General features: G+C 74.6%; 50 protein-coding genes (2 of these 50 only partly in view). 22 read left to right on the forward strand and 28 right to left on the reverse strand.

The genetic code is table 11. The annotated features are described in order from the left end of the window. Positions 1–471, reverse strand: the 5' end (the start) of a protein-coding gene (locus tag ACZ7LB_RS01150) for a Gfo/Idh/MocA family protein (protein ID WP_471464603.1). 564 nt of this gene lie to the left of the window's left edge; only the first 471 of its 1,035 coding nucleotides appear in the window; the start codon lies at positions 469–471; its stop codon lies off the left edge, out of view. Positions 472–552: 81 nt separating this feature from the next. On the opposite strand from ACZ7LB_RS01150, the gene ACZ7LB_RS01155 reads away from it, so the two are divergent. The 3 genes from ACZ7LB_RS01155 (at position 553) to ACZ7LB_RS01165 (ending at position 4,972) form a co-directional block, all read left to right on the forward strand. Beyond that, positions 553–2,067, forward strand: coding sequence for a multidrug effflux MFS transporter (locus ACZ7LB_RS01155; RefSeq protein ID WP_471464605.1), 1,515 nt, complete (start codon positions 553–555; stop codon positions 2,065–2,067). Further along, on the forward strand, positions 2,064–3,194 hold the full coding sequence (locus ACZ7LB_RS01160) for a serine hydrolase domain-containing protein (RefSeq protein WP_471465103.1): 1,131 nt from the start codon (positions 2,064–2,066) through the stop codon (positions 3,192–3,194). Before ACZ7LB_RS01155 ends, ACZ7LB_RS01160 begins: the two co-directional genes overlap by 4 nt. A gap of 800 nt (positions 3,195–3,994) precedes the next feature. Continuing rightward, on the forward strand, positions 3,995–4,972 hold the full coding sequence (locus ACZ7LB_RS01165; protein ID WP_471464607.1) for a small ribosomal subunit Rsm22 family protein: 978 nt from the start codon (positions 3,995–3,997) through the stop codon (positions 4,970–4,972). A 394-nt stretch (positions 4,973–5,366) separates the two neighbouring features. Here ACZ7LB_RS01165 and ACZ7LB_RS01170 read toward each other — a convergent pair whose 3' ends face one another. The 3 genes from ACZ7LB_RS01170 to ACZ7LB_RS01180 form a co-directional block, all read right to left on the reverse strand. Next, positions 5,367–5,846, reverse strand: coding sequence for a hypothetical protein (locus ACZ7LB_RS01170; protein ID WP_471464609.1), 480 nt, complete (start codon positions 5,844–5,846; stop codon positions 5,367–5,369). Between the two features lie 193 nt (positions 5,847–6,039). Next, a complete protein-coding gene (locus ACZ7LB_RS01175) occupies positions 6,040–6,483 on the reverse strand; it encodes a hypothetical protein (RefSeq protein WP_365205607.1) in 444 nt (147 codons plus the stop codon). A gap of 312 nt (positions 6,484–6,795) precedes the next feature. Beyond that, a complete protein-coding gene (locus ACZ7LB_RS01180) occupies positions 6,796–7,005 on the reverse strand; it encodes a DUF6243 family protein (protein WP_471464612.1) in 210 nt (69 codons plus the stop codon). A gap of 113 nt (positions 7,006–7,118) precedes the next feature. Here ACZ7LB_RS01180 and ACZ7LB_RS01185 point away from each other — a divergent pair, with 113 nt between their 5' ends. Both ACZ7LB_RS01185 and ACZ7LB_RS01190 read left to right on the forward strand, forming a co-directional pair. Then, on the forward strand, positions 7,119–7,742 hold the full coding sequence (locus ACZ7LB_RS01185; RefSeq protein WP_471464614.1) for a TetR/AcrR family transcriptional regulator: 624 nt from the start codon (positions 7,119–7,121) through the stop codon (positions 7,740–7,742). A 91-nt stretch (positions 7,743–7,833) separates the two neighbouring features. Next, on the forward strand, positions 7,834–8,562 hold the full coding sequence (locus ACZ7LB_RS01190; RefSeq protein ID WP_471464616.1) for a bifunctional DNA primase/polymerase: 729 nt from the start codon (positions 7,834–7,836) through the stop codon (positions 8,560–8,562). Between the two features lie 43 nt (positions 8,563–8,605). Here ACZ7LB_RS01190 and ACZ7LB_RS01195 read toward each other — a convergent pair whose 3' ends face one another. From ACZ7LB_RS01195 to ACZ7LB_RS01225, 7 genes are all read right to left on the reverse strand, one after another. Further along, complete coding sequence (locus ACZ7LB_RS01195) at positions 8,606–9,598, reverse strand: SCO2278 family lipoprotein (protein WP_471464618.1); 993 nt, start codon at positions 9,596–9,598, stop codon at positions 8,606–8,608. Next, positions 9,558–10,430 carry an iron uptake transporter permease EfeU gene (gene efeU, locus ACZ7LB_RS01200; protein WP_471464620.1) on the reverse strand — a complete coding sequence of 291 codons (873 nt, stop codon included), beginning with the start codon at positions 10,428–10,430 and terminating at the stop codon, positions 9,558–9,560. The genes ACZ7LB_RS01195 and efeU overlap by 41 nt, the downstream gene beginning before the upstream one ends. Positions 10,431–10,432: 2 nt before the next feature. Further along, on the reverse strand, positions 10,433–11,692 hold the full coding sequence (efeB, locus tag ACZ7LB_RS01205; RefSeq protein ID WP_471464622.1) for an iron uptake transporter deferrochelatase/peroxidase subunit: 1,260 nt from the start codon (positions 11,690–11,692) through the stop codon (positions 10,433–10,435). A gap of 19 nt (positions 11,693–11,711) precedes the next feature. After that, positions 11,712–12,869 (reverse strand): iron uptake system protein EfeO, encoded by a 1,158-nt coding sequence (gene efeO, locus ACZ7LB_RS01210; RefSeq protein ID WP_471464624.1) that lies wholly within the window; start codon positions 12,867–12,869, stop codon positions 11,712–11,714. Between the two features lie 187 nt (positions 12,870–13,056). After that, entirely contained in the window at positions 13,057–13,890 is an 834-nt protein-coding gene (locus ACZ7LB_RS01215; RefSeq protein WP_471464626.1) for a heme ABC transporter ATP-binding protein, read from the reverse strand. Positions 13,891–13,991: 101 nt separating this feature from the next. Then, on the reverse strand, positions 13,992–15,089 hold the full coding sequence (locus ACZ7LB_RS01220; RefSeq protein WP_471464628.1) for a FecCD family ABC transporter permease: 1,098 nt from the start codon (positions 15,087–15,089) through the stop codon (positions 13,992–13,994). Next, entirely contained in the window at positions 15,089–16,099 is a 1,011-nt protein-coding gene (locus ACZ7LB_RS01225; RefSeq protein ID WP_471464630.1) for a heme/hemin ABC transporter substrate-binding protein, read from the reverse strand. The genes ACZ7LB_RS01220 and ACZ7LB_RS01225 overlap by 1 nt, the downstream gene beginning before the upstream one ends. 100 nt (positions 16,100–16,199) lie before the next feature. Between ACZ7LB_RS01225 and ACZ7LB_RS01230 the strand changes: the two genes are divergently transcribed. The 3 genes from ACZ7LB_RS01230 (at position 16,200) to ACZ7LB_RS01240 (ending at position 20,211) form a co-directional block, all read left to right on the forward strand. Further along, entirely contained in the window at positions 16,200–17,774 is a 1,575-nt protein-coding gene (locus ACZ7LB_RS01230) for an HtaA domain-containing protein (RefSeq protein ID WP_471464632.1), read from the forward strand. Between the two features lie 70 nt (positions 17,775–17,844). Then, positions 17,845–19,497, forward strand: a complete 1,653-nt coding sequence (locus ACZ7LB_RS01235) for an HtaA domain-containing protein (RefSeq protein ID WP_471464634.1) — start codon at positions 17,845–17,847, stop codon at positions 19,495–19,497. A gap of 69 nt (positions 19,498–19,566) precedes the next feature. Further along, positions 19,567–20,211, forward strand: coding sequence for a PhzF family phenazine biosynthesis protein (locus ACZ7LB_RS01240; RefSeq protein ID WP_471464636.1), 645 nt, complete (start codon positions 19,567–19,569; stop codon positions 20,209–20,211). Between the two features lie 93 nt (positions 20,212–20,304). Here the strand turns inward: ACZ7LB_RS01240 and ACZ7LB_RS01245 are convergent, their stop codons facing one another. Then, entirely contained in the window at positions 20,305–20,952 is a 648-nt protein-coding gene (locus tag ACZ7LB_RS01245; protein WP_471464638.1) for a biliverdin-producing heme oxygenase, read from the reverse strand. A 211-nt stretch (positions 20,953–21,163) separates the two neighbouring features. Beyond that, positions 21,164–22,021, reverse strand: coding sequence for a type I methionyl aminopeptidase (map, locus tag ACZ7LB_RS01250; RefSeq protein WP_471464640.1), 858 nt, complete (start codon positions 22,019–22,021; stop codon positions 21,164–21,166). A 56-nt stretch (positions 22,022–22,077) separates the two neighbouring features. Here map and ACZ7LB_RS01255 point away from each other — a divergent pair, with 56 nt between their 5' ends. After that, positions 22,078–22,314: a hypothetical protein gene (locus tag ACZ7LB_RS01255; RefSeq protein WP_471464642.1), complete on the forward strand. Its 237-nt coding sequence runs from the start codon at positions 22,078–22,080 to the stop codon at positions 22,312–22,314. A gap of 16 nt (positions 22,315–22,330) precedes the next feature. Here the strand turns inward: ACZ7LB_RS01255 and ACZ7LB_RS01260 are convergent, their stop codons facing one another. Together ACZ7LB_RS01260 and ACZ7LB_RS01265 are read right to left on the reverse strand one after the other, a co-directional pair. Next, entirely contained in the window at positions 22,331–23,599 is a 1,269-nt protein-coding gene (locus tag ACZ7LB_RS01260) for an MFS transporter (RefSeq protein ID WP_471465104.1), read from the reverse strand. A 418-nt stretch (positions 23,600–24,017) separates the two neighbouring features. After that, positions 24,018–24,617 (reverse strand): hypothetical protein, encoded by a 600-nt coding sequence (locus tag ACZ7LB_RS01265; RefSeq protein ID WP_471464644.1) that lies wholly within the window; start codon positions 24,615–24,617, stop codon positions 24,018–24,020. Between the two features lie 159 nt (positions 24,618–24,776). Here ACZ7LB_RS01265 and npdG point away from each other — a divergent pair, with 159 nt between their 5' ends. Then, complete coding sequence (npdG, locus tag ACZ7LB_RS01270) at positions 24,777–25,511, forward strand: NADPH-dependent F420 reductase (RefSeq protein ID WP_471464646.1); 735 nt, start codon at positions 24,777–24,779, stop codon at positions 25,509–25,511. A gap of 124 nt (positions 25,512–25,635) precedes the next feature. Continuing rightward, on the forward strand, positions 25,636–25,833 hold the full coding sequence (locus tag ACZ7LB_RS01275) for a hypothetical protein (RefSeq protein ID WP_471464647.1): 198 nt from the start codon (positions 25,636–25,638) through the stop codon (positions 25,831–25,833). On the opposite strand, the gene ACZ7LB_RS01280 is transcribed toward ACZ7LB_RS01275, so the two are convergent. The 6 genes from ACZ7LB_RS01280 to ACZ7LB_RS01305 form a co-directional block, all read right to left on the reverse strand. Beyond that, a complete protein-coding gene (locus ACZ7LB_RS01280; RefSeq protein WP_471464649.1) occupies positions 25,823–26,620 on the reverse strand; it encodes a site-2 protease family protein in 798 nt (265 codons plus the stop codon). The genes ACZ7LB_RS01275 and ACZ7LB_RS01280 overlap by 11 nt on opposite strands. A gap of 294 nt (positions 26,621–26,914) precedes the next feature. Then, positions 26,915–27,688 carry a nicotinamide mononucleotide transporter family protein gene (locus tag ACZ7LB_RS01285; protein WP_471464651.1) on the reverse strand — a complete coding sequence of 258 codons (774 nt, stop codon included), beginning with the start codon at positions 27,686–27,688 and terminating at the stop codon, positions 26,915–26,917. Between the two features lie 112 nt (positions 27,689–27,800). Further along, a complete protein-coding gene (locus tag ACZ7LB_RS01290; protein WP_471464653.1) occupies positions 27,801–28,259 on the reverse strand; it encodes a riboflavin kinase in 459 nt (152 codons plus the stop codon). Then, positions 28,252–28,776 (reverse strand): flavin reductase family protein, encoded by a 525-nt coding sequence (locus ACZ7LB_RS01295; RefSeq protein ID WP_471464655.1) that lies wholly within the window; start codon positions 28,774–28,776, stop codon positions 28,252–28,254. Before ACZ7LB_RS01295 ends, ACZ7LB_RS01290 begins: the two co-directional genes overlap by 8 nt. 47 nt (positions 28,777–28,823) lie before the next feature. Beyond that, positions 28,824–30,170 (reverse strand): NtaA/DmoA family FMN-dependent monooxygenase, encoded by a 1,347-nt coding sequence (locus ACZ7LB_RS01300; protein WP_471464656.1) that lies wholly within the window; start codon positions 30,168–30,170, stop codon positions 28,824–28,826. Between the two features lie 45 nt (positions 30,171–30,215). Further along, on the reverse strand, positions 30,216–31,136 hold the full coding sequence (locus ACZ7LB_RS01305; RefSeq protein WP_471464658.1) for a ribokinase: 921 nt from the start codon (positions 31,134–31,136) through the stop codon (positions 30,216–30,218). Positions 31,137–31,260: 124 nt separating this feature from the next. On the opposite strand from ACZ7LB_RS01305, the gene ACZ7LB_RS01310 reads away from it, so the two are divergent. Then, positions 31,261–32,253: a LacI family DNA-binding transcriptional regulator gene (locus ACZ7LB_RS01310; RefSeq protein WP_471464660.1), complete on the forward strand. Its 993-nt coding sequence runs from the start codon at positions 31,261–31,263 to the stop codon at positions 32,251–32,253. A 332-nt stretch (positions 32,254–32,585) separates the two neighbouring features. Further along, positions 32,586–36,152: an AfsR/SARP family transcriptional regulator gene (locus ACZ7LB_RS01315; protein ID WP_471464662.1), complete on the forward strand. Its 3,567-nt coding sequence runs from the start codon at positions 32,586–32,588 to the stop codon at positions 36,150–36,152. A gap of 19 nt (positions 36,153–36,171) precedes the next feature. Here the strand turns inward: ACZ7LB_RS01315 and ACZ7LB_RS01320 are convergent, their stop codons facing one another. From ACZ7LB_RS01320 to panB, 3 genes are all read right to left on the reverse strand, one after another. Continuing rightward, positions 36,172–37,002, reverse strand: coding sequence for an ABC transporter permease (locus ACZ7LB_RS01320; RefSeq protein ID WP_471464664.1), 831 nt, complete (start codon positions 37,000–37,002; stop codon positions 36,172–36,174). Then, entirely contained in the window at positions 36,999–38,027 is a 1,029-nt protein-coding gene (locus ACZ7LB_RS01325) for an ATP-binding cassette domain-containing protein (protein ID WP_471464666.1), read from the reverse strand. Before ACZ7LB_RS01325 ends, ACZ7LB_RS01320 begins: the two co-directional genes overlap by 4 nt. 375 nt (positions 38,028–38,402) lie before the next feature. Continuing rightward, complete coding sequence (panB, locus tag ACZ7LB_RS01330) at positions 38,403–39,278, reverse strand: 3-methyl-2-oxobutanoate hydroxymethyltransferase (protein WP_471464668.1); 876 nt, start codon at positions 39,276–39,278, stop codon at positions 38,403–38,405. Between the two features lie 211 nt (positions 39,279–39,489). Here panB and ACZ7LB_RS01335 point away from each other — a divergent pair, with 211 nt between their 5' ends. The 4 genes from ACZ7LB_RS01335 to ACZ7LB_RS01350 all read left to right on the forward strand — a co-directional run bounded on the left by ACZ7LB_RS01335 (position 39,490) and on the right by ACZ7LB_RS01350 (position 43,754). Further along, positions 39,490–41,082 (forward strand): MFS transporter, encoded by a 1,593-nt coding sequence (locus tag ACZ7LB_RS01335; protein ID WP_471464670.1) that lies wholly within the window; start codon positions 39,490–39,492, stop codon positions 41,080–41,082. A gap of 62 nt (positions 41,083–41,144) precedes the next feature. After that, the gene (locus tag ACZ7LB_RS01340) at positions 41,145–41,792 is read left to right on the forward strand and encodes a TetR/AcrR family transcriptional regulator (protein ID WP_471464672.1); all 648 of its coding nucleotides are present in this window, start codon (positions 41,145–41,147) and stop codon (positions 41,790–41,792) included. Positions 41,793–42,091: 299 nt separating this feature from the next. Next, positions 42,092–43,129, forward strand: coding sequence for an endonuclease/exonuclease/phosphatase family protein (locus ACZ7LB_RS01345; RefSeq protein ID WP_471464674.1), 1,038 nt, complete (start codon positions 42,092–42,094; stop codon positions 43,127–43,129). A gap of 253 nt (positions 43,130–43,382) precedes the next feature. Then, positions 43,383–43,754, forward strand: coding sequence for a hypothetical protein (locus ACZ7LB_RS01350; RefSeq protein ID WP_471464676.1), 372 nt, complete (start codon positions 43,383–43,385; stop codon positions 43,752–43,754). A 67-nt stretch (positions 43,755–43,821) separates the two neighbouring features. On the opposite strand, the gene ACZ7LB_RS01355 is transcribed toward ACZ7LB_RS01350, so the two are convergent. After that, complete coding sequence (locus tag ACZ7LB_RS01355) at positions 43,822–44,394, reverse strand: hypothetical protein (protein WP_471464678.1); 573 nt, start codon at positions 44,392–44,394, stop codon at positions 43,822–43,824. A gap of 111 nt (positions 44,395–44,505) precedes the next feature. After that, on the reverse strand, positions 44,506–45,867 hold the full coding sequence (locus ACZ7LB_RS01360) for a glutamine synthetase family protein (RefSeq protein WP_161225069.1): 1,362 nt from the start codon (positions 45,865–45,867) through the stop codon (positions 44,506–44,508). Between the two features lie 292 nt (positions 45,868–46,159). On the opposite strand from ACZ7LB_RS01360, the gene ACZ7LB_RS01365 reads away from it, so the two are divergent. The 4 genes from ACZ7LB_RS01365 (at position 46,160) to ACZ7LB_RS01380 (ending at position 53,224) form a co-directional block, all read left to right on the forward strand. Continuing rightward, positions 46,160–46,834, forward strand: a complete 675-nt coding sequence (locus ACZ7LB_RS01365) for a DUF3105 domain-containing protein (protein ID WP_471464680.1) — start codon at positions 46,160–46,162, stop codon at positions 46,832–46,834. Next, the gene (locus tag ACZ7LB_RS01370) at positions 46,831–47,463 is read left to right on the forward strand and encodes a DUF305 domain-containing protein (protein ID WP_471464682.1); all 633 of its coding nucleotides are present in this window, start codon (positions 46,831–46,833) and stop codon (positions 47,461–47,463) included. Before ACZ7LB_RS01365 ends, ACZ7LB_RS01370 begins: the two co-directional genes overlap by 4 nt. Before the next feature lie 544 nt (positions 47,464–48,007). Further along, entirely contained in the window at positions 48,008–49,765 is a 1,758-nt protein-coding gene (locus ACZ7LB_RS01375; protein ID WP_471464684.1) for an NAD+ synthase, read from the forward strand. 465 nt (positions 49,766–50,230) lie between these two features. Then, positions 50,231–53,224, forward strand: coding sequence for a bifunctional [glutamine synthetase] adenylyltransferase/[glutamine synthetase]-adenylyl-L-tyrosine phosphorylase (locus tag ACZ7LB_RS01380; protein ID WP_471464686.1), 2,994 nt, complete (start codon positions 50,231–50,233; stop codon positions 53,222–53,224). A 52-nt stretch (positions 53,225–53,276) separates the two neighbouring features. On the opposite strand, the gene ACZ7LB_RS01385 is transcribed toward ACZ7LB_RS01380, so the two are convergent. Further along, entirely contained in the window at positions 53,277–54,146 is an 870-nt protein-coding gene (locus tag ACZ7LB_RS01385; RefSeq protein WP_471464688.1) for a phosphatase PAP2 family protein, read from the reverse strand. 145 nt (positions 54,147–54,291) lie between these two features. Continuing rightward, on the reverse strand, positions 54,292–55,326 hold the full coding sequence (locus tag ACZ7LB_RS01390; protein WP_471464689.1) for a LacI family DNA-binding transcriptional regulator: 1,035 nt from the start codon (positions 55,324–55,326) through the stop codon (positions 54,292–54,294). 378 nt (positions 55,327–55,704) lie between these two features. Here ACZ7LB_RS01390 and ACZ7LB_RS01395 point away from each other — a divergent pair, with 378 nt between their 5' ends. Further along, positions 55,705–56,038: the 5' portion of an extracellular solute-binding protein gene (locus ACZ7LB_RS01395; RefSeq protein ID WP_471464691.1), read on the forward strand. The gene runs 938 nt beyond the window's last position; the window shows 334 of its 1,272 coding nt (coding positions 1–334); its start codon is at positions 55,705–55,707; its stop codon lies off the right edge, out of view.

Here is a 56,038-nt window from a genome sequence, read left to right on the forward strand (position 1 = left end):
GGCCCGCACTCCGCGCACCTCGCCGATCGCACCGTCCGCCACCAGCGCCCGCAGCCGCCGGACCAGCGGATGGCAGTACATCCACATGGCCTCCATCAGGAAGCTCCCCCGCGCGCGGGCCAGCGCGACCAGTTCCCCGGCCTCCCGCGTGTTCAGGGTGAACGGCTTCTCGCACAGCACGCCCCGGCCCGCCTCCAGACAGAGCCCGGCCGCCGCCCGGTGCGCCGCGTGCGGGGTGGCGACGTAGACCACGTCGACCTCCGCGTCCCGCGCCAACGACTCCCAGTCGCCGTACGCCCGGGGTATGCCGAACCGCTCCGCGAAGGCCCGCGCCGACGTCTCCGTCCGCGAGGCCACCGCCACGACCTCGGCGTCCGGGAGGGCGACCAGATCCGCCGTGAACGTCGCCGCCATCCCGCCCGTCGCCAGAATCCCCCAGCGCACCCGCCGCCCGGTCGTCACCGCCGACATCGCCCCACCCTCGATCACGTTCGGTCAAACCCGTACGAGCTGAGAGCATAGGTGGCGGATCCGTCGAACAGGGAGGGGCGCATGCCCGAGCGCGGGGCACCCGTACCGCACACACCGCGACCGGGGTGCACGGCACACGAGACGGCACCCGGCACGGCCGGGCGGACCGGTACGGCCGACACGGCACCGGCGCCCGGAGCGGCCGCGGCACCCGGAGCGAACGGTTCGGCACCGGCGCCCGGTCCGGACCGGGCGCCGGTGCCGGAGCACGACGCCGCGGCGCACCCCGCGCGGCCCGGCCGGGGGACGGGCGGCCCGACGGTTCCCGGAGCCCCGGGGAAGCGGGGCGCCCGGGGCGCCGGGCTGCTCCTGACGTTCCTCCTCGGCGGGCTCACCGCCACGCCCCCGCTGGCGATGGACATGTACCTCCCCGCGCTGCCCGAGGTCACCCGCTCCCTGAACGCGCCCGCCGCCACCGTCCAGCTCACCCTCACCGCCTGCCTGGCGGGCATGGCCCTCGGCCAGCTCGTGATCGGCCCCATGAGCGACAAGTGGGGCCGCCGCCGCCCGCTCCTCACCGGGATCGCGCTCTACGTCCTCGCCACCGCGCTGTGCGTCGTGGCCCCCACCGCCGGTCTCCTCATCGCCTTCCGGCTGGCACAGGGGCTCGCGGGCGCCGCCGCCATCGTCATCGCGCGCGCCGTCGTCCGCGACCTGTACGACGGCGTGGCCATGGCCCGCTTCTTCTCCACCCTCATGCTCATCTCCGGCGCCGCCCCCGTCGTCGCGCCGCTGATCGGCGGGCAGATCCTGCGCGTCGCGGACTGGCGCGGCGTCTTCGTCGTCCTCACCGCGGTCGGCGTGCTGCTGGGCGCCCTCGTCTGGGCGCGGCTGCCCGAGACCCTGCCGCCCGAGGAACGCCACGCGGGCGGTGTCGGCGACGCCCTGCGCGCCATGCGCGGCCTGCTCGCCGACCGCGCCTTCACCGGGTACATGCTCGCGGGCGGCTTCGCCTTCGCCACGCTGTTCGCCTACATCGCCGCGTCGCCCTTCGTCGTCCAGGAGATCTACGGCGCCTCCCCGCAGACCTTCAGCCTGCTGTTCGGCGCCAACTCCGTCGGGCTGATCGTCGTCGGGCAGATCAACGGCAAGCTCCTGGTCGGGCGGGTGCGGCTGGACCGGGTACTGGTGACCGGACTGCTCGTCGTCATCGCCGCCGCGGCCGTCCTGCTGCTGATGGCGCTCGGTGTCTTCGGGGACGTGGGGCTGGTGCCCGTCGCCGTCGCGCTCTTCGTCCTCATGTCCGCCATGGGGCTGGCGCTGCCCAACACCCAGGCGCTCGCCCTGATGCGGGTCGAACGGGCCGCCGGGTCCGCCTCCGCGCTCCTCGGCACCTCGTCCTTCCTCATCGGCGCGCTCGCCTCCCCGCTGGTCGGGATCGCCGGCGAGGACACGGCCGTGCCCATGGCCCTGGTGCAGCTCGTGGCCGCCGCGGTGGCGCTGGGACTGCTGGCGCTGTGCCGCCCCCGGGGCGCCGGCGCGGACGGCGCGGGGGCGCGGGCCGCGGGCGCGAGCGGTGAGGGGGAAGGGCGCTGAGCGTTCCCAGACTGCGGCCCGACACACCCGAGCGGGCCGGACTCGAACCCGGCCTGCTCCACCGCGCCGTCGCCGACGCCCTCGCCCTCACCACCGGCGAGCGGCCCTGGGCGGCCGGGCTGGTCGTCGCAGCCGGACGCGGGCCCGTGCTCGCCGTCGAGGAGGCGTCGGGCTGGGCGGTGCGGTACTCCGCCTACGACCCCCGCACCGACGCCGGCACCGAACTCCCCGACGGGGCGAAGGTGCCGATGACCGTCGGCACCCCCTTCGACCTCGCCTCCCTGACCAAGCTCTTCACGGCCGTCGCCGCCGTGCAGCAGATCGAGCGCGGCACCCTCGGCATCGACGCGGCCGTCGGCGCGTACCTCCCCGACTTCACCGGCGCCGCATCGCGGGGCGTCACCGTGCGGCAGCTGCTCACCCACACCTCCGGGCTGCGGCCCGAACTCCCGCTGTACGACTGCCCCGACGGTCCCGAGCGGCTGCGCAGGCTGCGGGAGGAGGCGCCGGCGGGGGCGCAGGGCACGTACCTCTACTCCGACCTCAACATGCTGCTCCTCCAGCACCTGCTGGAACGGATCACCGGGCGCGGCCTCGACGTCCTCGTCCACGAGGGGATCACCCGGCCGCTGGGGATGACCGCCACCCGGTTCGGGCCCTGCCCCGACGCCGCGGCCACCGAGGACCAGCGGCGCCCCTGGGCCAAGGCGGACCGGGGCATGGTGCGGGGGACCGTCCACGACGAGAACGCCTGGGCCCTGGGCGGTGTCGCCGGACACGCCGGGCTGTTCTCCACCGGGCGGGACCTGGCGGTGTTCTGCCGGGCGCTGCTGGCCGGCGGCGGCCACGGTCCCGCGCGCATCCTGGGCCCCGACTTCGTGGACCTGCTCCTGACCGAACCGGGGCTCGGGTTCGCCCTCGACCAGCCCTGGTTCATGGGCGAGCTGGCGGGACGGGGGGCCGCGGGGCACTGCGGCTTCACCGGCACCATGCTGGTCCTCGACCGGGCCACGGACACCTTCGCGGTGCTCCTCGCCAACACCGTCCACCCCCGGCGGCGCCCGTTCGACAACGCGCCCCGGGCGGCGCTGGCCACGGGGGTGGCCCGGGCGGTCCGGGCCATGTGACCACCGGCGCCCCCCGGCGGGCACGTGGGGCGGTTCGGGCGCGGGGACGACGGCGCCCGGGGGCGACGGCGCGGCGGCAGGCGCGGGAACGGCGGAGGCAGCCCCGCAGCGCGCCGCCCGGGCGGTCGCGCGGCTGATCGCCGCCTACCGGGGCGACACCCCCACCGACGCCCCGGTCCCGCGCGACCGCGTGGACGTCGTCGCCTGCGCCGCCCACCGCCTGCCCGCGACCTCCGCCGCCGTGCGGCCCGTCCCCGGGGCGCTCCCGGCCGCAGTGCCGGCGCGGGGACGACGGCGCGGGGTGCGGGGGCGACGGCGCGGGCGCGGGTGCGACGGCGCGGGGACGGCGGAGAGGCGGATGCGGGTGCGACGGCGCGGGCGCGGGGACGGGGACGGCGGAGACAAGGGGGGGACGGCTGAGTCACGGGGACGGCGGGGGAACGGGTCCCACGGCCCCGTCCCGCACCGTGCACGCCGTGTGTTCCGCGCCCCCGCTGGGCCTCGCCTTCGCCCGTGCCTCCGCTGGCGTCTCGCCTCCGTCCGTGGCTCCGCTGGCGCCTCGCCTTCGCCCGTGTCTCCGTCAGCGCCCCGTCTTTGTTCGCACCTTCGCCCCCACCTCCGCCTGCGTCCCGCCCCCGCCTTCGCCCCGTCTTAGCCGGCGCCCCCGCCTCCGCTCGCGCGCCCGGTGGCGGGCCTGCTCGCGCGCCCGGTGGCGGGCCCGTGCCCGGGGTGATCCGGGGGTGCCCGGGGCGGGACCCGGCCGGGCCGGGGCGGTGTCCGCGCGGCCGTAGGATTGGCGGGTGAACGAGCCCGCCGACATCCTGCGTGCCGCCCTTGCCGAGCTGGTCGACGGGCTCCCCCCGCAGCGCGCCGCCCAGGCGGTCGCGCGGCTGATCGCCGCCTACCGGGGCGACACCCCCACCGACGCCCCGATCCTGCGCGACCGCGCGGACGTCGTCGCCTACGCCGCCTACCGCATGCCCGCGACCTTCGCCGCCGTACGGTCCGCCCTCGGAGCGCTCGCCGACGCCGCCCCCGGCTGGACGCCCGGCGCCCACGTCGACGTGGGCGGCGGGACCGGCGCCGCCACCTGGGCCGTCAGCGCCACCTGGCCCGGCGTCCGTCCGGTCACCGTGCTCGACTGGGCCGAGCCCGCGCTCGCCCTCGGCCGGGAGATCGCAGCCGCCCACCCGGACCTCGACGGCACCCGCTGGACACGAGCCCGGATCGGCGGCCCCCTCCCGCTGGACGCCGCCGACCTCGTCACCGTCTCCTACGTGCTCAACGAGCTGACCGCCGCCGACCGCGCCGCCCTGGTGGAGGCCGCCGCTGCCGCCGGATCGGCCGTCGTGATCGTGGAGGCGGGCACGCCGGACGGCTACGCCCGGGTCATCGAGGCCCGCGACCGGCTGGTCCGCGCCGGATTCCGGATCGCCGCGCCCTGCCCGCACAGCGCTGCCTGCCCCATCGTGCCCGGCACCGACTGGTGCCACTTCTCGGCCCGGGTCAGCCGCTCCTCCCTGCACCGCCAGGTCAAGGGCGGCTCCCTGGCGTACGAGGACGAGAAGTTCAGCTACGTCGCCGCCGTCCGCCTGCCCGCGGAGCCCGCCCCCGCGCGGGTCGTGCGGCGGCCGCAGATCCGCAAGGGCCAGGTCCTGCTCGACCTGTGCGAGAGCGAGCCCGCGCTGCGGCGCACCACGGTCACCAAGCGCCACGGCGACCACTACCGGGCCGCCCGCGACACCGACTGGGGCGCCCCCTGGCCACCGGCCCCGTGACATCCGGCCGTGACCCCCGGCCTGGGCGTCGACCAGCAGCCCCCGGCCGGGACCCTGGACGTGAGGGTCCTGTCTCTGTGCTGTCCGGGCAGTCTCGGAGATCTCCGGGCATGTGAGTGGGTGTCCCGGTCATGTCCGGGCAGGTTGTGGGATGTCCAGACCGGTTCAGCATGGCCGGCGGACAGCCCCGGGAGAGCCTCCCTGCGCGCGATCCATCATCTCGGCCAACAGCCGAAGAGGCGCCATCCCCAGGTTCGGCGGAACCATGTGGTTCGCCACCATGTTGAGAGAGACCGCCGCCGAGATCGAGAGATCCCTTTCCGCCTGTGCCGAACGGGGAGCAACCGGAGCAGCCTGAGACGATCCCGGCGCTGAGCGTCCCGGGCTTCCCGGGTCACCAGTCGGTGAGATCGATCAAGCGGGAGCAGTGCGGATCGCCGATGTCGCCCGGCACGGTCCGTTCCACCTCCTCGACCAGGGAGGGAAGGGCCGCGAGCAGGGCGGTCAGGGCACCGGACGGTCGTACGTCGGCGGCGACCACGTCGGTGGCTTCTTCGTGGTCGACGTACAGGCGCATCCGGTCGGGGCCCTGGAGGAGGAATCCGCGCAGCCGAGGGTCGGGCTGTTCCTCTGTCCAGGGGTAGGTGAGAGTGCGCAGGATGGTGAAGGCGTTGTCGCGCTCCCCCGGCCCGACGGGAGCGACCTGCGCAGGATCCACATGGATGAGGGCCATGCCCATCACCGTGTCGGCACGGCTGCTGGTGAAGATACGGGTGCCGGTGTTCAAGGCACGCACGAGGCCGAGGACGTCATTCGCGCCCGCCAGCTCCTCGGGGTCGTCGACGGTGCGAAGAGGGATCTCCCAGACCGTCAAGCCACCCGGAAAACCGGCATGTTGAGGGCCAGTGGCGATCCGGACCCCTGCGACAGGAGACGGCGAGGGCAGGACACCCCGGATGAATCGGCCATCGGGCAGGGGGGCGTGGATGTGGTGGAGCAGCAGACGGACGATGTCCGCCTGCTGCTCCGCGATGTCGTCGTACGTGAGAGTCACGCGTCAAACGATGTCACTGGTTGAGCCAGTTCGGGCACCTGTTCATGCCCTTGCAGTAGGCGGTGATGACACCGATCTTCTGGCCGGCGCCGGCGTCGTAATCTCCGTCGGCGGTCTTGCGGGCGTACTGGACGATCACGATGACCTGCACACGGCGGTTGCCGTTCCAGGCATAGGCCCAGTACTCGAGGCGGGCGCCGTTCTTCTTGTCGGGCTTGCCGTTGAGAGCGGCATTGACGATCTTGCACTTCTTGATGTTGTGCGGACCGGAGAAGTGCTTCCAGCCGAGCTTGCTGTTGCCGACGCGAGTGGGAATCACCCGGTCGTCCCAGTCCTTCTGCTTGCACTTGACGGTCTTGTCCCAGGCCGGTGCGGCATGGGTGGGCGTAGTGATGCTGCCGGTGAGAAGGGCCGTTGCGGCAAGTGTCGTTGCCGCCCCCGTTGCGATCCTCTTCATGATCTGACCATGTCATAACCGGGGGTCGTGTGCGCCTCAATATTCGCGCCAGGCAATAGCTCCGGACACTGCGGCCGCTGCGGGCAACCCAGGCATGGCCACGCCCTCCCTGGCCGACGGGTTGCGGGTCCGGAACCCGCCGGGAGCGGCCGACCGGGGAGTCCGGTCCGGCGGTGCCCGCCGAAGTGAGCCTTTCGGGGCCCGGCCGGGAGCCCGCCGGGAGATCCGGGGCCCGGAAGCCCGGGAACCGAGCGTCCGCCCGGGATCCGTGCCGCCCCCCGGCCGCCCCGCCCCTTCCGCCTCGGCCCTCTCCTATTCCTCCGTCACCTCCGCCTCCGCCTCCGTCTCCTCCCGGGCCTCCCGGTCCTCCCGCAGCCCGCGCAGCAACTCCCGCTTGCGCGCCAGGGGGTCCGGAGCGCCGACCCCGGTGTCGCCCCGGCCGCCGCCGCGCAGCGCCTCGCGGCCCATCGTGCGGCGCGTTCCGCCGACACCCAGCATGTTTCCGGCTCCGCCTCGGGTCATGAGGGCTCCTCCCGTCGTGGCCGCGGGGGCCGTTCGGATGATGCGAGACGGTGCGTCTCGTCTAGTCAGTGTTGGCGAGACGTGGCGTCTTGTCAACCTGATAAATTCGACCCATGTCCAGCCAGAGCGCCTCCCCGAACCCCGACACCACCCGCCGCAGCGAACGGTCCCGCCGGGCCATCTACGACGCCGCCCTCGCCCTCGTCGGCGAGGTCGGCTACCCGAGGACCACCATCGAGGGCATCGCCTCCCGCGCCGGGGTCGGCAAGCAGACGATCTACCGCTGGTGGTCCTCCAAGGCGGACGTCCTGCTGGAGGCGTTCCTCGACCTCGCCGACGAGGCCGCGCGGGCGGCGGGACAGCGGACGTACGCCATCCCGGACACCGGCGACCTCGCCGCCGACCTCAAGGCCGTGCTGCGGGCCACCGTCGACGAGCTGCGCGACCCCCGGTTCGAGGCGCCCTCCCGGGCCCTGGCCGCCGAGGGCGTGGTGGACGAGCAGCTCGGCCGCCGGTTCGTCGCCAAGCTCCTGGAACCCTCGCTCCAGCTCTACGTCGACCGGCTGCGCGCCGCCCAGGAGGCCGGGCAGGTGCGCCCGGACGTCGATCCGCGCATCGCCCTGGAGCTGTTCGTCTCGCCGCTCGCCCAGCGCTGGCTCCAGCACACCGCGCCGTTCTCGTACGCCTACACGGACACCCTCGTCGACTACGCCCTCCACGGCATCGCTCCGCGCTGACCAGGGAAGTTCACCCCTTCCCAACCCCGGCGCACGGATTGGTGGGAGCATGGGGCATGCTGGAACGCACGACGGCGAGGCGAGGGGATAGATGAGCGCGGACTTCGGTGGCCGGAGCGGCCTGCGGGAAAAACTCTCCCAGTGGCTGCGTGGAGGGCGCCCGAAGGAGGCCGCCGGGGACGGCGGCCGGGAGGACCTGCTGCTCGCCGCCGCCGCCGCGGGACTGCCGCTCGCCCCCGCCGCCCACCCGTCCGGCTACCGCTGCTCCTGCGACCGGGTCGGCTGCCCCACCCCGGCCCGGCACCCGGTGTCCTTCGCCTGGCAGACGCAGTCCACCACCGACCGCGCGCAGATCGAGCGCTGGGCGCGGCACCAGCCGCAGGCCAACTTCGTCACCGCCACCGGCATGGTCCACGACGTGCTGGACGTGCCGCTCGCGGCCGGCCACGAGGCGCTCGGCCGGCTGCTGGAGGCGGGGGTCGAGGTCGGCCCGGTCGCCGGCAGCGACGACGACCGGATGCTGTTCTTCACCCTCACCCGCGGCACCCCCGCCGACGAGGACGAGTGGTGGCCCTGCGAACTGGACTGCCACCCCGAGACCATGGACGAGCACCCGGGCCTGCGCTGGCACTGCCGGGGCTCCTACGTCCTGGTCCCGCCCGCCCGGCTGCCCGGCGAGCAGACCGTGCACTGGCTGCGCGGCCCCGAGCATCCGCTGCCCGACCCGCTGACGCTGCTGGAGACCCTGACCGACGCCTGCGCCCGCCACGCCGGGGCGGGCGGCGCCCACGCCGACACCGCCTGGCCGCTGCGCCACTGACCCGTCGCGCCCGCCGGGGCCCGCCGAGGGCCCCGGCCGTGCGCTACTCGCCCTTCGCCGCCGTCAGGCCCTGGATGCGGCCCAGCACCGACACCCCGCCCTCCGGCGGGTCGAGGGCGACCTCGTTCGAGACGAACTCCATCGTCAGCGACCGCCGTACCGTGCCCTCCGTCAGGGCCAGCACGTCCTCGCCGGGCGGGGGCACCGAGGTGCCCGGGGCGGCGGTGCGCTTCTCGAAGTGCCGGGTGGCGAAGAAGACCAGTGCCCCGCCGTCCTTCGTGCGCAGCGCCAGCGGCGCGTGGTCGCCGTCGGTCAGCGGCTCGTCGAGGTACTGGGTGACCAGGCCCGGCCGGGTCGCCCGCCGCTCCCGCTGCGCGCGCCAGTCGCTGGTGTGCGGGCCGTTCGCGAAGACCTTGCCGCCCTCGCGCAGATACGCCGCGTAGGCGCCGCTCAGCGCGGCGGGCTCGGCGGCCAGGTCCGCGGCGTCGGCCGGGACCGCCTCGGCCCGGCCCTCCGCGTCGGTCCTGAACTCCGGTACGTCGCCCGGCCCGACCAGCGTCAGGTACGCCGCCCGCCAGCCCTCGTCGGGCCCGCCGCGGGTGAACACCAGCAGCCAGCGGGCCGTGCCGCCCTTGTTGCCCCGGGCGTCCGCCAGGAACCAGCGCGGCCAGCCCGCCTTGGCCGGGACGGTGAACTTCGCGTCCGTCAGCCGCAGCGGGGTGTGGGAGGGGTTGCCCGCCGGGTGGCCGGCCCGGCCCGCCCTGAGCCGTGCCGCGTCGATCGAGGCCAGGGCGCCGGTGGTGTACGCGGCGTCCAGGGCGGGGTCGTACTCCTTGTCCGCCTGGTTGTACGCCCGGGTGAACCCGTCGAGCGCGGCGGCGGCCTCGGACCGGGTGGCCGAGGGGACCACCGCGCGCTCGCCGTGCACCACCACGCAGCCGCCCGCCGTCAGCGACAGCGCGGTCACCGCGGCGAGTGCCGCCCAGGCGCCCCGGTCACGACTGCGGGGCCTCCGCGGGCCGCGATCCCTGCTCATCCGGTTCCGTCCCCTTCCCCTTCCCGGAGGCGAACCCTACCGGGGAGAGGAACAGCGCGAGCACCGGGACCAAGTACAGGAGCCACACCGTGACCTGAAGCACCGTCGGGTCCGGCTGGAAGTTGAACACGCCCTTGAGGAGCGTGCCGTACCAGCTCGACGGGTCGATGATGTTGCTGATGTCGAAGGCCAGGTTGGTCAGGCCCGGCAGCAGGTCCGCCTCCTGGAGGTCGTGCACGCCGTACGCGAGGACGCCCGCGGCGACCACGACCAGCATGCCGCCGGTCCAGGTGAAGAACTTGGCCAGGTTGATGCGCAGGGCGCCCTTGTAGAACAGGACGCCCAGCAGCACCGCGGTGGCCAGGCCCAGGGCCACGCCGATCAGCGGGCGCGGGGTGCCGTCGCTGGCGGCGTGCACCGACGCCCACACGAACAGGGCCGTCTCCAGGCCCTCCCGGCCGACGGCGAGGAAGGCGGTGGCGACCAGGGCGCCGGTGCCCATCCGCAGGGCCGAGTCCAGCTTCCCGTGCAGCTCCGACCTGAGGTGCCGGGCGGTGCGCCGCATCCAGAACACCATCCAGGTCACCAGGACCACGGCGATGATCGACAGCGAGCCGCCGAGCGCCTCCTGCGCCGTGAACGTCAGCTCCTGCGAGCCGAATTCGAGGACGCAGCCGAAGGCGAGCGCCAGGGCCACCGCGATGGCGATGCCGGTCCAGATCGGCCGGAGGGCGTCCCGGCGGCCGGTCTTGACCAGATAGGCGATGATGATGCAGACGACGAGGGTGGCCTCCAGGCCCTCCCGCAGTCCGATCAGGTAGTTGGAGAACACGGTTACGCCTCCTTGGCGAACAGCGTGCTGCCCCACCAGTCGTCCGCGTCCCGGACGCCGGGCGGGACGGCGAAGACCGCCGAACCCACGTGCTGGATGTATTGGTTGAGCGCGTCCTTCGCCAGCCGGCGCTGGACGCGGACGAAGCCGCCCTCGACGTCGCGCTGGTAGGCGAGGAAGAACAGTCCCGCGTCCAGGCGGCCCAGCCCGTCGGTGCCGTCGGTGAAGGAGTAGCCGCGGCGCAGCAGCGTCGCCCCGCCGTTGGAGTCCGGGTGGGCGAGTCGGACGTGCGAGTCCGGCTTCATGGCCTTCAGGAACGGCTCGTCGTGCTCCTTGGCCCGGCCGACCGGGGCGCCCTCGCCCTTGCTGCGGCCGAACAGGTCCTCCTGCTCCTGGAGGGGGGCGCGGTCCCAGGTCTCGATGTGCATCCGGATGCGCCGCGCGACGAGGTAGGAGCCGCCGGTCATCCACTCCGGGCCGTCCTCGCGGCCGACCCAGACGAACCTGTCCAGCCGTCCGGTCTCGGTGCCCGAGATGTTGCGGGTGCCGTCCTTGAAGCCGAAGAGGTTGCGCGGGGTCTGCGCGTCGGGCGTGGTCGACGAGGTCTTGCCGAAGCCGAGCTGGGACCAGCGCACCACGACCCGGCCGAAGCCGATCCGGGCCAGGTTGCGGATCGCGTGCACCGCGACCTGGGGGTCGTCGGCGCAGGCCTGGACGCACAGGTCGCCGCCGCTGCGGTCGCGGTCGAGGTTGTCGCCGGGGAACTTCGGCAGGTCGACCAGGGCGGCGGGGCGCCGCCCGGCCAGGCCGAACCGTGTGAACAGCGACGGCCCGAAGCCGATGGTCAGGGTCAGCCGCGAGGGCGGCAGGCCCAGCGCCTCGCCGGTGTCGTCCGGCGGGGCCTCGGCGAGCCCGCCGAAGGCGCCGTCGCCGACCGGGTCCCCGGCGGTCATCCGGCGGGCCGCCGCCGTCCACTCCCTGAGCAGCGCGACGAAGGCGGCGCGGTCCTCGGTGGTCACGTCGAACGCGGCGAAGTGCAGCCGGTCCTGCACCGGGGTGGCGATGCCCGCCTGGTGGGCGCCGTGGAAGGGAACGGCGGTGTCGGCGCCGGCCGGGTCCACGTCGTCCCCGGTGCGGGCCGCCGCGATGGCGCCGCCTGCCGCGGCGGCGCCGAGCGCCAGGCCCGCGCCGCCCCAGCCGAGCAGGGCCCGGCGGGAGGGCCGGTCGGGGCCGCTCCGCTCGGTGCGGTCGGTGTCCGTCATGGTGGCCGGCTCCCCCCGCCTACTTCGTGACCACGGCGGCGGCCAGCTTGGACAGCGGCTCCGCCAGTGCGTTGACCGCGTCGGACAGCTTCTTGCGGTCCGCCTTGGAGACCTTGTCGTAGGAGGTGAACGCGTACGACTTGGTGTCCGGGCGGTACGCGTCGAGCAGCTTGTCCAGCGCGGCGAACTGCTGGTCCAGTTCCTTGGCCAGCGCCGGGTCGTTCTCGGCGGCCACCGGCTTGAGCAGCCGGTACGACATCTCCGCGCCCTCGACGTTGGCCTTGAAGTCGACCAGGTCGGTGTGCGAGTAGCGCTCCTCCTCGCCGGTGACCTTGCCGGTGGCGACCTCGTCGAGCAGCTCCTTGGCGCCGTTGGCCATGGAGGTGGGGGTGATGTCGGCCTTGCCGACCCGGTTCTGCCAGTCCTTCAGGTCGGTGATCAACCGGTCGGCCAGCTCCTTCTCCCGGTCGCCGATCCTTCCGTCCTGCCACAGCGCCTTCTCCAGGCGGTGCCAGCCGGTCCAGTCGGTCTCCGGGTCCTGGCCGTCCTCCAGCCCGTCCTCGCGGACGTCGACCTTGGGGTCGATGTCGCCGAAGGACTCCGCGACCGGCTCGGTGCGCTCCCAGCCGATGCGGGAGAGGGCGTACGCCTTCTTCGCCGCCGCCACGTCGCCCGCCTTGACGGCCCCGGCGAACGCCTCGGCCCTCGGCAGCGTCTCGTCGGCCTGCGCCTGCACGTACTCGCGGTAGTTGGCCACGGCCTCGTCGAGGCGGGGGTCGCGCTTGGCGGTGGTGCCGCCGCCGGTGGCCCGGACGTCCTGGCGGATGCCCTTGCCCTTCATGCCGGGCTTGCAGGAGATCCGGTAGTCGCCCGCCTTCACCTCGGCGGTGACCCGCTGCTTGGTGCCGGGGCCTATGTTCTCCCGCTCGGTCACCACGCGGTCGTCGGGGAAGAGCAGATAGACCTCGGTGACCTTGGAGCCCTTGTTCTCGATGGCGAGTTCGACGTGCCCGGCGGGGAACTCCTTCCGGGAGACCTCGCACTTGTCGTCGGTCGACGTCACGGCGATCACGTTGTCCCCGTCCCCCGAACCGCCCTTCGCCGTGCAGCCGGTGACGGCGGCCAGGGCCGCGGCGGTGGCGACGGCGGTGGCGACGGAGAGTCTTGCGGCTCGCATGGGGGACTCCAAAGGGTGGCCGTGAGGGCTGACGGTCCTCACAGGGAAGGTGAGGCTCGCCTAAAAATATCGAAGGAACCCCCTCTTGATACCCGTCGATGCGGTGATCCGGATCTCACGGCGGACGCGATGACACGAACCGGTCACGACGGCGAAAAGGAGTGATCATGGCTCGGTCAAAGCTGCGTCAAGAATCGCGCCGGGGGGTCACCAGCACCGCTCCCGTCCGCGGGTGCGCCAGCACCTCCACCGGCTGGTCGTACACCTCGGAGAGCAGTTCGTCGGAGAAGACGCCGGCCGGGGGCCCGTCGGCCCTGACACGCCCGGCGCACAGGATCGCCACCCGGTGCGCGTAGGCCGCCGCCAGCCCCAGGTCGTGCAGCACCACGACCACCGCGTCCCCGGCGTGCGCCCTTTCGCGGCACAGCCTCAGCACCAGCTCCTGGTGGCGCAGGTCCAGCGCCGCGGTCGGCTCGTCGAGCAGCAGCAGCGGGGCGCGCTGCGCGAGCACCCGGGCCAGCGCCACCCGGGCCCGCTCGCCGCCGCTGAGCGCGGAGAACGGCCGCCCGGCGAAGCCGGACACCTCCGTGCGCGCCATCGCGTCGGCCACCACCGCGTCGTCCTCGTCCTCCCGGTCCGTGCCCGCCCAGGGGGCGCGGCCCATCCGGACCACCTCCTCCACCGGGAACGGGAACGACAGCGAGGCGGACTGCGGCAGCACCGCGCGGCGCAGCGCCAGTTCCGGCGCCGACCAGTCGTCCACCGGCCTGCCGTGCACCCGCACCACCCCGCCGGCGGCCGGGACGTCCGCGGACAGGGCGCCCAGCAGGGTCGACTTGCCCGCCCCGTTGGGGCCCACCAGGGCCAGGACCTCGCCCGCGCGGACCGAGACGCCCACACCGTCGAGGACGCGCCGCCCCCCGAGGTCGACCCGCAGCCCCTCGGCCTCGGCGAGGACCTCGCCGGGGGCGGCCGGGGGCGGCGGCAGCGGACGGGGCGGGACCAGCCGCGGGAGTCTCAAGAGCCTGGCGCCTTTCGTGACAGGGGGGACGGGGGAGGGGGCGGCGGCCGGAGCCGGGGCCGGGACCGCGACCGGGGCGGCCGGGCCGCCGTGCGCGCGGCTCATGCCCAGCCTCCCTGCCGGCGCCGGGTGCGGCGCAGCAGCCAGAAGAAGAACGGGCTGCCGATCAGCGCCGTCAGCACTCCGAGCGGCAGCTCCGCGGGGGCCACGAGGGTGCGGGCCGCCAGGTCGGCGCCGAGCAGCACCAGCGCCCCGCCGAGCGCGCTGCCCGGGATCAGGAACCGGTGCCCCGGGCCCGCGGCCATCCGGATCAGGTGCGGGACGACGAGGCCGACGAAGCCGATGACGCCCGAGACGCTGACCGCGGCGGCCGTCAGCAGCGCCACCACGAGGATCAGCACGATCCGCAGCCGTTCCACGTCCACGCCCAGGTGCCGGGCCGGGCGGTCGCCGAGGGAGAGCAGGTCCAGCCGGCGGGCGTAGGCCGGGGCGAGCGCCAGCCCGATCACGGCACAGGGCAGCACCGCGAGCACCTTGGACCAGGTCGCCTGGGACAGCGAGCCGAGCTGCCAGAAGGTGATCTGGCTGACCCCGGCCGAGTCGGCCAGGAAGACGAACAGGCCGATCAGGGCACCGGCGAACGCGTTGATGGCGATGCCCATGAGAATGAGCGTCACCACCTCGGTGCGCCCCCGCGCCCGCGCCATGGCGTACACCAGCAGGACGGTGACCAGACCGGCGACGAAGGCCATCGCGGGCAGGGTCCAGCGGCCCAGGAAGTCCAGGCCGAGCGCGATGGCGGCGACCGCGCCGACGGCCGCGCCGGTGGAGACGCCGATGGTGCCCGGCTCCGCCAGCGGATTGCCGAACACGCCCTGCATCAGGGCGCCCGCGCAGCCCAGCGAGGCGCCGACGAGGAGGGCCAGCACGATCCGGGGCAGGCGCACGTTCCACAGCACCGACTCGGCGACCCGGTCCAGTTCGCCGCCGCCCAGCCCCGCGTGGTGCAGCAGGGAGCCGACGACGTCGCCGACCGGGATCGGGTAGGCGCCGGTGCCGGCCGCGACCGGGACGAGGACGAGCAGCCCGGCCAGCAGGGCGGCGGTCAGCAGCCAGGGGGTGCCGCGCCGCCGCCGGGGGGCCGCGCCCGGGGCGGGGGCGGGGGCCGCCGGGCGGGCCGGCTTCACCGGCGCGGTCATCAGGCGCCGTCCTTCGCGTAGAGCTGGTCGACGACGGAGGCGAGGACCTCGTCGGTGCGCGGGCCGTAGTTGAGGAGCACGCCGTCCTCCACGGAAACGATCCGCCGGTCCATCCCGGCCGGGGTCTGCGCGACGCCGGGTATCTCCACCAGCCCGTCGACGCCGCCGACCGACTCCAGGCCCTTGCTCATCACGAGGATGGCGTCGGGCGCCGCCTTGACCAGGGCCTCGCTGGTGATGGCGGTGAAGTCCTTGCGGAGCCCGGAGTCGGCGCCCGCGTCGAGCCCTCCGGCGGCCTCGATCAGCGAGGTGGCGCCGGAGTCCCGGCCGCCGAGGAGATAGACGGAGGCCGAGCCGCGCAGGTAGAGGAAGGCGACCCGCGGGGTGTCGGCGTGCCCGGGCACGCGCGCCCGGGCGGCGTCGATCCGCTCCGAGGAACGCCGCGTCAGTTCCTTCCCGGCGTCCGGCACACCGAGGGCCCCGGCGACCGCGGCGATCCGCGGGCCCACGTCGTCCAGGCTCTTGGCGGCCTCGACGAACAGCACCGGGACACCGGCGGAACGGATCTGCTCCACGGCCTCCTCGGGGCCGGTGGTGGTCTCCGCGATGACGAGGTCCGGGCGCAGCGAGAGCACGCTCTCGGCGGAGACGTCGTGGCCCCGGGTGACCACGGGCAGCTTCGCGGCCTGCTCGAAGGTGGCGGTGACGTCCCGGGCGACGACGCGGTCGCCGAGGCCCAGGGTGAAGACGATCTCGCTGAGGCTGCCGGAGAGCGGCACGATCCGCTCGGCCCGTTCCACCGTCACCTCGCCGCCGCCCGCGGAGCGGACGGTCACCGGAAGCTTCGGTTCCGGGGTTCGCGCCAGTGGCTCGACCCGGTCCGGGGCGGCTGCCGCCGGGGCCTTTCCCGCGGCGGGGGCCGCGGTGGAACCGCCGCACCCGGTCGCGGTGAGGGCGAGGGCGAGCACGGACAGCGCCGCTCCCGTCAGTCTTCTTCGCAAGGGTCGCACGGTCGCGTCCGTTCCTTTCCGTCACCTGCCGATATCGGCCGTTGTGGCTTAGGTTAGCCTTACCTCGCCCGCTACCGGTCGTCGACCCGGAGGAATTTTCATGCCCGCCCGCCTTCGCACCCTGGTCACGGTCCTGTGCGCGGCCGTCCTGGGGGCGCTGCTACCCCTCTCCGCCGCACACGCCGAGGCCCGGAACGTGCAGGGCGGACGGCTGGACTGGGGCATCAAGTCCTCCTTCCAGAGCTATGTCACCGGGCCCGTGGCGAAGGGCGGTTACTCCCTGACGGGCGGCGCCGCCACCGTCGGCGGCAGCACCTTCCGCTTCCACTCCGCGGCCGGTTCCTACGACGGCTCGACCGGTGCCTTCACCGCCGCCTTCGCCGGCGGCGTGCGCTTCGTCGGCCACCGGGCGGCGGACGGCTCCGCCCAGCTCGACCTGACCGTCAGCCGCCCCACGGTGCGCATCTCCGGCGGCGGCGGGACGCTCTTCGTGGACGTCGTCAGCAAGTCCAAGGAGACCGGGGTGGTCACGACCTCCCGTCAGGTGCCCTTCGCCTCCCTCTCCCTGGGCGGCATCAACATGCGGGGCGACGGCAACGCCGTGGTCCTCAACAACCTGCCCGCCACCCTCACCACCCAGGGCGCCCGGGCGTTCGCCGGGTTCTACGGCGCCGGCACCCCGCTCGACCCGGTGAGCCTGGCGGCGGACGTCCGCCCGGCGGCGGCCGAGACCCGGCCCACCCAGACCCCCCGGCCCACCGAGAAGGCCCCCGAGGCCGAGAAGAAGCCGAAGAAGTCCGACGAGGGCACGGCCCTGCGCGACGGCGCCGTCGACTGGGGCGTGCGCCGCACCTTCCGGGAGTACGTCACCGGCGACATCGCCGACGGCAAGTGGACCCTCACCGGCGGGGCGAAGGACGGCGGGGCCCTCTTCCGCTTCCCCGGCGGCAAGGGCACCTTCCGTGACGGGGCCCTCGACGCCTCCTTCACCGGCACACTCCGCTTCACCGGCGCCCACGGGCTCGACCTCGCCCTCAGCTCCGTCCGGGTCACCGTCAAGGGCGAGAAGGGCACGCTGTTCGCCGACGTGGCCGCCCCCGGGCTCACGGCGAAGAAGGTGGCGCTGGTCACCTTCGCCACCGGGAAGCTCAAGCCCGACGACGGGCTGGTCTCGGTGACCGAGGCCCCCGCGAAGCTCACCGGGCGCGGCGCCAAGGCCTTCGGCGGGATGTACCGGGGCGGCACCGAGATGGACCCGGTCTCCCTGGCCGTCGCCCTGACCGGCGACGCGAAGCTGCCCGCCCTGCCCGACCTGGGCAGCGCGCCCACCGCGTCCGCCGAGGACTCCGCCACCGCGTCCGCCGCCCCGCGGCCGTCGGCGGCGCCCGAGACCTCCGCCGAGCCCGTCGCGGCCTCCTCCGACGGCGGCGGCTTCCCCGCCACCGCCGTGGGCGTCGCGGCCGGCGCCCTGCTGCTGGTGGCCGGCGCTCTCGGAGCCCTCGCCGTCCGCCGCCGCCGCGCCGCGGCGGCCGCCGGTGCCGCCCCCGCCGCCGACTCCCCCGACTCCGCCGCCGGTTCTCCCGCGGCTCCCTCCGACTCCCCGGCGGACCCCGCCGGTTCGCCGGAACCCCCCGCTTCCCCGGCGTCCCCCGGCTCCCCCGGGGACACGGCCTGACCGCACCGGGCCGAGCCCCCGCCCGCCGCCACTCCCCCCGGCGGCCCCATCACCCAAGGAGACAACCGCCATGTCCGTCAGACGACGCCGCTCCACCGCCCTCGCCGCCGCCGTGGCCACCGCGACCGCGCTCGGTGCCACCGTCCTCGCCACCGCCGGGGCGGGCACCGCCTCGGCCGCCGAGGTCCCCCTCCAGGGCTACGAACTGACCTGGGGCATCAAGCAGTCGTACCGCACCTACGTCGCCACCTGGGCCAAGGGCGAGTTCACCCCCGCCGGGGGCGCGAGCCAGGCGGACGGCAACGGCGCCTTCACCTTCCCCGGCGGCAAGGGCACCTACGACCCGGTCGGGCACACCATGAACCTGGGCTTCCAGGGCAGCCTGGGCATCAAGTCCGAGGCGCACGGCTTCGCGTTCACGCTCTCGGACGTGAAGTTCGACAGCAAGGCGGGCGCGATCACCGCCGACGTCACCACCGGCACCACCACCCGGGACGACGTGCCGCTGGCCACCGTCGAGGTCACCCGCGACATGAAGGACATGGCGACCACGCTGACCGACGAGGCGGCGGACGTCCTGGGCAGCGACACCTACAAGGGCGCGGCCGGCGACCCGCTGACCCTGGTCCAGAAGAAGCCGGAGCCGACCGAGGAGCCGACCGGGACCCCGGAGCCGACGAAGGAGCCGACCGAGGAGCCGACCGGCACTCCGGAGCCGACGAAGGAGCCCACCGAGGAGCCGACCGGCACCCCCGAGCCCACCAAGGAGCCGACCGAGGAGCCCACCGGCACCCCCGAGCCGACCGACACCGCGACCACCACGCCGCCCGCCCCCCAGTCCCCGGTCCCGTCCGCCACGCCGTCCGCCACCGCCACCTGGACCCCCGCCCCCGCCAAGGGCGACATCGCCGACGGCACCCTCGGCTGGGGCGTCAAGGACTCCTTCCGCGCCTACGTCGTGGGCCCCGCCGCCAAGGGCCGGGTCACCGTCTCCGGCGGCGCCGTCCAGGCCGCGGGCAACGGCGTCTTCACCTTCAAGGACGCCACCGGCACCTACGACACCAAGGCCGGCACCCTGAGCGCCGCCTTCAAGGGCGCCGTCAACTTCAAGGGCCACGAGGACGGCGGCGGCTACGGCCTCGACCTGACCCTGAGCAACCTGAGGGCCGGTCTCAGCGGCGGCAGCGGCACGCTGACCGCCGACGTCTCCAGCCTCGGCGAGCGCACGGCGAACGTGGTCCTGGCCGACCTCAAGGCCCCGGGCACCACCCTCACCGCCAAGGACGACGTCATCACCGTCGAGGGCGTCACCGCGACCCTCACCGAGGCCGGCGCGACCGCCTTCGGCGACTTCTACACCGCGGGCACCGCGCTCGACACGGTCGACCTCTCGGTGGCGCTGAGCGAGGGCGCCCAGCTCCCCGACGGCAACGGCAACGGCTCCGGCGGCACGGGCAACGGCGGCTCGGGCAACGGCGGCTCGGGCTCCACCGGCGGCACCGGCTCCACCGGCGGACTCGGCGGCTCCGGCGGGATCACCGGCGGCACGGGCGGCATCGGCGGCTCCACCGGAGGCTTCGGCACCACCGGCGGCGGCAGCCTCGCCTCCACCGGCTCGGACCTGCCCGGCGCGGCGATCGGCACCGCGGCCGGCGCCGCCGTCGTCCTCGGCGCGGGCGCCGTCTACTTCGCCCGCCGCCGGCGCGAGGCCGAGGGCAACTGACCCTCCCGAGAAGCCCCTTCGCCGGGGCGGGGGCCCTCGTCCCCGCCCCGGCGGTGCTTGAATGCCCCGGTGACCGACTACGACGTACTGCGTGTCTTCTGCGCCCCGAACGGCGGCTACGGCAATGAACTCGGCGTCGTCCGCGAGGGTTCCGACCTGCCGGACCCGGCGGGACGGCAGGAGTTCGCCGCCGGGCTCGGCTTCAGCGAGACCGTGTTCGTCGACGATCCCGAGCGCGGCGTCGTCGACATCTACACGCCCACCCTGCGGCTGCCGTTCGCCGGGCACCCCTGCGTCGGCACGGCCTGGCTCCTCGACGTTCCCGAACTGGTCGCCCCGGCCGGGGCGATGGGGGTCCGGCTGGACGGGGAGTTCAGCTGGATCGAGGCCCGCCCGGAGTGGGCGCCGCCGCGCAGCCTGCGCCGGTACGCCACCGTCGCGGAGGTCGAGGACCTGACGGTGCCGCCGCCGGGGGAGTGGGTCTACGCCTGGGCGTGGGAGGACGAGGCGGCGGGCCGCGTCCGCGCCCGGGGCTTCCCGGGCCGCGACGACGGCATCGAGGAGGACGAGGCGACCGGGGCCGCGGCCCTGCTGCTGACCGAACGCCTCGGCCGCGCCCTCAACATCACCCAGGGGGCGGGCTCCCAGATCCTGACCGCGCCGCAGCCCGGGGGCTGGGTGGAGATCGGCGGCCGGGTCCGCCTGGACCGCTGACCCCCGTCCGCGCGCCCGCCCCCGCACGCACGACGCACCGGTCCCCCCGGCGTACGGAACGCCGGGGGGACCGGTGCGTCGTGCCGCGGTCCGTCAGGCGGACAGCGGGAACTCCTCGCCCAGCGCCCGGAAGACCGCCGTGTTCAGCGCGAACGCCCGCTTGCACTCGCCCACCACGCGCTGCTGCTCCAGCTCGTCGGCGCGTATGCCGTCCAGCAGCTCGCGGTACTCGCGCTTGAAGGCGGCCGGGTTGCCGATGCCCTCGAAGACGTAGAAGCGGACCCCGTCGCCCTTCTTGTCGAAGCCCCAGGTGCGCTCGGCCTTGTCGCGGATGATCTGACCGCCGGAGAGGTCACCGAGGTAGCGGGTGTAGTGGTGCGCCACATAGCCGCCCGGCCACTCCTCGGCGCACTCGCGGACCCGGGCCGCGTACTCCTCGGTGGCGGGCAGCGCGGTCAGCCCGGCGCGCCAGTCGGCGCCGCGCAGATGGGCCAGGTCCTGCTCCAGCGACGGCAGCCGCATCAGCTCCGGGCGGATGAACGGTCCGGCGAGCGGGTCGGAGGCCAGCCGGTCGGCGGCGGCCTCCAGGGCTTCGTAGACGAACCAGAGCTGCTCGGTGTAGCGCGCGTACGCGTCGACGCCGAGCCGGCCCCCGAGCAGATCGCTCATGAACGTCGAGGTTTCCGCTTCGACGTGCTGTTCGTGGGAGGCCGTGCGGATAAGGGTCGAGAAGGAGTCCATGGGGTGATCTTCTATGGTTAGGCTTGCCTAAGTCAATCCTTTGCCGACAGTTCGTCGGTAAAGTTTCCGACACGACGTCGGAAAAGTGTGCCGCACTTCCCCGGAACGCGAAAGGGCCCGCCCCCGGGGAGGGGGCGGGCCGTGCGTCCGGGCCGGAAGATCCGGTTCCGTGAAGCCGGTGCCGGTGCCGGCACCGGGTGGTCCGGGCGGGTCAGGGCAGGGTGAGGATCTCCGTGCCCGAGTCCGTCACCACCAGGGTGTGCTCGAACTGGGCGGTCCGCCGGCGGTCCTTGGTGACGACCGTCCAGCCGTCGTCCCACATGTCGTACTCGTGCGTCCCGAGGGTCAGCATCGGCTCGATGGTGAACGTCATCCCGGGCCGGATCACGGTCGTCGCGTGCGGGCTGTCGTAGTGCGGGACGATCAGCCCGGAGTGGAACGCGGAGCTGATCCCGTGCCCGGTGAAGTCACGCACCACCCCGTACCCGAAGCGCTTGGCGTACGACTCGATCACCCGGCCGATGATGTTGATCTGGCGGCCCGGCCGCACCGCCCTGATCGCGCGGTCCAGCGACTCCCGGGTGCGCTCGACCAGGAGGCGGCTCTCCTCGTCCACGTCGCCGACGAGGTAGGTGGCGTTGTTGTCCCCGTGCACCCCGCCGATGTACGCGGTCACGTCCAGGTTCACGATGTCGCCGTCGCGCAGCACCGTGGAGTCCGGGATGCCGTGGCAGATGACCTCGTTGACCGAGGTGCAGAGCGACTTGGGGTAGCCGCGGTAGCCGAGCGTCGAGGGGTAGGCCCCGTGGTCGCACATGTACTCGTGCGCCACCCGGTCCAGTTCGTCCGTGGTCACGCCGGGCGCGATCCGCTCGGCCGCCGCCGCCATCGCCCGCGCCGCGATCCGCCCGGCCAGGCGCATCGCCTCGACGGTCTCCGGGGTCTGCACCTCGGGCCCGGTGTACGGGGCGGGCGCGGGCCGCCCGACGTACTCGGGCCGGCGGATGTTTCCGGGCACGGAACGGGTGGGGGACAGCTCCCCCGGAACGAGCAGCGACTGGCCAGACATGGCAGCGAGTCTAACCAGCGGATGGGGGAACATGACGAGGACGAGAGGAGCTGGTCATGGCCCTGTTCAAGAAGCGCACGGTGGGCAAACCGGGCGAGTGGTACTACTGCCTGGAGCACAAGAAGGTGGAGGAGGGCCCGGAGTGCCCGGCCAGGGACCGCTTCGGACCGTACGCCTCCCGCGCCGAGGCCGAGCAGGCGATGCGCACCGCGCGGGAGCGCAACCTGGAGTGGGAGAACGACCCCAAGTGGCACGACGCCCCCGCCGGCCGCCCGGAGGAGGGCACGGACTGATCCCCGGCCGGGCCGCTCAGGTCTCCGCGGCGGCTGCGCGCGCGGCGCGCAGCCGCACCGCGTGCTCGTCGGTCCGGGCGTCGTAGGCCATCATCGCGGGCAGGCACAGCGCCAGCAGCCCCACCGCGCCCGCGCACACCAGCCCGCCCGACCACACCGAGGCCCGCACCCCCATCAGCGCCGCCGCGCCGCCCGCCCGGACCTGGCCCAGCTGCGGCCCCACCGAGTAGGACAGCACCTCGATCCCGGCGAGCCGCCCGCGCAGCCCGTCCGGGATCGTCTGGTTCCACATCGCGCTGCGGAAGACGCCGCTCACCATGTCGCAGGCGCCGCCCGCGGCCAGGCACAGCAGCACCAGCCAGAGGTCGCCGGCGACGCCCGCCGCGGCGATGGCCGCGCCCCAGCCCGCCGCCGCGAGCACCACCATCCGCCCGTGCCGCCGCACCCGCGACGTCCATCCGCTGCTGAGGCTCACCAGCAGCGAGCCGGCCGGGACGGCCGCGTACATCAGCCCCAGCGACCAGGGCGCGTCCAGCTCGTCCGCCAGGAACGGCAGCACCGCCAGCGGCATGGCCAGGAACATCGCCGCCAGGTCGACCGCGTAGGTGCCCAGCAGCTCCTTGCGGCCCCACGCGTACCGCGCGCCCTCCGCGATCGCCGACCACGAGGGCCGCGCCGCCTCCCGGGAGGCGGGCGAGGCGGCCAACCCCAGGGCCAGGACGACCGAGGCGGCGAAGGTCAGCAGGTCCACCGCGTACGCCCAGCCCAGTCCGGCCCAGGCGACCACCACCCCGGCCAGCGCGGGACCGGCGACCCCGCCGAGCTGCCAGCGCAGCGAGGTCAGCGCGGCGGCGGCGGGCAGGTGCTCGTGGGCCACGATGCGCGGGATCAGCGAGTCCAGCGCGGGCCGCTGCACCCCGCCGAGCGCCGAGGTGAGGGCGGCCACGAGGTACAGCGGCCACACCGCCGGGGCCGGGAGCAGCGCGTTGACCAGCAGCACCGCGCAGAGCACGCCCTGGCCGGCCTCCGTCCAGAGGATCAGTCGCCGCTTGTCCGCGGCGTCGGCCAGGGCGCCGCCGTACAGCCCGAACACCACCAGCGGCACCAGCTCCACGGCGCCGATCGCGCCGACGGCCGCGGCGGAGCCGGTCTGCTCCTTGACCTGCACCGGCAGGGCGACGAAGGTCAGGAAGCTCCCGAAGTTGGTGATCAGCCCGGCCACCCAGAGCCGACGGAAGTCGGCGGAGGCCCGCCAGGGCGACAGATCGGGCAGCAGCCCCCGCAGCCCGGCCCGCCGCGCGGGGGCCCCGGCGGTCTCGGCGGCGGCCGGGCGCGGTGCGGGCTCCGCGGGCCCGTCCGGCGCGGCGGAGGGAGCGGCGGCGGAGGCGATGACGGGAGTGGTGGCGGCGCCGGTGACGACTCCGGAGCGGGCCGGGGCGGCGGGCGCGGGGGAGGGTTCCGCGGACGCCGCGGCGGCGGCGCCGGGGGCCGCACCGGGGGAGCCGGACGGCACGGGGGGAGCGGCCGGGGCCGTGGCGGGCGTACCGGCGGGGCGGGCGGCGGGTCCGGCGGGCGGCCCGGTGGCGGGTCCGGAGGGGGCGGTGGGCGGTGCGGGGGGCTCGTCGGGGGGTTCTCCGGTCACGAGGGGTCATCGTGGGGCGGCGCGGAAGCCCCGGGCAACCGGTTTTCCGTGCCGCCCGGCGTCACCAGCGCGGCGGGGGCGGGGCCGTGAGCCGGTCGGCCAGCCGGGAGAGCCGGTCCCGGAAGCGGTGGTGACCCCGGGGCGGCACCGCGTTCTCCCCGGCCGCCGCGCTGACCAGGTGCTGCACCGTGTCCAGGTCCAGCTCGGCGCCGTCCGGCACGGTCAGCGCCTCGTGCGCCAGCGCCACCAGCTCCCGTTCGCCCGCGCCCAGCGACAGCACCGTCGCCCCCGCCCGCCGGGCGTCGTGCACCCGCTCCAGCAGCGGGGCGCCGGGCGCGCCGGGCGCCACCACCAGCAGGGTCTCCCCGCGCCGGGCCGCCGCCAGCCGCCCCAGCCCCACCGCCAGATGCGCCGGGTCCGAGGGGCGCGCCGCGTGCCGCACCAGGGTGGGCGCCAGCTCCGGCGTCCCCGACCAGGCGGCCTCGTCCACCAGGTGCGCCGCCAGGTGCCACGGCTCGTGCGCCGCCGTCCCCACCAGCAGCAGCCCGCCCCCGTGCGACACGACCGAGCCGCGCAGCGCCCCCGCGAACCTCCGGGTGGCACCCAGCCACTCCGTCCCGGCGAGCACTTCCCGCAGCAGCGCTACCCGTACGGCGTCCATACCGGCGCATCCTGCCGCAACCGGGGTGCCCGCGGGCGGGGTTCACCCCGGATTCACCCGGTCCGGGGACGGCGGACCGCGCCCGCCGCCATCCCGCGCCCCCGGCCGCGCCGCCCCGCCGGGCCACTGCCGCCGCCGGGGGCGACGTAGGGTCGGACCATGACCTCCACGGACCGCACCGACAGCTCCCACGGCGCCGACCGCCCCGCGGCCAGGACACCCGCCAAGGACCCCTGGGACCTGCCCGACGTCTCCGGCCTGGTCGTCGGCGTCCTCGGCGGCACCGGCCCCCAGGGCAGGGGGCTCGCCCAGCGCCTCGCCCGCGCCGGCCAGAAGGTGATCGTCGGCTCCCGCGCCGCCGAGCGCGCCCGCGCCGCCGCCTCGGAGATCGGGTACGGCGTCGAGGGCGACGACAACGCCGGCACCGCCCGCCGCAGCGACATCGTCATCGTCGCCGTCCCCTGGGAGGGCCACGCCGCGACGCTGGAGTCGCTGCGCGCGGAACTCACCGGCAAGCTCGTCGTCGACTGCGTCAACCCGCTCGGCTTCGACAAGAAGGGCGCCTACGCGCTCCGGCCCGAGGAGGGCAGCGCCGCCGAGCAGGCCGCCGCCCTGCTGCCCGGCAGCCGGGTCACCGCCGCCTTCCACCACCTGTCCGCGGTGCTGCTCCAGGACCCGGACACCGCCTCCGTCGACACCGATGTGATGGTGCTCGGGGAGGACCGGGCCGACGTGGAGACCGTGCAGGCGCTCGCCGGGCGCATCCCCGGCATGCGCGGCGTCTTCGCCGGGCGGCTGCGCAACGCCCACCAGGTCGAGGCGCTGGTCGCCAACCTGATCTCGGTCAACCGCCGCTACCGGGCGCACGCGGGGCTCCGCCTCACCGACGTATGAGGTCATGGGGGACACTGGTGGCTGCCGCCACGCACCCGGGGCGCGGCCGCCCGCCGCGCGGCGGGGGCGGTGCGGTGCCCGCGGTGCCCCGGCACCCGCACGTGTCCCCCGACAGGAGAGCCCCATGCCCCGCCTCGCCCTCTACACCCTGGCCGTCTGCCTGCTCGCCGTGGCCGCCGCCGTCGTCTCCTTCACCCGCGGCGGCGTGCTGATCGGGGTCGTGTGGGTGCTGCTCGCGGGGCTGTCGTCCAACATGTGCTGGTACTACCTGAAGCGCGGGCGGGCCGCCCGGGGCAGCGGCGGCGGGCCCGCTACCGGCTGACCGCGCAGAGGCCGTCGGTCTGCCAGAAGCGGTACGGCTCGAAGCCGCAGTGGATGTCCGGCTCGCCGACGCCCAGCCCCCGCAGGACCGTGTGGACCGCGTCGGAGAACACCCCGTTCAGCGACGGCAGCCACAGCAGCGCGAACACGATCAGCAGGCCGAACGGGGCCAGCGGCTCCACCTGCCGCCGCACCGCGTGCGTGAGCCACGGCTCCACGACGCCGTAGCCGTCCAGGCCCGGCACCGGCAGGAGGTTCAGGATCGCCGCGGTGACCTGGAGCAGCGCGAGGAGGGCCAGCGCCTGCCGGAAGCCGCGCGGCACGCCGTCCGACGCGCCGAGCCAGAACGGGGCGGTGCGGACGAGGGCGAACAGCACGTTCGTCAGCGGGCCCGCGGCCGAGACCGGACTGTGCCGAGCACGGCCCCGGATCCGGGAGCGCTCGATGTGCACCGCGCCGCCCGGCAGGCCGATCCCGCCCATGACGACGAACAGCACCGGGAGCACGACGCTCAGCAGCGGGTGGGTGTGCTTCACCGGGTTCAGCGTGAGGTAGCCCTTGGCACCGACGGTGAGGTCGCCGGCGTGCAGGGCGGTGCGGGCGTGCGCGTACTCGTGCAGGCACAGCGACACCACCCAGGCCGCCGTCACGAACAGGAACACCGCGAGGCCCGGCCGCTCCGCGAAACCGGTCCACGCCGCCCAGCCGGCGGCCGCCGCCACCGCGGCGATCCCCGGGAAGACGGGGCTGATCCGCCGCTCGCCGGGCCGGACGGTGGCGCTGACCATGGGACTCCGACCGCGCTCGGGGACCGGACCGTCCGGCGGTGTCCCGCGCCCCGCGTCCACCGTGAGCGCCGGCCCGCGTCCACCGCGAGCACCGCCCCCGCGGCCACCGCGCGCGTCCGGGCCGGGCGCACGCGTCCCCGGTGTCCCGCCGCGCCGGCCCCCCACACGCGCGAGGCGCACCGCGGGCGTCCTTGCCCGCGGTGCGCCTCGCACCGGTCGTTCCCCCTCGTACGGTCCTGCCCGGACGCGCGCGACGGTGTCGCGTCCGGGGGCCGTGGCCCCGGGGCCGCTCCGTCAGCCGGAGGTCCGGCCGCCCCCGGCGGACTCCGGTGACGTCCGCTCCGCGGTGGCGGTCGTGGCGGCCGGGGTGGCGGCGCCCGCCGGGACGTCGTCCCGGCCCTCGACCACGACGGCCGGCTCCAGCGGGGAGGTGACGTCCTGGTTGCGGCTGTGCGCGGCCCAGTCGCGGATGCCGATGAGGACCATCACGAAGAAGATCGCGTAGACGATGCCGGAGAAGTACAGCTCGGAGTGGATGGCGAGCGGCACGCCGACGAGGTCGACCGCCAGCCAGACGAACCAGAACTCCACGTACCGGCGGGCCTGCGTGTACATCGCGAGGATCGAGCCGACGAAGATCCAGGCGTCCGCGAGGATCATCCACATCGGGGCGCCCGGGTAGAACGAGGCGTCGGTGGCCCGCAGCAGGGCGGCGAAACCGGTGGTGCCCAGCACCATCGCGGCGACGAGCACCGTGCGCTCACGCCCCATCGCCCAGCGGACGTTGATGGAGCCCTCCTTCTCGCGGCTGCGCTTCCACGTCGCCCAGCCCCAGGAGGCCGATGCTATGATCACGACCTGACGGGCCGCGTTGCCCCCCAGGTGCACATTGAGGCTGGCGATCAGCAGCAGCACCGAGCCGAGGATCTGAACCGGCCAGGCCGTCAGGGACCGTCGCAGAGCCAGCCACACGGTGGCAAGCGCCAGGATGTTCCCCAGGAAGTCCGACCAGTACACGGGGATCCCGAACAGGTCGAACTGAGTGTTCAACCACTCGAATGCGCTCATTGTTAAACACCTTTGTTCGTCGGAGCAGGTCTGGCGTGGGGTCCAGGTGTCGTCGGCCGCGATGGGCCGCGAGCGGCGGCGCGGGGCCGTCGGAAGGGGGAGCGGGGGCCGCTCAGAGGGACGCGGTCCGCCGGTGCAGCGCGTGTACGGCGGTCAGCGCCCGCCTCCCGGAGGGGGAGGCCAGGAGGGCATCGGACCGGGAGACGTCCCGTCGCGCGGCGTGCACCATGGCGGCCGGCGAGGAGAACTTCACGGTGTCCCTGATCCGTGCCACGAACCACACGCCGACGCGTTCTCCGTAGAACTCGTCCGTCGTGTCGTGGCAGTACACCTCGATATGGATGTCCGCCGTGTCGCAGAAGGTCGGGTTCGACCCGATGCTGATCGTGCCGCGGTGAACGGCACCCGTCGTGCGGCGGACGAGCCATCCGCTGTAGATCGCGGGCGCCGGGACCGGTGAGTCCGGGTCGGCCGCGATGTTGGCGGTCGGGAACCCGAGCCCGCGGCCCCGCCCGGCACCGTGCACCACGGTGCCGGTCAGGAGCGCGCGGGCGGTCGGGCTGTCAGGCATGGGGAGCGAGCTCCCGGAACTGGCTGGTGTGGAAGACGAGCGGCTCGACACCGGAGAACAGCTCGGCGGTGAGCAGCTCCAGCAGGACGATCTCATGGTCGCCGCCGTCGTACACGGCGCCCACGCGGGCCGTCAGCCAGAGCGCCGCGTCGTCGATCAGCACGCCCCCCTGGGGGGTGGCCCGCCAGGTGACGCCGTCGAAGCGGTCCACGCCCCGGGACGCCAGGCGGCGGCAGAGGCCCCCCTGGTCGCGGCTGAGCACGCTGAGCCCGAGGACGGGCGCCTCCGCCAGCCGCGGCCAGGTGGTCGAGGTGCGGGCCACGCTGATCGCGACCATCGGCGGTTCGAGGGAGATCGAGACGAACGAACTCGCCGCGAACCCGACGGGCTCGGTGCCGCGCAGCGCGCCGATGGCGACCACGCCGGTCGGGTAGGCCCCGAACGCCTCCCGCAGCGTCGCCGCGGTCAGCTCCGCGGGCACGGGTGTACCGGGCGGGTGGTGGACGGACGTGACCATGGTGCTCGACTTCCTCTCGTCACGGGGGGTTCTGGGCGCTTCGCCGGTCAGTGCCGGTACCGGGCGGCGGGGTGGCTGTCCGGCAGCGCGCTGCCGGGGGCGCCGGTGAGCCGCTCGCGCAGGCTCTCGCCCTCCGTGTACTCGCCGCGGAAGGCGCCGCGGGCCCGCAGGATCGGCAGCACCGACTCGACGAAGTCCGTGGTCGAGGCCGGCTGGACGGTCGGGGAGAGCAGGAAGCCGTCGAGGTCGGCGCCCTCGGCGAGCGCGCAGATCTCGTCCGCGATCTCCTCGGCGGTGCCCACCACCGGCCGGGCGCCCACGCCGTGGGTGTGCCAGTCGGCGAGGACGTCGCCGACGGTCTTGCCCGCGAAGCGCGCGACCTGGGTCTGCGACATCTCGGTGGACAGCTCCGTCATCGGCGTCTCGGGGGCGTACTCGGAGAGGTCGAGCCCGGTGAACATGGCGTAGCTGGCGAGCGTGACCTCGGGGCGCTGGGCGTCGAGGATGCTGCGGTAACGGCGCTCGGCGTCGGCGGTGGTGGCGCCGACGACACAGGAGAACGCCGACATGATCTTCACCTGGTCGGCGCGGCGGCCCGCCTTGACGGCCTCCTCGCGGATGGACGCGGTGTGCCCGGCGAGCTGCTGGACCGAGCCGCTGCCCACGAACATGCACTCGCCGTGCCGTCCGCCGACCCGGCGGCCGGCCGGGGAGGCGCCGGCCTGGAAGAGGACGGGCGTGCCCTGGGGGGAGCGGGCCGTGTTGCCGTAGCCCTCGGAGCGGAAGAACGGGCCCTCGTGCTTGACCAGGTGCACCTTGGCGGGGTCGGCGAACCGGCCGTCCTTGTCCTTCTCCAGGGCGTCCGGCTCCCAGGCGCCCTCCCAGTACTTGTAGACGAGGTCGAGGAAGTCCTCGGCCATGCGGTAGCGGTCGTCGTGGGCCACCATGTCCATGCCGAACGCCTTCACGGCGGTGTCGGCGGTGCCGGTGGTGACGACGTTCCAGCCGATGCGGCCGCCGGAGAGCTGGTCGATCGTGGCCATGCGGCGGGCGAACGCGTACGGCGGTTCCACCAGGACGGAGCCGGTCATGACGAGACCCAGGTTCTTCGTCGTCGACAGCAGCGCGGAGGCGACGACCATCGGGTCGAGCCGCGGCAGGTCGAGGGTCTCCTCGGTGGCGATGGGCGGCCGGGAGCCGTTGATCTCGGACCAGCCCCAGGCGTCCGCGAGGAAGAGGAAGTCCAGCTTCGCGTCCTCGCAGACCGCGGCGAGGTCGCGCCAGTACTCAAGGGTGTCGAAGAGGTGCCGTTGGCTGTCGGGGTGGCGCCAGGTGGCCGTGCCGCTCGCGTTGGTCTGCGCGTTCTCGAAGACGCCGATCTTGAGGTTCCTCATGGGGTGGTTCTCCGTTGTGCTGGTGGGTGACCCGCGTTGGGGTGGTCAGGAAGCGGTGGTGACCGCGGGTACGTCGAGCTGTGCCGCGTACGGCATGGACGACTGGGCGCCGAGTCCGGTGACGGCGTGGGACGCGGCGCGCACGGCGCGTTCCACCGAGGCCGCGAGGCTTCCGCCCCGGCCGAGGGCGTCCGCGAGGGCGCCGCAGAAGGTGTCGCCGGCGCCCACGGTGTCGACGGCGTTCACGACGGGCGCGGGAACGTGGGTGATCGTCGGATCGTGCGCCTCCTTCAGGATGGCGCCGTCCGCGCCGAGTGTCACCACCACGGCCCGGCACGGCAGCGCGGCACCGGTCAGCAGCGCGTGCGCCCCGTCGAGGGTGGTGGGCGGCTCGGTTCCGAGCAGCGTGGCGAGTTCGCCCAGGTTGGGGACGAGGACGTCGACGGCGGCGAGGGTCTCCCGCGACGCCGGACGGGCGGGGGCCGGGTTGAGGACGACGAGTCCGCCCTGCTCACGGCCGCGCCGGACGGCGGCGTCCACCACGTCCTGGGCGATCTCGTTCTGGACGAGGACGACCTCGCCGGGCGAGCGGACCAGGCGGGCCGGGAGGTCCTCGACGCCCAGTTCGGCGTTGGCCCCCGCGTTCACGACGATGGTGTTCTCGCCGTCGCTGTCCACGACCACCGCGGCGATCCCCGTGGGGACCCGCTCGTCCGACCGCACGTCGGCGATGTCCACCCCTTCGGCGGCGAGCGCGTCGAGGATGGCGGTCCCGTCCGCGCCGACCCGGGCCACGAGGCGCACCCGCGAACCGAGGCGGGCGGCGGCGACGGCCTGGTTGGCGCCCTTGCCGCCGGTGCCCTCCACGAAGTGCCGGCTGAGAACGGTCTCGCCGGGGCGTGGCAGGTCCCGAACGGTCAGGACGAAGTCTCGGTTCACCGAACCGACGACCGTGATGGACGACATGGACACTCCTTGGGAGATCGATCTCCCACATGCTGTATCAGGGGTTCCCCGCCGTCAAGTACTCTCAGGCAAGATCTCCCGGCGACCGCCGCAGCCGTCCATCGACCGAGAAGGACACGCCCACGTGACAGCGCCCCGACTCATCGACGTGGCCGAGGCCGCCGGTGTCTCCCGTGCCACCGCGTCACGCGTACTCGCGGGTACGCCCCGCAACGTCGCGCCCGATCTCGCGCGCCGCGTGGAGGAGGCCGCCCGGCGGCTCGGCTACCAGACCAACCACTCCGCGCGGGCCCTGCGCACCGGCACCACCGGCACCGTCGGCGTCGTCGTCCCCTCGCTCGCCAACCCCTACTTCGTCCAGCTCGCCGACGCCCTGGCGCGGCGGGTGCGGGCCGGCGGGGGCACCCTGGTGGTCTCCGACGCTGCCAACGACACCCGGATCGAGGCCGAGCAGATAGACGCCATGCTCGGCGGCCCGGTGGACGGCCTGATCGTGGTCCCCGTCTCGGCGGGCGAGTCCGGGGCGGCCGTCCGCGCGGCGGCGGAACGCCGTCCCGTCGTGCTGTTCGACCGCTGGGCCGAGGGCTCCGGCACGGTCGCCGTCACCTTGGACAACGCCGCCGCGATCCGGCTCCTCGTCGAGCATCTGCGGGGCATCGGGCGCAGCCGGATCGCCCTGGTGGCGGCCGACCAGGCGTCCTCCTCCGGCGCCGAGCGCCTCGCCGCCTTCGTGGCGGCGCAGGGCCCCGACGCCACCACCGTCCTGCTGCCCAACTTCACCACCGATTCGGGGCGGTTGGCGGGGCGCCGCATCATCGAGCAGGGCGACCGGATCGACGCCGTCGTCTGCGGCGCGGACGTCCTCGCGGTGGGCCTGGTCAGCACCCTGCACCGGTCCGCCATCGCGGTGCCCGACCAGATCGCCGTCACCGGCTTCGACGACACCGAGATCCTGGAACTCCTCGACCCGCCGATCACCTCCATCAGGCACCCGCTCTCCGCCATGGCCGAACGCGCGCTGACCCTGCTCGGCGGCCCGGCCCGGCAGCGCTCGGAACGGGTCGAGCGGTTCTCCCCGGAACTGGTGGTCCGCGCCTCCACGGAACTGGCCGACTGACCCCGCCCGGAGGCGAGTCGGCGGACGCCCGGCGCCCAGGGCCTTTCGTTTGGACCGGGCCGGATCGGGGAGCGGGGGCCGGCGCCGTGCGTCGCGAGGCTGGGGAGGGAGCCGGGGCGGAGCCCCGGCGACCGACGGCAACGCGGCGAGGCGCGGCGCCGGACCCCGCGAGCCCGGCCTGATCCGAGCGAGAGGCCCCAAGGCCCGGGGCGCCCGGGCGCCGGTGGTCCGGGGTGCCGGTGGTCCGGGCGGTGCCCCGGCCCGTCCGGCGGGGCGGGGGTGACGCGCCGGGCGCCAAAACCCGGTGACCCGCGGCGACGGCAGCGGGGACAATGGAGGACGTGCGCTACCGCATTCTCGGCCCCACCCAGGCACTCCGCCCCGACGGCACCGCCGTCCCGGTCGGCGGCGCGCGGTTGCGCGCCCTGCTGACCGTGCTCGCCCTGCGACCCGGCCGCGCGGTGCCCGCGGGGCTGCTGGTGGAGGAGGTGTGGGGCGACGAACCGCCCGGTGACGCGCCGGGCGCGCTGCAGGCGCTGGTCGCGCGGCTGCGCCGGGTGCTCGGGGCGGCCGAGATCGCCTCCGACGGGGGCGGCTACCGGCTCGTCGCCGCGGCCGACGACATCGACCTGTACCGCTTCGACCGGCTCGCCGCCGAGGGCGCCCGCGCGCTGGCCGACGGCGACCCCGCCAAGGCCGCCGAGTGCCTGGACGACGCCCTCGCCCTCTGGAGCGGCCCGGCCCTGGCCGACCTCCCCGACCGCACCTCCGAGGCCGCCCGCTGGGACACCCGGCGGCTGGACGCCCTGCGCGCCCGGCACACCGCCGCCCTCGGCCTCGGCCGGGCCGAGCGGTCCCTGCCCGAGCTGACCGCCCTGTGCGACAGCCACCCCCTCGACGAACCCCTCCAGGCGCTGCGGCTGCGCGCCCTGCGCGACACCGGCCGGGCCGCCGAGGCGCTGGCCGCCTACGAGGACGTGCGGCGGCTGCTGGCGGAGCGGCTGGGCACCGACCCCGGGCCCGAACTGCGCGCCCTGCACGCCCGGTTGCTCGACCCCGGCGGGTCCGGTCCCGGCCCGGCCCGCCCCGGGGCGCCGTACACCGGGCCGTCGCGTCCCGGCCCGCGGAGCCCGGGGTCACCGGAGACCGGCGTACCGCACCCGGAGGCGCCGTACCCGGCTCCGGTGCGCCCCGGCCCGGCGGAGCACCACCCCGGTCCCGGCCGCCCGGATTCGTCCCACCCGGCCCCGGCGCCGTCCCCACCGGCGGCCCCCGGGCCCGCGCGGGCACCCGCCCCGGCGGGCCGGGCACCCACCCCGGCGGCCCCCGCGTCCCAGGGCCCGCACCCCGCCCCCGGCGCCCCGGCCGCCCGGCCGCGCGGCAACCTCCGGGCCCGGCTCACCTCCTTCGTCGGACGGGACGCCGATCTCGTGGCGCTGCGGGAGGACCTCTCCGCCGCCCGGCTGGTCACCCTGCTCGGGCCCGGCGGGGCCGGGAAGACCCGGCTGTCGCTGGAGGCCGCCGAGGGAGCGGCGGACACCGCGCGGGACGGTGCCTGGCTGGCCGAACTGGCCCCCGTGGACGATCCGGACGCCGTGCCCGAGGCGGTGCTGACCGCCGTCGGCGCCCGCGAGACCGTGCTCTACGGCGCCGGTGCCGAGGAGCTGAGGGCCGTCGCCGAGCGCCGGGCCACCGCCGTCGAACGCCTCGTGGAGCACTGCGGACGGCGCCGCATGCTGATCGTCCTCGACAACTGCGAGCACGTCGTGGACGCCGCCGCCCGCCTCGCCGAGGAGCTGCTCGCCCGCTGCCCGCACCTCACCGTCCTCGCCACCAGCCGCGAACCGCTCGGCGTACCGGGGGAGTTGCTGCGGCCGGTGGAGCCGCTGCCCGAGCCCGCCGCGCTCCGGCTGCTCGCGGACCGGGGCGCCGCCGCCCGGCCGGGCTTCCGCCCCGGCGCCGACGGGGAGACCGCCGCGGCCTGCGCCGAGATCTGCCGCCGGCTCGACGGGCTGCCGCTCGCCATCGAACTGGCCGCCGCCCGGCTGCGGATGCTCACCCCCCGCCAGATCGCCGACCGCCTCGACGACCGCTTCCGCCTGCTCACCTCCGGCAGCCGCACCGTGCTGCCCCGCCAGCAGACCCTGCGCGCGGTCGTCGACTGGTCCTGGGACCTGCTCGACGAGGACGAGCGGGACACCCTGCGGCGGCTGTCGGTCTTCGCGGGCGGCTGCGACCTCGCCGCGGCCGAGGCCGTCTGCGGGCCCACCGCCCTGGACACCCTCGGCTCCCTCGTCGACAAGTCCCTCGTCGTGGCCGCCCCCTCGGGCGACGGGGAGATGCGCTACCGCCTGCTGGAGACCGTCGCGGAGTACGCCCGGGAGCGGCTCGACGAGGCCGGCGGCCGGGCCGCGGCCGAGCGCGCGCACCTCACGCACTACCGCGAACTGGCCCGCACCACCGACCCGTTGCTGCGCGGCCCCCGGCAGCTCGCCGCCGTGGAACGGCTGGAGCGCGAGTACGAGAACCTCCGCACCGCCCTGCGCCACGCCGTGGCCGAACGGGACGAGCAGGAGGCGCTGTCCCTCTCCCTGTCGCTGATCTGGTACTGGCAGATGCGTGATCTGCGGGTGGAGGCCCGGAACTGGCTCCGCGAGGTCATGGAGCTGGGCCCGGACCCCTTCACCGAGCCGGCGCGCCGCGCCGAGCCGGTCTGGCAGCGGTGCACGGACGTGCCGCCGCCGCTGAGCGGCGAACTGCTCGCCGAGGCCCGGCGCGGCGTCCACCTGGCCCATCTCGCCTGCATGGACACCGAGCTGGACGCCTGGCAGAACCCGGCGGCCCAGCGCAAGCTCGCCACCATCGCCCGCACCTACGAGCCCGGCATGCCGCAGACCTGCACCAGCCCCGGGCTGCTCTGGTTCTTCGCGGTGATGCTCACCGGCCAGGTGGACCGGCTGCACGAGATCATGGACGCCGCGGTGCGCACCTGCCGCGAGACCCCGGGCTTCGAGTGGGAGCTGGCCGGGAGCCTCCAGATGCGCGCCAACATGCTGGCCAACCGCACCCACTGGGCGGGCGACGCCACCCGGGACGCCGACGAGGCGCTGGAGATCTACGGGCGGCTCGGCGACGGCTGGGGCGTCGCCGAGGCCCTCGCCGCCCGCGCCGAGGCCCGGGAGCGCACCGGCCACTACCGGCTCGCCGCCGCCGACTACCGGGCCGCAGCCGACCGCGCCGAAGGGCTGGGCGCCCATGTCCAGGTCGACAACCTGGCCGCCCGGCTCGGCAGCGTCCTGCTCCAGACCGGGGACCCGGCCGACGCGGGGCGGGGCGAGGAGATCCTGCGCGGGGTGATCGACCGCGCCGAGGGCGGCGGCCACCACAGCGCGATGCCCTCCGCCCGGCTCGGCCTCGCCGCCCATCTGGGGCTGACCGGCCGCACCGGCGAGGCCCGGGAGCAGCTCAGGCTGCTGCGCGAGGAGTTCTCCCTCTCCAGCTTCGCCGTCTTCGACGGCTTCATCCTCGCCGCCGAGAGCTGGATCGAGACGCTGGAGGGGCGGCACGAGGAGTCGCTGGTGATGGTCCGCGACGCGCTGCGGCGGGCCGAGGACCCGCTGTCCGCGGCCATCGCCCCGCACATGGGCTCCGTCTACCTGACGGTCGCGGCGATGGCCCTGGCCCGGCTGGACCGCGGCCGGCGGGCGCTGGACGCCGCCCGGTGCCTGGGCGCCGCGGACGCGCTGCTGCCCCCCGACCACGTGCGGTCGGCCGTGGAGTGGGAGAGCCACGACCGCGCCCTGCTGCGGCTGCGGGAGGTCCTCGACGAGGACGCGCTGACGGCCGCCCGTGCCGAGGGCGGCGGCCTCTCCCTGGAGGAGGCCACCGCCCTGGTGTGAGCCGCGGACGGCCCGCCGGTCAGCTCTTGGTGCGGAACTTGTGGATGGCGACCGGAGCCATCAGCGCGGTGATCCCCGCCGACCAGGCCAGCGTCATCCACAGGCCGTGGGCGACCGGACCGCCCACCATCAGGCCGCGCGCCGCGTCGGCCAGGTTCGACAGCGGGTTGTACTCGGTGAAGTTGCGCAGCCAGCCCGGCATGGAACCGGTCGGCGCGAAGATCGAGGAGCCGAACTGGAGCGGCATCAGCACCAGGAAGCCCATCGCCTGCACGGACTGCGCGTTCTTCATCGTCACCCCGAGGGTGAGGAAGATCCACATCAGCGCGGAGCCGAACAGCACCGACAGACCCACGGAGGCCACCAGGCCCGGCCAGTTGGTGATGTCGAAGCCGACCAGGACGCCGACGATCAGCAGCACCACGGTGGCGAACAGCATCCGCAGCAGCTCCACCGCGATCTTGGCGAACAGCACCGAGCCGCGGCCGATCGGCAGGGACCGGAAGCGGTCCATCACACCGGAGTTGAAGTCCTGGTTGAAGCCGGTGCCGACCCCCTGGGCCATGTTCATGCCCATCATGGCCATCAGTCCGGGCACCACGTACTGCACGTACTCCTGCTGCCCGCCGCCGAGGGACTGGCCGATCGAGCCGCCGAAGACGTAGACGAACAGCAGGGTGAAGATCACCGGGAAGAGGATGGCGTCGAACATCGACTCCGGGTCCTGCCGGATCCACAGCAGGTTGCGGCGGACCAGGGCGCCGGTGTGCCGCAGGTGCCCGCGCAGTGTGATCCGGCTGTCGGCGGCCGGGAGCGCGGGGGCGGACGTCGGGGTGGTGGCGGCGCTCATACGGCGACCTCCTCGCGGATCTCGGCGGCCGGGGCGTCCTGCGGGTCACCGGAGGCGTGGTGGCCGGTGAGCGAGAGGAACACCTCGTCCAGGCTGGGCAGTTCGGTGGTGATGGAGGCGATGGTGAGGCCGCGCGCGGTGACCGCGCCGACCACCGCGGTCAGTTGCTCGTCGCTGAGGATCGGCACCAGCACGGCGCCCGCCTCGTCGTCGACGGTGGAGGAGGCGAGGCCGGTGATGCCCAGCTCGTCCAGGAACCCGGCCAGCGGGCGGGCCTGCGCCGGGTCGGCGGGGCGCACGCGCAGGGTCCGGCCGCCGACCCTGGCCTTCAGCTCCTCGATGCCGCCCCGGGCGATGACCCTGCCGCGGTCCACCACGGTCAGCTCGGAGGCGAGCTGCTCAGCCTCCTCCATGTACTGGGTGGTGAGCAGCACGGTGACGCCGTCGCCGACCATGCTCTTGACCTCGTCCCACACCTCGTTGCGGGTGCGCGGGTCCAGGCCGGTGGTGGGCTCGTCCAGGTAGAGGACGGCCGGGCGGCCGATCATGGACGCGGCCAGGTCCAGACGGCGCCGCATGCCGCCGGAGTAGGTGGCCGCGGGCCGCCGGGCGGCCTCGGTGAGGGAGAACCGCTCCAGCAGCTCGTCGGCCCGCGCGCGGGCCTCCTTGCGGGGCAGGTCGAGCAGCCGGCCGATGAGGTAGAGGTTCTCCCAGCCGGGGAGCTTCTCGTCCACGGAGGCGTACTGCCCGGTGAGCCCTATCACCCGGCGGAGCTGGCGGGGCTGGCGCACGACGTCGTAGCCGGCGACGCGGGCCTCCCCGGAGTCGGGCGTGATGAGGGTGGACAGGACGCGGACCAGGGTGGTCTTCCCGGCGCCGTTGGGCCCCAGCACCCCCATGACGGTGCCCGGCCGCACATCCAGGTCGACGCCGTCCAGCGCCTTGGTCTCGCCGTAGTGCTTGACCAGCCCCCGTACGGTGACCGCGCCCTCGGCGGCCGGGGCGTTTCGATCGCTTCGCTTCATGCCCCAGACGCTCCCACGCGGCACTGACAAACCTCCGACAGGCCACCGACATCCCGGGGGGCCGCCGACCGGCCGCCGACATCCCGCCGACACGTCGGGCCGCCCCGGGGGCGGGGGGAGGCGGGAGAGGCTTCCGGTGCGGCGCCCCCCGCCCACGGCACCCGGCAACGGGACCGGCCCCGCCGACCGGGGGGTGGTCGGCGGGGCCGGTGCGGTGCCGCGGTGCCCCTGGGGCGCGGAAGGCCCTGGTCCGGAGCGGGGAAGGGCCGGTCCGGCCGGGACCCGGTCCGGCAGGGGGATCCGGGCCGGTGCGCCCGGGTCGGGAGCGGGGTGCCCGGATCAGGACCGGGGCGCACGGGGCAGGTCGGGCCTTCCCTAGTGGACGGAGTGCTCCTCCCGCGGGAACGTTCCGCCGACGACGTCCTCGGCGTACGCCTTCGCCGCGTCGCCGATGATCCCGCGCAGGTCGGCGTACTGCTTCACGAACTTCGGCACACGCCCGCCGGTCAGCCCGAGCATGTCGGTCCACACCAGCACCTGGGCGTCCGTCCCCGCACCCGCGCCGATGCCCACCGTCGGGATGTGCAGCGTCCGCGTCACCTCGGCGGCCAGCTCCGCCGGGACCAGCTCCAGGACGACCGCGAAGGCGCCCGCGTCCTGCACCGCCTTGGCGTCGCGCAGCACCTGCTGCGCCGCCTCCTCGCCCCGGCCCTGCACGCGGTAGCCCATCGCGTTGACCGACTGCGGGGTGAGCCCGATGTGGGCCATCACCGGGATGCCCGCCCCGACCAGCAGCTCGATCTGCCGGTGCGAGCGCTCGCCGCCCTCCAGCTTGACCGCCCCGGCCCCGGCCTCCTTGACCAGGCGGGTGGCCGAGCGCAGCGCCTGCACCGGCCCCTCCTGGTACGAGCCGAACGGCAGGTCGGCCACGACCAGGGCGCGGCTCGTGCCCCGGACGACGGCGGCGGTCAGCATCGTCATCTCGTCCAGCGTCACGGGCACCGTGGTCTCGTAGCCCAGGTGACAGTTGCCCGCGGAGTCCCCGACGAGCAGCACGGGGATGCCCGCCTCGTCGAAGACGGAGGCCGTCGAGGCGTCGTAGGCGGTGAGCATGGGCCACCTCTCGCCGCGCTCCTTGGCGACGGCGATGTCCCGCACGGTGATGCGCCGGCTGCTCCTGCCCCCGTACAGCGAGGGACCGGTCCCGGCGGGCGGGGGCTGGGGGGTCTGGGCAGCGGAAGGCTGCGTCATGGCAACGGCTCCTTCATGTCATCTCGTGGCGCCCTGACGGCGTCCCCGGATCGTTTCCATGGTGGCACCCGGGTCCGCCGGATGGCTAGGGCACCCCCGCCTCCGCCGGACGGCCCGCTCCCGCCGGGTACCCGTTCCCGCACCGTAAAAGCTCGGTAAGAGATTTCCGATACGGAACCGTCTCGTATTGTAAGTACCCTAGGCTCGGCCCATGACTACTCCTGCCGTCCCGGCCTCCCGGCGCATACCGGAAGAGGTCCACCGGCGCCGCTGGGCCATCCTCGGTGTGCTCATGCTGGCCCTGCTGATCGTGGTGCTCGACAACTCGATCCTGAACGTCGCCATCAAGACCATCTCCACCCCCGGACCCACCGGGCTGGGCGCCAGCCAGAGCGAGCTGGAATGGGCGATCAACTCCTACACCCTGGTCTTCGCCGGACTGCTGTTCACCGCCGGACTGCTCGGTGACCGGCTGGGCCGCAAGAAGGTGCTGCTCGGCGGACTCCTGGTGTTCGGCCTGGGCTCCGCGCTGGCCGCCTTCTCCGGCTCGCCCGGCGAGCTGATCGCCTACCGCGCGGTGATGGGCCTCGGCGCCGCCTTCGTCATGCCCGCCACCCTCGCGGTCCTCATGCACGTCTTCGAACGCGACGAGCAGCCCAAGGCCATCGGCCTGTGGGCGGGCGGCGTCGGCCTGGCCATCGCCATCGGCCCGATCACCGGCGGCCTGCTGCTGGACCACTTCTGGTGGGGCTCGGTCTTCCTGGTCAACGTGCCGATCGTCGCGCTGGCCGTCGTGCTGATGCTCTGGCTGGTCCCGGACTCCCGCGACCCCCGGCCCGGACGCCTCGACCCGATCGGCGTCCTGCTCTCCGTCGTCGGCCTGGTCCTGCTGGTCTACGGCATCATCAAGGGCGGCCAGCTCGCCGACTTCACCGACCCCGCCGTCCTCGGCACCTGCGGCGCGGGACTCGCGGTCCTCGTCGTCTTCGTCGTCTTCGAGAAGCGCAGCGACCATCCGTCCATCGACATCAGCCACTTCCGGAACAAGGTCTTCTCCGCCGCCATCTCCGCCATCGCGCTGGTCTTCTTCGCGCTGATGGGCGTCACCTTCTTCTCCGTCTTCTACCTGCAGAGCGTGCTCGGCCACACCCCGCTGGAGACCGGCCTGCTGATGCTGCCGCTGGCCGTCGCGCAACTGATCTTCGCGCCCCGCGCCCGCCTGCTCGTCGACCGCTTCGGCTACCGGGCCACCACCACCGTGGGCATGGCCCTCGTCGCCCTGATGCTGGCCGCGTTCGCCACCCTGGACACCGGGACGCCGCTCTGGCTGCTGGAGGTCTACTTCTTCCTGATGGGCACCGGCATGGCGCACATCATGACCCCGACCAGCGTCGTCATCATGCAGGCCCTGCCCCGGGAGAAGGCCGGCTCCGCCTCCGCGCTCAGCAACACCTTCCGCCAGGTCGGCGGCGCCCTCGGCATCGCCGTCCTCGGCTCGGTGCTCTCCACCGCCTACCGCAACGGCATCGAGGGCGACCTCGGCGTGGTCCCCGCCGCGCTGCGGCACACCGCCGGCGAGTCCATCGAGGCCACCCTCGGCGTCGCCGCCGGGCTCGGACCGCGGGGCGAGGCCCTGGTCGGCCCCGCCAACGACGCCTTCCTGCACGCCATGCACGTCACCGCCGTCTGGGGCGCGGGCGTCGCCGTGATCGGCGTGGTCGTCCTGGCGCTCTTCCTGCCCGGCAGGGTCCCGGCGGACGGGCCCCGCGAGCCCGGGGCGGAACCGGCGGGCGCGGTGGAGTGACGCCGCGCCCCCCGCGACGGGGGACAATCAGTGCCCGCCAGCAAGGGAGAGGACACCGCGACGTGAGCCCCGCCGACCACCGCCCGGAGAGCGACTGCCCCCCACGGGGGCGACCCCGCAGCGAGGCGGTCGAACGCGCCATCATCGAGGGCGTGATGGAGCTGCTGGAGCAGGGCATCCCGCTCGCGGAGCTGTCCATCGAGGGCATCGCCCGCACCGCCGGCGTCGGCAAGGCCGCGATCTACCGGCGCTGGCGGGGCAAGGAGGAGCTGTTCGTCGACGTCCTGCGCGCCATCGAGCCCCCCGACCCGCCGCTGCCCGGCACCTCCATGCGCGACGACCTCGTCGTCCTGCTGGAGTGGCTGCGGCGGCGCGGGCTGGCCGCCCGCTCGTCCGCGCTGGTGCACAGCGTGCACTCGCAGATGAAGAGCAGCCCGAAGGTCTGGGCCGCCTACCACACCACCGTCGTCGAACCCCGGCGCAGGATCGGCATCGAGGTCCTGCGCCGGGGCCGGGACAACGGCGAACTCCGGTCGGACGTCGACCTGGAGGTGCTCAACGACATCTTCGTCGGCCCCATGCTGGTGCGCGCCATCCTGCACCCGGAGGCCGGGCTCCCCGAGGGGCTGGCCGAACGGATCGTGGACTCCGTCCTGGAGGGCCTGCGCCCGCCCGCCGCCGCGGAACCGGCCGCCGGGCCGCCCGTGTGACGCTCCCTCCGGGCGGGCACCCGGCGGTACGGGGACGGTGACCGCGCGGGCGGCCCCGGCGGGGCGCGGAGGGCCGGGTGAGGCCCGGGGCGGGGCCCGGTGACGGTGCGGCAGGGGAGCCGATTGTGCGGGTTCTGTCACAGAGCGCGCCCTCCCGGTCCGTTCCGGAACTCCGCGCGGCGGCCCGTTCGTCATCCTGCCGGTACGGCCGTCCGCGGGGCGGCGGGAACGGAGCCGCTCATCCCCTAGGGTCTGAGACGCGGGGGAGACGGTGGGCAGGCAGGCAGTGAGGCGGCGGTATGGCGCAGCAGGCGTACATGGCGGACACGGACAACGGCGGCCCGGGACCCGAGCGCCGAGGAGCCCGGTTCCGGCGCCTGTTCAGCGGATGGCGCGGGGACGGCGTCCGGCGCCGGGGCCTGGTCACCGCCGCCGTCGCCCTGGCCCTCGCCGCGGTCATGGCGGCGCACGCGCAGATCCCGAACACCATCGGCAACCTCGGCAGCCTCACGGAGACCTTCCTGCCCTGGTTCGGCCTGCTGGTCCCGGTGCTGCTGCTGGTCGCCCTGCTCCGCAAGTCGCTGACGGCGCTGATCGCCCTGGTGCTCCCGGCCACCGTGTGGTGCAACCTCTTCGGCGGCCTGCTCTTCGACAAGACCGGCACCGGCGGCGACCTGATGGTGGCCACGCACAACGTCAACGCCGACAACGCCGACCCGGAGGGCACCGCCCGTGCCCTGGCCGCCTCCGGCGCGGACATCCTGGCGCTGGAGGAGCTGAAGGCGTCCGCGGTCCCCACCTACGAGAAGGCCCTGGCGCCGACGTACCGCCACCACGCGGTGGTGGGCACGGTGGGCCTCTGGAGCAGGTACCCGGTGAGCGAGGTCCGGGCCGTGGACATCCTGCTCGGCTGGAAGCGCGCGATGCGCGCCACGGTCACCACCCCGGACGGGCCCGTCGCGGTGTACGTCGCCCATCTGCCGTCCGTGCGAGTCAAGTTGGAGGCCGGGTTCACCGCGCGCCAGCGGGACAAGAGCGCCGACGCGCTCGGTGAGGCCATCGCCGACGAGACGCTCCCGCGCAAGATCCTGCTCGGCGACCTCAACGGCACCATGAACGACCGGTCGCTGAACGCCGTCACCTCCCAGATGCGCTCCTCGCAGGGCGCGGCGGGCAACGGCTTCGGCTTCAGCTGGCCGGCCTCCTTCCCGATGGCCCGCATCGACCAGATCCTCGTCACCGGCGTGGAGCCGAGGAGCAGTTGGACCCTTCCGGCGACCGGCAGCGACCACCTCCCGCTCGCCGCGCGGGTCACCCTGCGCCCCGACGGGTCCTGACCCGTCCGGGGCGCCGGGCCCGCCCCCGGCCGCCGCCGCCCCGTGGGCCAACGCCCGTCGTGACGCCTTCACTTGACGGGGCGGGGGCGGTAGTCTGGTTCCCGCTGTCCATCACTCCGGCCCCGGTAGGGAGCGGCCCGACCCACACAGACACCGCTGCGCACGCGCGGGTGCAGGGACCCGGCACGTGCGAACCCCGTGGAAGCGTCGCGGGGTGCGTCGTCCGTGTGCGCCAAGTCCGCGGAGGTATCCCATGGACAGCACGATCATCCTCGTCGTACTCGCCTGCTTCGGCGTTCTGGCCATCTTCGTCTGGTCGTTGCAGAGCTTCCTCAAGCAACTGCAGGGATTCCTCGACGACCTGCCCGCGTTCTTCGCCTCCTTCCACCGCGCCCGGCGCGCGATGCGCGACCGGGGCGAGCGGGACCCGGAGCGGCCGGCGGAGACGGAACCGCCCCGGGCGGACGCGGGCGTCGTACCGGAACCGCCCGCGCGCAGGCCCGGGGCGTCGGGGCCCGAGCCGGCGGCCCCGGCCCCGCAGGAGGCGGCGGACGCGGCGCCGCCCGTGGCGACGGACACGGACCCCCGGGAGGCGCCCCGGCGCGGCACGCCCGCCCGACCGTGACCGACGGGAGGGCCGTGCCCGCCGGACCGCCCCCGGCCGGTGCACGGCCGACGGCCCGGGCCGCCCGTCAGGAGTTCTCGACGAAACCCGCGACGACGTCCACGGCCCGGCCGTCCGGGTCCAGCCGTCCGAAGAAGTGGACGGCCCCGTACCCGAACTGGTACTCGGTCACCACGTCGTCGTCGACCGGGTAGCCGTCCTCGTCGAAGGTGAACAGGAACCGGAGGCCGGCATCCAGCAGGGGCCGCACGGACGACTCCTCCCACTGCACCCGGTGCGCCTCGTCGGCGATCCGGATCAGCCCCGGGCCCCGCGCCCCGGGAGCCCGGGGCTCCAGCGACCGGCTCGCGAGGAACGGATGGGCGCCGGGGGCCCGCGCGCACCTCGGGGACGGGGAGTGCAGCACCGCGCGCAGGGCGATGTCCGGGTGGCGGTCGTCGGGATCGCCGACGGCGTACCCCCGCCGCACGAGGACGGAGACCTCGCGGTCCGCCTGCCACGGCGCGGTGCCCGCGGCCAGGGTGAACAGGTAGTGGTGCGTGTCCAGAACGGGGTGGCGGGCGAGAACCCCCGGCGGATCGCCCCCCAGCCGGGAACCGGTCAACGCGTCGCCCCGCGCGACCCCGAGCAGCACCACCATCCCGCCATCGTAGGCGCCCCGGGACACCCGAGCGGGAAGCGCCCGACGCCCGGCCCGAGGCCCCGGACCGCCCTGCCGGACGCCCGCCCGCCCGCGCGCCCCGGCCCCGCCCTACAGCACCGGCAGCGACCGCTTCAGCTCGAACGCGGTGACCTGGGAGCGGTACTCCTCCCACTCCTGGCGCTTGTTGCGCAGGAAGAAGTCGAAGACGTGCTCGCCGAGCGTCTCGGCGACGAGGTCGCTGCGCTCCATCAGGGCCAGCGCCTCGCCGAGGTTCTGCGGGAGCGGCTCGATGCCCAGGGCGCGCCGCTCCGCGTCGGACAGCGCCCACACGTCGTCCTCGGCGCCCGGCGGGAGTTCGTAGCCCTCCTCGATGCCCTTGAGGCCGGCGGCGAGCAGGACGGCGTAGGTCAGGTACGGGTTGGCGCCGGAGTCGATCGAGCGGATCTCCACCCGGGCCGAACCGGTCTTGCCCGGCTTGTACATGGGCACCCGGACCAGCGCCGAGCGGTTGTTGTGGCCCCAGCAGATGTACGACGGCGCCTCGCCGCCCGCCCCGGCGGTGCGTTCGGCGCCGCCCCAGATGCGCTTGTAGGAGTTGACCCACTGGTTGGTGACGGCGGAGATCTCCGCCGCGTGCCGCAGCAGCCCCGCGATGAAGGAGCGGCCGACCCGGGAGAGCTGGTACTCGGCGCCGGACTCGTAGAAGGCGTTGCGGTCGCCCTCGAACAGGGACAGGTGCGAGTGCATGCCCGAACCGGGGTACTCCGAGAACGGCTTGGGCATGAACGTGGCCTGGAGGCCCTGCTCCAGCGCCACCTGCTTCATGACCAGGCGGAACGTCATGATGTTGTCGGCGGTGGAGAGCGCGTCGGCGTAGCGCAGGTCGATCTCCTGCTGGCCGGGGGCGCCCTCGTGGTGGGAGAACTCCACCGAGATGCCCATCGACTCCAGCTGGGTGATGGCCTGGCGGCGGAAGTCCATGCCGATGTTCTGCGGGGTGTGGTCGAAGTACCCGGAGTTGTCGGCGGGCGTGGGCACCGAGCCGTCCACCGGCTTGTCCTTCAGCAGGAAGAACTCGATCTCCGGGTGGGTGTAGAAGGTGAACCCCTGGTCGGAGGCGCGGGCCAGGGCCCGCTTGAGGACGTAGCGCGGGTCCGCGAAGGACGGGGAGCCGTCCGGCATCAGGATGTCGCAGAACATGCGGGCCGTGCCGGGGGCCTCCGCGCGCCAGGGCAGCACCTGGAACGTGGACGGGTCCGGCTTGGCGATCATGTCGGACTCGTAGACCCGGGCGAAGCCCTCGATGGCGGAGCCGTCGAAGCCGATGCCCTCGTCGAAGGCCTGCTCCAGCTCGGCCGGGGCCACGGCCACGGACTTCAGGAAGCCCAGCACGTCCGTGAACCACAGCCGCACGAACCGGATGTCGCGCTCCTCCAGCGTCCGGATCACGAACTCCTGCTGCTTGTCCATCTTCCGCTTCCCCATCCTTGCTGGTCAGGCCGCCTGTCTCCGGCACGGTGGAGGCGGTCGGGCACCTGAGCATCACACCATGACGACGTGTCGTACGCGTCGCGGACCCACCGCCGGCGCCGCGTACCCCGGGCGCACCGCTCCTCCCGCAGCGTAGAGGCCGCCCGTTCGATCGGGCCATTCCTGAGTGCCCGGCGCGACAGATCGTGTGATCTCTCTACGGGAGAGTTGGTCCGTACCACTACGATCAGCGGACTTTCACCGCCTCCCCTTTCCCAGAAGGGCACACCCCATGGGTTCCGCCAACAAGAGCAGCACGACGACGCGCCAGGACCGCATAGCCGAGATGCGCCGCGCCGAGCAGGCCCGAGCACGACGGAACCGCGTCCTCACGATCGTGGCCGGCGCGGTGGTCACCGCCGGACTCGTGGTCGGAGGCGTCGTCCTCGTCCGCTCCCAGTCAGGCGGCGACGGCTCCGACGACGCGGCGGCGACGAAGGCCAAGGTCTCCGGCAAGTTCGAGGCCGGCGCGGACGGCGTCAACACCTGGAAGGGCACCCTCGGCCGGGACCACGTCACCACCAAGGTGACCTACCCGGTCGACCCCCCGGTCGGCGGCGACCACAACCAGGTCTGGATGAACTGCAACGGCGACGTCTACACCAAGCCGCTGAACAACGAGAACGCCGTCCACTCCCTGGAGCACGGCGCCGTGTGGGTGACCTACAACGACCGGGCGCCCAAGGCCGACATCGAGGCGCTCACGGCGAAGGTGAAGAAGACGCCGTACTCCCTGATGAGCCCGGACGAGAAGCAGAAGGACCCGATCATGCTCTCCGCCTGGGGCCACCAGCGCACGGTGACCGGCGCCGACGACCCCGCCGTGGACGCCTTCTTCGGGAAGTTCGTCCAGGGCGAGCAGACCCCCGAGCCGGGCGCGGCCTGCACCAACGGGCTGGCGCAGTGAGACGGGCCGCCGCCGGCTGGATCGCCGGGGCCGTGACGGCGGCGCTCGTCGCGGCCGGTGCCGTCACCTACGCGGTCGCGGGGGACGACGGTCCCGCGGCGCCGGCGGTCCCGGCGTCCGACTCGGCGGACGCCGGGTTCGCCCGCGACATGATGGTGCACCACCAGCAGGCCGTGGAGATGTCGTACGTCCTGCGCGACCGCACCGACGACGAGGAGATCCGCCGCCTCGCCTACGACATCGCGCAGACCCAGGCCAACCAGCGGGGCATGATGATCGGCTGGCTGGACCTGTGGGGCCTGGCGAAGGTCTCGCCCGACCCGCCGATGACCTGGATGGGCATGGGCGACGCGCCCACCGCCGGGGACGGCTCGCTGATGCCGGGCATGGCCACCAACGCGGAGATGGCCGAGCTGGGCCGGCTCAGCGGCGAGAAGGCCGAGGTCCTCTACCTCCAGCTGATGGTCGAGCACCACCGGGGCGGGGTGCACATGGCCGAGGGCTGTGTGGAGCGCTGCGGGGTGGACGCGGAGAAGCGGCTGGCGCGGGGCATGGTCGAGTCGCAGCAGTCGGAGATCCGGCTGATGGTGGACCTGCTGATCAAGCGGGGCGCCAGGCAGCGGGGCTGATCCGGGGGCCGGGGCGCCGGGCTCCGGTTGCTGCCGCCCGCCGCCCGCCGCCTGCCTTCCGCCGCTGCCGTCCCGCTCGGTCCGTGCCGTCCCGCTCGGTCCGTGCCGTCCGGTCCCGGACCGGGCCCGCCCGCTGGTGCCCGTCGCCGGGGCCCCGGACCCCGGACCGCGGCGACGGACCGGCGGAGGAACCCGCCGGGCCGGACTCGCCCCGGCGGGTACGGAAGGGCGCCCGGCCCGCCGTGGGCGCTTCCGGAATCCGTCCGGTGGCTTCCGGGTGCCGAGGGCGGGGCGAAGCCGAGGCCGGGGCCCCGGGGCAGGCGGGGCAGGCGGGGCAGGCGGGGTCCGGTGGGCCCGCCGGGGCCGCGGTGCCGGTTCGGATCCGGGCGGCCGGACCGGCGCGCCCCCGGGCACCCGTCGGCGCGCCCCCCCGGCACCCGTCCGCGCGCCGCAGGGGCCGGGCCGGGCGCGTCCCGCGTGCGGGGGCGCGCTCCGGACCCGCCGCACCACCCCATCGCGTCGGTCTGACGATTACACTGGTGCCGTGCCCCAACTACGACTCGCCCTGAACCAGATCGACTCCCGCGTCGGCGACCTCGCCGCCAACGCGGACTCGGTCGTCCGCTGGACCCGGCACTCCGCCGAGCAGGGGGCCCATCTCGTGGCCTTCCCGGAGATGGTGCTGACCGGCTATCCCGTCGAGGACCTGGCCCTCAGGTCGTCCTTCGTCGAGGCCTCCCGGACGGCCCTGCGCGCGCTGGCCGTCCGCCTCGCCGAGGAGGGCCTCGGGGAGCTGCCGGTGGTCGTCGGCTACCTTGACCGCGCCGACACCGCGCGGCCCGTGTACGGCCGGCCCGCGGGCGCCCCGCGCAACGCGGCGGCGGTGCTGCACGGCGGCGAGGTGGCCCTGGCCTTCGCCAAGCACCACCTGCCCAACTACGGCGTCTTCGACGAGTACCGCTACTTCGTGCCCGGCGACACGCTGCCCGTGGTGCGGGTGCGCGGCGTCGACGTCGCCCTCGCCATCTGCGAGGACCTCTGGCAGGACGGCGGCCGGGTGCCGGCCGCCCGCTCCGCGGGGGCCGGACTGCTGCTCTCCGTCAACGCCTCGCCGTACGAGCGGGACAAGGACGACACCCGTCTCGAACTGGTGCGCAAGCGCGCCCAGGAGGCCGGCTGCACCACCGCCTACCTCGCCATGACGGGCGGCCAGGACGAGTTGGTCTTCGACGGCGACTCCATCGTCGTGGACAAGGACGGCCGGGTCCTGACACGGGCCCCGCAGTTCTCCGAGTGCTGCGTGGTCGTCGACCTCGACCTGCCCGCGGCCGACCCCGGCGCGCCGTCCGGCGTGGTGGACGACGGGCTGCGCATCGACCGGGTCGTGCTCTCCGAGGAGCCGGTGCCCGCCGCCCACGGGCCCGAGCTGCCCGGAGGGTGCGCCGAGCGGCTGGACGACGAGGAGGAGATCTACTCCGCGCTGGTCGTGGGGCTGCGGGCGTACGTCGAGAAGAACGGCTTCCGCTCGGTGCTGATCGGACTCTCCGGCGGCATCGACTCGGCGCTGGTCGCCGCCATCGCCTGCGACGCGGTCGGCGCGGAGAACGTGTACGGCGTGTCGATGCCGTCCAAGTACTCCTCGCAGCACTCCCGGGACGACGCCGCGGACCTGGCCCGCCGCACCGGACTGCACTTCCGGACCGTCTCCATCGAGCCCATGTTCGACGCCTACATGGGCGCGCTGGAGCTGACCGGGCTCGCCGAGGAGAACCTCCAGTCGCGGCTGCGCGGCACCCTGCTGATGGCGGTCTCCAACCAGGAGGGCCACATCGTCCTGGCGCCCGGCAACAAGTCCGAGCTGGCGGTCGGCTACTCGACGCTCTACGGCGACTCGGTGGGCGCGTACGGGCCGATCAAGGACGTGTACAAGACGACCGTGTTCCGCCTCGCCGAGTGGCGCAACCGGGCGGCCGAGGAGCGCGGCGGGACGCCTCCGATCCCCGGCAACTCCATCACCAAGCCGCCCAGCGCGGAGCTGCGCCCGGACCAGGTCGACACCGACTCGCTGCCGGACTACCCGGTGCTCGACGCCATCCTGGAGCTGTACGTCGACCGGGACCGCGGGGCCGACGAGATCGTCGCCGCCGGGTACGACCGCGAGCTGGTGCTCAGGACGCTGCGCATGGTCGACACCGCCGAGTACAAGCGGCGGCAGTACCCTCCGGGCACCAAGATCTCGCCGAAGGGCTTCGGCAAGGACCGCAGGCTGCCCATCACCAACCGCTGGCGCGAGACGGGCTGACGCGCACCGCGCGGTCGCGGTGGAGGCCCCGGGCCCGGCCGGCGTCGCCCACCGGCGGTGGGGCCGGTTCGGTTCCGGGATCTCCGGGGTGAGGCCCACGCCCCACCGGGCCGGCCCCCGTCCGTGGTGCCCCCGGAGCACTCGCGGGGCCCGGGGGCGGGCGGGGCGGCGGCCCGGGGGAGACCGGCGGCCCCGCGGCGGGCGGCCCGTCGCACCGGGGATGCGGGGAGGGGCGCGGCCGGAACGGACCCGACCCCCACGTTGCCCCGGCGCAGTGCCCCGGAGCGGTGGCCCCCGCCCGGAAGGGCCCCCGGCGGCCCGGGCCGCCGCCCGCGTACATTCGGGGGCGGGCGGCTCCGCGACGCACCCGGGCCGCCGCCGGGGGCCGGTCCGCCGCGGATCCGGGGCGCACAGCCCTTAGGCTCGGCCCGTGGGTTCGATCCGATGGTGCGGCGGGAGGCCGGAATGACGTCGCCGGGGCGCAGGAGCAGCACCTTCACCCGACTGCTGCGGCACGGCTTCACCGATCCCTCGGCCGCCGAGCGACTCCTCGACGGGGTGGACCCCGCCGTGCGCGAGGACCCCGTGCTCCTGGAGGCCCTGGGCGCCACAGCCGATCCCGACCTCGCCCTGACCGGGCTGGTGCGGCTGCTGGAGGCCCAGCCCGACGCCACCGCCCGCCAGGGGCTCCTGGACACCCTCGTCTCGGCCAAGCCGCTGCGCGACCGCCTCCTCGGGGTGCTCGGCGCCTCCGAGGCGCTGGCCGACCACCTCGCCCGGCACTCCTCCGACTGGCAGGCCCTCGTCACCTACGGGCCGCGCGACCTGCACCGCGGCATAGAGGAGTTCGAGGAGGGCCTCGCCGGGGCCACCGACCCCGTCTCGCTGCGCGTCGCCTACCGCCGCTGCCTGCTCTCCATCGCCGCCCGCGACGTCTGCGGCACCATCGACGTCGCCGAGACCGCCGCCGAACTGGCCGACCTCGCCACCGCCACCCTGCGCGCCGCGCTCGCCCTGGCCGCGGCCGCCGCCCCCGAGGACGCCGCCCGGTGCCGGCTCGCCGTGATCGCCATGGGCAAGTGCGGCGGCCACGAGCTGAACTACGTCTCCGACGTCGACGTCATCTTCGTCGCCGAGCCCGCCGGGGACACCGACGAGGCGAAGGCCATGCGCTCCGCCGCCTCGCTCGCCGCGCACATGATGCGGATCTGCTCCGAGACCACCGTCGAGGGCTCCATCTGGCCCGTGGACGCCAATCTGCGCCCCGAGGGCCGCAACGGCCCCCTCGTCCGCACCCTCAGCAGCCATCTCGCCTACTACCAGCGCTGGGCCAAGACCTGGGAGTTCCAGGCCCTGCTCAAGGCCCGCCCGGTCGCCGGCGACCCGGAGCTCGGCGCCGCGTACACCGCCGCCCTCCAGCCCCTGGTCTGGCAGGCCGCCGAGCGCGAGAACTTCGTGCCCGACGTGCAGAAGATGCGCCGCCGGGTGGTCGAGAACATCCCCGCCGCCGAGGTCGACCGCCAGCTCAAACTGGGCCCCGGCGGCCTGCGGGACGTCGAGTTCGCCGTCCAGCTCCTCCAGCTCGTCCACGGCCGCGCCGACACCTCCCTGCGCAGCGGCACCACCCTGGACGCGCTCCGCGCGCTCGCCGCCGGCGGCTACGTCGGCCGGGCGGACGCCGCCCAGCTCGACGAGGCGTACCGCTTCCTGCGCTCCATGGAGCACCGCATCCAGCTCCACCGGCTGCGCCGCACCCATCTGGTGCCCGAGGACGAGGCCGACCTGCGCCGCCTCGGCCGCTCCCTCGGCCTGCGCAACGAGCCGGTCACCACCCTGCTGCGCGCCTGGCGGCGGCACGCGGCCGTGGTCCGCCGGCTCCACGAGAAGATCTTCTACCGGCCGCTGCTCGACGCCGTGGCCCAGCTCGCGCCGGGGGAGTCCCGGCTCAGCCCGGAGGCCGCCCGGGAGCGCCTGGTCGCCCTCGGCTACGCCGACCCCGCCGTCGCCCTGCGCCATCTGGAGGCCCTGGCCTCCGGCGTCACCCGCGCCGCCGCGATCCAGCGCACCCTGCTGCCGGTGCTGCTCGGCTGGTTCGCGGACTCCGCCGACCCGGACGCCGGGCTGCTGAACTTCCGCAAGGTCTCCGACGCCCTCGGCAAGACCCCCTGGTACCTGCGGCTGCTGCGCGACGAGGGGGCCGCCGCCGAGAACCTCGCCCGGGTGCTGTCCGCCGGGCGCCTCGCCCCCGACCTGCTGATGCGGGCCCCCGAGGCGGTCGCCCTGCTCGGCGACGGCGGCGGCGGGCTGGCCCCGCGCGCCCGCGCGCAACTGGAGCAGGAGGCGCTCGCCGCCGTCCGCCGCGCCGACGGCGCCGTCCAGGCCGTCACCGCGGCCCGCGGCATGCGCCGCCGCGAGCTGTTCCGCACCGCCGCCGCCGACATCATCGCCACCTACGGCACCGAGGCCCGCCCCGCCGAGGGCGACGAGGGCACCCTGGTCGACCGGGTCGGGGACGCCGTCTCCGACCTCACCGCCGCGACCCTCGCGGGCACCCTGCGCGCCGTGGTCCGCGAGGGGTGGGGCGACACCCTGCCGGCCCGGTTCGCGATCATCGGCATGGGCCGCTTCGGCGGCCACGAGCTGGGCTACGGCTCCGACGCCGACGTCCTCTTCGTGCACGAGCCCCACGACGGCGTCGACGAGCGGGAGGCCGCCGGGGCCGCCACCCGGGTCGTCACCGAGATGCGCCGGCTGCTCCAGGTCCCCAGCGCCGACCCGCCGCTGGTCATCGACGCCGACCTGCGCCCCGAGGGCCGCACCGGGCCCCTCTCCCGCACCCTGGGCTCCTACGAGGCGTACTACCGGCGCTGGTCGCTGACCTGGGAGTCGCACGCCCTGCTGCGGGCCGAGTTCGTGGCCGGGGACGAGGAGCTGGGTCGGCGGTTCATCGCCCTGGCCGATCCGCTGCGCTACCCGGCGGGAGGGCTGCCCGAGGAGGCGGCGCGGGAGATCCGGCGGCTGAAGGCCCGGATGGAGACGGAGCGGCTGCCGCGCGGCTCCGACCCCAAGCTGCACGCCAAGCTGGGCCCGGGCGGGCTGTCCGACGTGGAGTGGACGGTGCAGCTCCTCCAGTTGCGGCACGGCCACGAGGTGCCGGAACTGCGCACCACCCGCACCCGCCGGGCCCTGGCCGCCGCGACCGGCGCCGGGCTGATCGGTGCCGAGGACGCGGCCGTCCTGGACGAGGCGTGGGTGCTGGCCACCCGGGTGCGCAACGCGGTCATGCTGGTCCGGGGCAGGGCGGGCGACACCTTCCCCTCCGACGCCCGCGAACTGGCCGCGGTGGGCCGCTACCTCGGCTACGGCTCCGGTCACGCCGGGGACATGCTCGACGCCTACCGGCGCACCACCCGGCGGGCCAGGACGGTGGTGGAATCCCTCTTCTACGGCGCGGAATAGGCCGCCGCACCCCGCCGCACCCCGTGGCGCGGCACCCCGCGCCGGGCGCGCCTCAGCGCGCGGGCACGCTCCGCCCGTCCCCGGAACGTTCCGGCAGCGGCTCCGGCACCCTGGGCAGCGCGTACGGCAGCCGCCCGTACCAGGCCGTCGCCACCGCGAACCCCGCCGCCAGGCAGAGCAGCCCGCCCACCGCGTCCAGCCAGAAGTGGTTGGCCGTCGCCACGATCACCACCAGGGTCAGCACCGGGTACAGCAGCCCCAGCACCCGCGCCCACGGCACCGAGGCCAGCGCGAACAGGGTCAGCCCGCACCACATCGACCACCCGATGTGCATCGACGGCATCGCGGCGTACTGGTTGGACATGTTCTTGAGGTCGCCGGACGCCATCGAGCCCCAGGTGTCGTGGACGAGGACGGTGTCGATGAACCCGCCCCCGTTCATCAACCGGGGCGGTGCGAGCGGATACAGGTAGTAACCGGCGAGCGCCGCGCCGGTCGTGGCGAACAGCACCAGCCGCGTGGCCCCGTACCGTCCCGGGTGGTAGCGGTAGAGCCACACCAGGACACCCAGCGTCACCACGAAGTGCAGTGTCGCGTAGTAGTAGTTCATGCCGACGATCAGCCACGTCACGGAGTTGACCGCGTGGTTCACCGACTTCTCGACGGCGATGCCGAGTTGCTGCTGGGTCTGCCAGATCCAGTCGGCGTTGCGCAGCGCCTTCCCCCGCTGTTCCGGCACGGCGTTGCGGACCATCGAGTACGTCCAGTAACTCACCGCGATCAGCAGGACCTCGAACCACAGCCGGGGCCGCCGAGGGGTGCGCATCCGCCGCAGGAGCCCCCGCTCCGACGTCCCGTCAGCGACAGGGCGCCGGGGGGCCTCGCCGAGGCCTTCCGAAGTCGTCGTGATCGCGTCGCCCATAGGTCCAGAGTCTGCCAGAAAAGCCGTCTTTCCCCGATCATCCCCCCACCGGTCCACGCGCGCACACGCAGGGCCCCGCGAACCGCCCTGCGCGGGCCCCGGAAAGGGCCGGGAAGGGGAAGAAAGGGCCTGGTCCGGCGGGTGTTCAGCCCCGTCCGCGATCACCCGGCGCCGAGGCCGTCGAACCGCGCACCACCAGTTCCGGCATGAACACGAACTCGCTGTGCGGGGCGGGTGTTCCGCCGATCTCCTCCAGCAGCGTCCGCACCGCGGCCTGCCCCATCGCCGGGACCGGCTTGCGCACGGTGGTCAGCGGCGGGTCGGTGAAGGCGATCAGCGGGGAGTCGTCGAAACCGACGACGGAGACGTCGCGGGGCACCGCCAGGCCCCGCTGCCGGGCGGCGCGTATCGCGCCCAGCGCCATCATGTCGCTCGCGCACACCACCGCCGTGCAGTCCCGCTCGATCAGCGCGCCCGCCGCCGCCTGGCCGCCCTCCAGCGTGTACAGGGAGTGCTGGATCAGTTCCTCCGCCACGGTCTCGGAATCCAGGCCGAGTTGCTCGCGCATCACGGTCAGGAACCCCTCGATCTTGCGCTGCACCGGCACGAACCGCTTCGGCCCGAGGGCCAGTCCGATCCGGGTGTGCCCCAGCGAGACGAGGTGGGTGACGGCGAGGTGCATCGCGGCCCGGTCGTCGGGGGAGATGAACGGCGCCTGCACCTTCGGGGAGAAGCCGTCGACCAGCACGAACGGCACACCCCGGGCCCGCAGCCGCTCGTAGCGCTGGGTGTCGGCGGTGGTGTCGGCGTGCAGCCCGGAGACGTAGATGATGCCGGCGACCCCCCGGTCGACCAGCATCTCGGTCAGCTCGTCCTCGGTGGAGCCGCCCGGCGTCTGGGTGGCGAGGACGGGGGTGTAGCCCTGGCGGGTCAGCGCCTGGCCGATGACCTGGGCCAGCGCCGGGAAGATGGGGTTCTCCAGCTCCGGGGTGATCAGTCCGACCAGCCCCTCGCTGCGCTGCCGCAGCCGCACGGGACGCTCGTAGCCGAGGACGTCGAGAGCGGCGAGTACGGAGTGGCGGGTGGCGGCGGCGACGCCCGGCTTCCCGTTGAGGACCCGGCTGACCGTCGCTTCGCTCACCCCCGCCTGGGCGGCGATGTCGGCAAGCCGTGTGGTCACACCGGTGGACTGTACCTGTCGGCGATCCCTTTGCACACCGACGGGCCGCCCCCCGCGGTCCGTCGGGCGCCCCGGCGCGGGCTGCTGCGTCATCGCGTTCCCTCGGAGAAGTCGTGGCAAGAGCTTGCAGAGTCTTGCACAAGCGGACCGATACCGCTCGGGCGGCGAAAGCAACCGGCTTTCCGTGATCGTTCGGAGGCCCGGCCCCGGGGTGACTTCACGGATCTCTTGCGCTTTTTTTCTGCAAGCCCTTTCGTCCGGCTTGCATCGCTGTTACGTTCACGTCGCCCGACGGCGGCAACGGCGCGGTCGGCGGCGGGCGCGGCGGACGGGCCCGCCGCCCCTGCCCGCCCGGGCCCTCACCCTCAAGGAGAACTCATGCGGCGTTGCATAGCGGCCACCGCGCTGGTGGCGTCCCTCGCCCTGGCGGCGACGGCGTGCGGCAGCGGCGACGGCGACGGTGACGGCCGGTCCGGCGGACCGGTCACCATCACCTGGTGGGACACCTCGAACGCGACCAACGAGGCCCCCGTCCACCGGTCGCTGGCCAAGGAGTTCGAGGCCGCGCACCGGGGCATCAGGGTCGACTACGTCGACGTGCCCTTCGACCAGGCGCAGAACAAGTTCGACACCGCCGCAGGCTCCAAGGGCGCCCCCGACGTGCTGCGCTCCGAGGTCGGCTGGACGCCCGCCTTCGCCGGGAAGGGCTTCT

The organism is Streptomyces sp. NPDC107521 (assembly GCF_055598485.1).

What these genes read in the sequence shown, in the direction of transcription:
- ACZ7LB_RS01155 (WP_471464605.1), top strand. Translation starts at nt 553, where the DNA reads ATGCCCGAGCGCGGGGCACCCGTACCGCACACACCGCGACCGGGGTGC.
- ACZ7LB_RS01175 (WP_365205607.1), bottom strand. Translation starts at nt 6,483, where the DNA reads ATGAAGAGGATCGCAACGGGGGCGGCAACGACACTTGCCGCAACGGCC.
- ACZ7LB_RS01180 (WP_471464612.1), bottom strand. Translation starts at nt 7,005, where the DNA reads ATGACCCGAGGCGGAGCCGGAAACATGCTGGGTGTCGGCGGAACGCGC.
- ACZ7LB_RS01185 (WP_471464614.1), top strand. Translation starts at nt 7,119, where the DNA reads ATGTCCAGCCAGAGCGCCTCCCCGAACCCCGACACCACCCGCCGCAGC.
- ACZ7LB_RS01190 (WP_471464616.1), top strand. Translation starts at nt 7,834, where the DNA reads ATGAGCGCGGACTTCGGTGGCCGGAGCGGCCTGCGGGAAAAACTCTCC.
- ACZ7LB_RS01195 (WP_471464618.1), bottom strand. Translation starts at nt 9,598, where the DNA reads ATGAGCAGGGATCGCGGCCCGCGGAGGCCCCGCAGTCGTGACCGGGGC.
- efeB (WP_471464622.1), bottom strand. Translation starts at nt 11,692, where the DNA reads ATGACGGACACCGACCGCACCGAGCGGAGCGGCCCCGACCGGCCCTCC.
- efeO (WP_471464624.1), bottom strand. Translation starts at nt 12,869, where the DNA reads ATGCGAGCCGCAAGACTCTCCGTCGCCACCGCCGTCGCCACCGCCGCG.
- ACZ7LB_RS01220 (WP_471464628.1), bottom strand. Translation starts at nt 15,089, where the DNA reads ATGACCGCGCCGGTGAAGCCGGCCCGCCCGGCGGCCCCCGCCCCCGCC.
- ACZ7LB_RS01230 (WP_471464632.1), top strand. Translation starts at nt 16,200, where the DNA reads ATGCCCGCCCGCCTTCGCACCCTGGTCACGGTCCTGTGCGCGGCCGTC.
- ACZ7LB_RS01235 (WP_471464634.1), top strand. Translation starts at nt 17,845, where the DNA reads ATGTCCGTCAGACGACGCCGCTCCACCGCCCTCGCCGCCGCCGTGGCC.
- ACZ7LB_RS01245 (WP_471464638.1), bottom strand. Translation starts at nt 20,952, where the DNA reads ATGGACTCCTTCTCGACCCTTATCCGCACGGCCTCCCACGAACAGCAC.
- map (WP_471464640.1), bottom strand. Translation starts at nt 22,021, where the DNA reads ATGTCTGGCCAGTCGCTGCTCGTTCCGGGGGAGCTGTCCCCCACCCGT.
- ACZ7LB_RS01255 (WP_471464642.1), top strand. Translation starts at nt 22,078, where the DNA reads ATGGCCCTGTTCAAGAAGCGCACGGTGGGCAAACCGGGCGAGTGGTAC.
- ACZ7LB_RS01265 (WP_471464644.1), bottom strand. Translation starts at nt 24,617, where the DNA reads ATGGACGCCGTACGGGTAGCGCTGCTGCGGGAAGTGCTCGCCGGGACG.
- npdG (WP_471464646.1), top strand. Translation starts at nt 24,777, where the DNA reads ATGACCTCCACGGACCGCACCGACAGCTCCCACGGCGCCGACCGCCCC.
- ACZ7LB_RS01275 (WP_471464647.1), top strand. Translation starts at nt 25,636, where the DNA reads ATGCCCCGCCTCGCCCTCTACACCCTGGCCGTCTGCCTGCTCGCCGTG.
- ACZ7LB_RS01280 (WP_471464649.1), bottom strand. Translation starts at nt 26,620, where the DNA reads ATGGTCAGCGCCACCGTCCGGCCCGGCGAGCGGCGGATCAGCCCCGTC.
- ACZ7LB_RS01285 (WP_471464651.1), bottom strand. Translation starts at nt 27,688, where the DNA reads ATGAGCGCATTCGAGTGGTTGAACACTCAGTTCGACCTGTTCGGGATC.
- ACZ7LB_RS01290 (WP_471464653.1), bottom strand. Translation starts at nt 28,259, where the DNA reads ATGCCTGACAGCCCGACCGCCCGCGCGCTCCTGACCGGCACCGTGGTG.
- ACZ7LB_RS01295 (WP_471464655.1), bottom strand. Translation starts at nt 28,776, where the DNA reads ATGGTCACGTCCGTCCACCACCCGCCCGGTACACCCGTGCCCGCGGAG.
- ACZ7LB_RS01300 (WP_471464656.1), bottom strand. Translation starts at nt 30,170, where the DNA reads ATGAGGAACCTCAAGATCGGCGTCTTCGAGAACGCGCAGACCAACGCG.
- ACZ7LB_RS01305 (WP_471464658.1), bottom strand. Translation starts at nt 31,136, where the DNA reads ATGTCGTCCATCACGGTCGTCGGTTCGGTGAACCGAGACTTCGTCCTG.
- ACZ7LB_RS01315 (WP_471464662.1), top strand. Translation starts at nt 32,586, where the DNA reads ATGGAGGACGTGCGCTACCGCATTCTCGGCCCCACCCAGGCACTCCGC.
- ACZ7LB_RS01320 (WP_471464664.1), bottom strand. Translation starts at nt 37,002, where the DNA reads ATGAGCGCCGCCACCACCCCGACGTCCGCCCCCGCGCTCCCGGCCGCC.
- ACZ7LB_RS01325 (WP_471464666.1), bottom strand. Translation starts at nt 38,027, where the DNA reads ATGAAGCGAAGCGATCGAAACGCCCCGGCCGCCGAGGGCGCGGTCACC.
- panB (WP_471464668.1), bottom strand. Translation starts at nt 39,278, where the DNA reads ATGACGCAGCCTTCCGCTGCCCAGACCCCCCAGCCCCCGCCCGCCGGG.
- ACZ7LB_RS01335 (WP_471464670.1), top strand. Translation starts at nt 39,490, where the DNA reads ATGACTACTCCTGCCGTCCCGGCCTCCCGGCGCATACCGGAAGAGGTC.
- ACZ7LB_RS01345 (WP_471464674.1), top strand. Translation starts at nt 42,092, where the DNA reads ATGGCGCAGCAGGCGTACATGGCGGACACGGACAACGGCGGCCCGGGA.
- ACZ7LB_RS01350 (WP_471464676.1), top strand. Translation starts at nt 43,383, where the DNA reads ATGGACAGCACGATCATCCTCGTCGTACTCGCCTGCTTCGGCGTTCTG.
- ACZ7LB_RS01355 (WP_471464678.1), bottom strand. Translation starts at nt 44,394, where the DNA reads ATGGTGGTGCTGCTCGGGGTCGCGCGGGGCGACGCGTTGACCGGTTCC.
- ACZ7LB_RS01360 (WP_161225069.1), bottom strand. Translation starts at nt 45,867, where the DNA reads ATGGACAAGCAGCAGGAGTTCGTGATCCGGACGCTGGAGGAGCGCGAC.
- ACZ7LB_RS01365 (WP_471464680.1), top strand. Translation starts at nt 46,160, where the DNA reads ATGGGTTCCGCCAACAAGAGCAGCACGACGACGCGCCAGGACCGCATA.
- ACZ7LB_RS01380 (WP_471464686.1), top strand. Translation starts at nt 50,231, where the DNA reads ATGACGTCGCCGGGGCGCAGGAGCAGCACCTTCACCCGACTGCTGCGG.
- ACZ7LB_RS01385 (WP_471464688.1), bottom strand. Translation starts at nt 54,146, where the DNA reads ATGGGCGACGCGATCACGACGACTTCGGAAGGCCTCGGCGAGGCCCCC.